The 55,784-nt window shown below is 72.1% G+C and carries 57 protein-coding genes and 1 riboswitch (2 of these 58 cut by a window edge); of the genes, 31 read left to right on the plus strand and 26 right to left on the minus strand.

The genetic code is table 11. The features are described 5' to 3' along the window. Nucleotides 1-160, plus strand: the end of a protein-coding gene (locus tag BT341_RS18175) for an ABC transporter permease (RefSeq protein WP_072477437.1). Its footprint begins 647 nt before the window's first position; the window shows 160 of its 807 coding nt (coding positions 648-807); the start codon falls outside the window, past its left edge; its stop codon occupies nt 158-160. Next, complete coding sequence (locus BT341_RS18180; RefSeq protein WP_072477438.1) at nt 161-991, plus strand: ABC transporter permease; 831 nt, start codon at nt 161-163, stop codon at nt 989-991. It abuts the gene before it with no gap. Between the two features lie 16 nt (nt 992-1,007). Here BT341_RS18180 and BT341_RS18185 read toward each other — a convergent pair whose 3' ends face one another. Continuing rightward, a complete protein-coding gene (locus BT341_RS18185; protein WP_072477439.1) occupies nt 1,008-2,432 on the minus strand; it encodes a S8 family peptidase in 1,425 nt (474 codons plus the stop codon). Nucleotides 2,433-2,982: 550 nt separating this feature from the next. Between BT341_RS18185 and BT341_RS18190 the strand changes: the two genes are divergently transcribed. The 5 genes from BT341_RS18190 to proB all read left to right on the plus strand — a co-directional run bounded on the left by BT341_RS18190 (nt 2,983) and on the right by proB (nt 9,371). Next, nucleotides 2,983-5,928, plus strand: a complete 2,946-nt coding sequence (locus tag BT341_RS18190) for a translation initiation factor IF-2 N-terminal domain-containing protein (RefSeq protein ID WP_072477440.1) — start codon at nt 2,983-2,985, stop codon at nt 5,926-5,928. Between the two features lie 164 nt (nt 5,929-6,092). Beyond that, nucleotides 6,093-6,407 carry a 50S ribosomal protein L21 gene (rplU, locus tag BT341_RS18195; protein ID WP_072482027.1) on the plus strand — a complete coding sequence of 105 codons (315 nt, stop codon included), beginning with the start codon at nt 6,093-6,095 and terminating at the stop codon, nt 6,405-6,407. 38 nt (nt 6,408-6,445) lie between these two features. Beyond that, complete coding sequence (rpmA, locus tag BT341_RS18200) at nt 6,446-6,703, plus strand: 50S ribosomal protein L27 (RefSeq protein ID WP_072477441.1); 258 nt, start codon at nt 6,446-6,448, stop codon at nt 6,701-6,703. Between the two features lie 107 nt (nt 6,704-6,810). Further along, the gene (gene obgE / locus BT341_RS18205) at nt 6,811-8,265 is read left to right on the plus strand and encodes a GTPase ObgE (protein ID WP_072477442.1); all 1,455 of its coding nucleotides are present in this window, start codon (nt 6,811-6,813) and stop codon (nt 8,263-8,265) included. Then, nucleotides 8,262-9,371: a glutamate 5-kinase gene (proB, locus tag BT341_RS18210; RefSeq protein WP_072477443.1), complete on the plus strand. Its 1,110-nt coding sequence runs from the start codon at nt 8,262-8,264 to the stop codon at nt 9,369-9,371. Before obgE ends, proB begins: the two co-directional genes overlap by 4 nt. A 48-nt stretch (nt 9,372-9,419) precedes the next feature. On the opposite strand, the gene BT341_RS18215 is transcribed toward proB, so the two are convergent. Continuing rightward, on the minus strand, nt 9,420-10,133 hold the full coding sequence (locus tag BT341_RS18215) for an SDR family NAD(P)-dependent oxidoreductase (protein WP_072477444.1): 714 nt from the start codon (nt 10,131-10,133) through the stop codon (nt 9,420-9,422). Between the two features lie 61 nt (nt 10,134-10,194). Between BT341_RS18215 and BT341_RS18220 the strand changes: the two genes are divergently transcribed. After that, the gene (locus BT341_RS18220; RefSeq protein ID WP_072477445.1) at nt 10,195-10,794 is read left to right on the plus strand and encodes a TetR/AcrR family transcriptional regulator; all 600 of its coding nucleotides are present in this window, start codon (nt 10,195-10,197) and stop codon (nt 10,792-10,794) included. Nucleotides 10,795-10,824: 30 nt separating this feature from the next. On the opposite strand, the gene argS is transcribed toward BT341_RS18220, so the two are convergent. Together argS and BT341_RS18230 are read right to left on the minus strand one after the other, a co-directional pair. Then, on the minus strand, nt 10,825-12,549 hold the full coding sequence (gene argS / locus BT341_RS18225; RefSeq protein ID WP_072477446.1) for an arginine--tRNA ligase: 1,725 nt from the start codon (nt 12,547-12,549) through the stop codon (nt 10,825-10,827). Nucleotides 12,550-12,685: 136 nt separating this feature from the next. Continuing rightward, entirely contained in the window at nt 12,686-14,797 is a 2,112-nt protein-coding gene (locus BT341_RS18230) for a RecQ family ATP-dependent DNA helicase (RefSeq protein ID WP_072477447.1), read from the minus strand. A 173-nt stretch (nt 14,798-14,970) separates the two neighbouring features. Here BT341_RS18230 and nadD point away from each other — a divergent pair, with 173 nt between their 5' ends. The 7 genes from nadD to BT341_RS18265 all read left to right on the plus strand — a co-directional run bounded on the left by nadD (nt 14,971) and on the right by BT341_RS18265 (nt 21,475). Beyond that, entirely contained in the window at nt 14,971-15,564 is a 594-nt protein-coding gene (gene nadD / locus BT341_RS18235) for a nicotinate-nucleotide adenylyltransferase (protein WP_072477448.1), read from the plus strand. Nucleotides 15,565-15,623: 59 nt separating this feature from the next. Next, nucleotides 15,624-16,019: a ribosome silencing factor gene (rsfS, locus tag BT341_RS18240; protein WP_072477449.1), complete on the plus strand. Its 396-nt coding sequence runs from the start codon at nt 15,624-15,626 to the stop codon at nt 16,017-16,019. After that, complete coding sequence (locus BT341_RS18245; protein ID WP_072477450.1) at nt 16,016-16,627, plus strand: histidine phosphatase family protein; 612 nt, start codon at nt 16,016-16,018, stop codon at nt 16,625-16,627. The genes rsfS and BT341_RS18245 overlap by 4 nt, the downstream gene beginning before the upstream one ends. 3 nt (nt 16,628-16,630) lie before the next feature. Beyond that, nucleotides 16,631-17,359 (plus strand): diglucosylglycerate octanoyltransferase, encoded by a 729-nt coding sequence (gene octT, locus BT341_RS18250; protein ID WP_072477451.1) that lies wholly within the window; start codon nt 16,631-16,633, stop codon nt 17,357-17,359. A gap of 4 nt (nt 17,360-17,363) precedes the next feature. Beyond that, nucleotides 17,364-18,221 carry a DegV family protein gene (locus BT341_RS18255; RefSeq protein WP_072477452.1) on the plus strand — a complete coding sequence of 286 codons (858 nt, stop codon included), beginning with the start codon at nt 17,364-17,366 and terminating at the stop codon, nt 18,219-18,221. Nucleotides 18,222-18,386: 165 nt separating this feature from the next. Then, nucleotides 18,387-19,103 (plus strand): ComEA family DNA-binding protein, encoded by a 717-nt coding sequence (locus tag BT341_RS18260; protein WP_072477453.1) that lies wholly within the window; start codon nt 18,387-18,389, stop codon nt 19,101-19,103. Then, a complete protein-coding gene (locus BT341_RS18265; RefSeq protein WP_072477454.1) occupies nt 19,100-21,475 on the plus strand; it encodes a ComEC/Rec2 family competence protein in 2,376 nt (791 codons plus the stop codon). Before BT341_RS18260 ends, BT341_RS18265 begins: the two co-directional genes overlap by 4 nt. A gap of 364 nt (nt 21,476-21,839) precedes the next feature. Here the strand turns inward: BT341_RS18265 and thrC are convergent, their stop codons facing one another. Continuing rightward, entirely contained in the window at nt 21,840-23,105 is a 1,266-nt protein-coding gene (gene thrC, locus BT341_RS18270; RefSeq protein ID WP_072477455.1) for a threonine synthase, read from the minus strand. Between the two features lie 13 nt (nt 23,106-23,118). Further along, nucleotides 23,119-23,252, minus strand: a riboswitch (SAM riboswitch). A 146-nt stretch (nt 23,253-23,398) separates the two neighbouring features. On the opposite strand from thrC, the gene holA reads away from it, so the two are divergent. Continuing rightward, complete coding sequence (holA, locus tag BT341_RS18275) at nt 23,399-24,379, plus strand: DNA polymerase III subunit delta (protein ID WP_072477456.1); 981 nt, start codon at nt 23,399-23,401, stop codon at nt 24,377-24,379. A 346-nt stretch (nt 24,380-24,725) separates the two neighbouring features. On the opposite strand, the gene rpsT is transcribed toward holA, so the two are convergent. Beyond that, the gene (gene rpsT, locus BT341_RS18280; RefSeq protein WP_072477457.1) at nt 24,726-24,986 is read right to left on the minus strand and encodes a 30S ribosomal protein S20; all 261 of its coding nucleotides are present in this window, start codon (nt 24,984-24,986) and stop codon (nt 24,726-24,728) included. 342 nt (nt 24,987-25,328) lie between these two features. On the opposite strand from rpsT, the gene BT341_RS18285 reads away from it, so the two are divergent. Together BT341_RS18285 and BT341_RS18290 are read left to right on the plus strand one after the other, a co-directional pair. Next, nucleotides 25,329-26,192 (plus strand): DMT family transporter, encoded by an 864-nt coding sequence (locus BT341_RS18285; RefSeq protein WP_072477458.1) that lies wholly within the window; start codon nt 25,329-25,331, stop codon nt 26,190-26,192. A 23-nt stretch (nt 26,193-26,215) separates the two neighbouring features. Next, nucleotides 26,216-26,590, plus strand: a complete 375-nt coding sequence (locus tag BT341_RS18290) for a VOC family protein (protein WP_072477459.1) — start codon at nt 26,216-26,218, stop codon at nt 26,588-26,590. Here the strand turns inward: BT341_RS18290 and BT341_RS18295 are convergent. Beyond that, entirely contained in the window at nt 26,587-27,207 is a 621-nt protein-coding gene (locus tag BT341_RS18295; protein ID WP_072477460.1) for a class I SAM-dependent methyltransferase, read from the minus strand. The genes BT341_RS18290 and BT341_RS18295 overlap by 4 nt on opposite strands. A gap of 115 nt (nt 27,208-27,322) precedes the next feature. On the opposite strand from BT341_RS18295, the gene lepA reads away from it, so the two are divergent. Both lepA and BT341_RS18305 read left to right on the plus strand, forming a co-directional pair. Then, nucleotides 27,323-29,173: a translation elongation factor 4 gene (gene lepA / locus BT341_RS18300; RefSeq protein ID WP_072477461.1), complete on the plus strand. Its 1,851-nt coding sequence runs from the start codon at nt 27,323-27,325 to the stop codon at nt 29,171-29,173. 160 nt (nt 29,174-29,333) lie between these two features. Further along, nucleotides 29,334-30,092, plus strand: coding sequence for an LLM class flavin-dependent oxidoreductase (locus tag BT341_RS18305; protein ID WP_084743226.1), 759 nt, complete (start codon nt 29,334-29,336; stop codon nt 30,090-30,092). An 8-nt stretch (nt 30,093-30,100) separates the two neighbouring features. On the opposite strand, the gene BT341_RS18310 is transcribed toward BT341_RS18305, so the two are convergent. From BT341_RS18310 to BT341_RS18320, 3 genes are all read right to left on the minus strand, one after another. Then, nucleotides 30,101-30,676 carry a PH domain-containing protein gene (locus tag BT341_RS18310; protein ID WP_072477463.1) on the minus strand — a complete coding sequence of 192 codons (576 nt, stop codon included), beginning with the start codon at nt 30,674-30,676 and terminating at the stop codon, nt 30,101-30,103. A gap of 20 nt (nt 30,677-30,696) precedes the next feature. Then, entirely contained in the window at nt 30,697-31,143 is a 447-nt protein-coding gene (locus BT341_RS18315) for a pyridoxamine 5'-phosphate oxidase family protein (protein WP_072477464.1), read from the minus strand. A 104-nt stretch (nt 31,144-31,247) separates the two neighbouring features. After that, on the minus strand, nt 31,248-33,020 hold the full coding sequence (locus tag BT341_RS18320; protein ID WP_072477465.1) for a family 20 glycosylhydrolase: 1,773 nt from the start codon (nt 33,018-33,020) through the stop codon (nt 31,248-31,250). A 142-nt stretch (nt 33,021-33,162) separates the two neighbouring features. Here BT341_RS18320 and BT341_RS18325 point away from each other — a divergent pair, with 142 nt between their 5' ends. Next, nucleotides 33,163-34,212, plus strand: a complete 1,050-nt coding sequence (locus tag BT341_RS18325) for a nitronate monooxygenase (protein WP_072477466.1) — start codon at nt 33,163-33,165, stop codon at nt 34,210-34,212. Here BT341_RS18325 and BT341_RS18330 read toward each other — a convergent pair. The 3 genes from BT341_RS18330 to BT341_RS18340 form a co-directional block, all read right to left on the minus strand. After that, nucleotides 34,209-35,651 carry an amino acid permease gene (locus tag BT341_RS18330; protein WP_177328842.1) on the minus strand — a complete coding sequence of 481 codons (1,443 nt, stop codon included), beginning with the start codon at nt 35,649-35,651 and terminating at the stop codon, nt 34,209-34,211. The two genes, BT341_RS18325 and BT341_RS18330, sit on opposite strands and share 4 nt — an antisense overlap. A gap of 91 nt (nt 35,652-35,742) precedes the next feature. Beyond that, entirely contained in the window at nt 35,743-36,786 is a 1,044-nt protein-coding gene (locus BT341_RS18335; RefSeq protein WP_072477468.1) for an alpha/beta fold hydrolase, read from the minus strand. A 137-nt stretch (nt 36,787-36,923) separates the two neighbouring features. After that, nucleotides 36,924-37,889 carry a quinone oxidoreductase family protein gene (locus tag BT341_RS18340; protein WP_072477469.1) on the minus strand — a complete coding sequence of 322 codons (966 nt, stop codon included), beginning with the start codon at nt 37,887-37,889 and terminating at the stop codon, nt 36,924-36,926. Nucleotides 37,890-37,948: 59 nt separating this feature from the next. Between BT341_RS18340 and BT341_RS18345 the strand changes: the two genes are divergently transcribed. The 3 genes from BT341_RS18345 to BT341_RS18355 are packed head-to-tail and all read left to right on the plus strand — an operon-like array spanning nt 37,949 to nt 38,993. Beyond that, nucleotides 37,949-38,152: a hypothetical protein gene (locus BT341_RS18345; protein WP_072477470.1), complete on the plus strand. Its 204-nt coding sequence runs from the start codon at nt 37,949-37,951 to the stop codon at nt 38,150-38,152. An 11-nt stretch (nt 38,153-38,163) separates the two neighbouring features. Next, on the plus strand, nt 38,164-38,628 hold the full coding sequence (locus tag BT341_RS18350) for a guanyl-specific ribonuclease (protein ID WP_072477471.1): 465 nt from the start codon (nt 38,164-38,166) through the stop codon (nt 38,626-38,628). Beyond that, nucleotides 38,625-38,993 (plus strand): barstar family protein, encoded by a 369-nt coding sequence (locus BT341_RS18355; RefSeq protein ID WP_072477472.1) that lies wholly within the window; start codon nt 38,625-38,627, stop codon nt 38,991-38,993. Before BT341_RS18350 ends, BT341_RS18355 begins: the two co-directional genes overlap by 4 nt. Here BT341_RS18355 and BT341_RS18360 read toward each other — a convergent pair. The 9 genes from BT341_RS18360 to BT341_RS47880 form a co-directional block, all read right to left on the minus strand. Further along, the gene (locus tag BT341_RS18360) at nt 38,968-39,234 is read right to left on the minus strand and encodes an Lrp/AsnC ligand binding domain-containing protein (protein ID WP_072477473.1); all 267 of its coding nucleotides are present in this window, start codon (nt 39,232-39,234) and stop codon (nt 38,968-38,970) included. The genes BT341_RS18355 and BT341_RS18360 overlap by 26 nt on opposite strands. 115 nt (nt 39,235-39,349) lie before the next feature. Continuing rightward, a complete protein-coding gene (locus BT341_RS18365; protein ID WP_072477474.1) occupies nt 39,350-40,123 on the minus strand; it encodes an enoyl-CoA hydratase family protein in 774 nt (257 codons plus the stop codon). Between the two features lie 53 nt (nt 40,124-40,176). Further along, nucleotides 40,177-40,914, minus strand: coding sequence for a sirohydrochlorin chelatase (locus BT341_RS18370; RefSeq protein WP_072477475.1), 738 nt, complete (start codon nt 40,912-40,914; stop codon nt 40,177-40,179). Then, on the minus strand, nt 40,911-42,173 hold the full coding sequence (locus BT341_RS18375; protein ID WP_072477476.1) for a sulfate adenylyltransferase subunit 1: 1,263 nt from the start codon (nt 42,171-42,173) through the stop codon (nt 40,911-40,913). Before BT341_RS18375 ends, BT341_RS18370 begins: the two co-directional genes overlap by 4 nt. Beyond that, the gene (gene cysD / locus BT341_RS18380; protein ID WP_072477477.1) at nt 42,173-43,093 is read right to left on the minus strand and encodes a sulfate adenylyltransferase subunit CysD; all 921 of its coding nucleotides are present in this window, start codon (nt 43,091-43,093) and stop codon (nt 42,173-42,175) included. Before cysD ends, BT341_RS18375 begins: the two co-directional genes overlap by 1 nt. A 10-nt stretch (nt 43,094-43,103) precedes the next feature. Beyond that, entirely contained in the window at nt 43,104-43,799 is a 696-nt protein-coding gene (locus BT341_RS18385) for a phosphoadenylyl-sulfate reductase (RefSeq protein WP_072477478.1), read from the minus strand. Continuing rightward, complete coding sequence (locus BT341_RS46485) at nt 43,796-43,945, minus strand: Insertion element protein (RefSeq protein WP_072477479.1); 150 nt, start codon at nt 43,943-43,945, stop codon at nt 43,796-43,798. Before BT341_RS46485 ends, BT341_RS18385 begins: the two co-directional genes overlap by 4 nt. After that, nucleotides 43,942-45,636 carry a nitrite/sulfite reductase gene (locus BT341_RS18395; RefSeq protein ID WP_072477480.1) on the minus strand — a complete coding sequence of 565 codons (1,695 nt, stop codon included), beginning with the start codon at nt 45,634-45,636 and terminating at the stop codon, nt 43,942-43,944. Before BT341_RS18395 ends, BT341_RS46485 begins: the two co-directional genes overlap by 4 nt. 106 nt (nt 45,637-45,742) lie before the next feature. After that, the gene (locus tag BT341_RS47880) at nt 45,743-45,853 is read right to left on the minus strand and encodes a putative leader peptide (RefSeq protein ID WP_425426382.1); all 111 of its coding nucleotides are present in this window, start codon (nt 45,851-45,853) and stop codon (nt 45,743-45,745) included. 204 nt (nt 45,854-46,057) lie between these two features. Here BT341_RS47880 and BT341_RS18400 point away from each other — a divergent pair, with 204 nt between their 5' ends. The 3 genes from BT341_RS18400 to BT341_RS18410 all read left to right on the plus strand — a co-directional run bounded on the left by BT341_RS18400 (nt 46,058) and on the right by BT341_RS18410 (nt 48,691). Continuing rightward, nucleotides 46,058-46,474, plus strand: coding sequence for a VOC family protein (locus tag BT341_RS18400; RefSeq protein ID WP_072477481.1), 417 nt, complete (start codon nt 46,058-46,060; stop codon nt 46,472-46,474). 14 nt (nt 46,475-46,488) lie between these two features. Further along, entirely contained in the window at nt 46,489-47,706 is a 1,218-nt protein-coding gene (hemW, locus tag BT341_RS18405; protein WP_072477482.1) for a radical SAM family heme chaperone HemW, read from the plus strand. Nucleotides 47,707-47,770: 64 nt separating this feature from the next. Then, the gene (locus BT341_RS18410; protein ID WP_072477483.1) at nt 47,771-48,691 is read left to right on the plus strand and encodes an NADP-dependent oxidoreductase; all 921 of its coding nucleotides are present in this window, start codon (nt 47,771-47,773) and stop codon (nt 48,689-48,691) included. 11 nt (nt 48,692-48,702) lie between these two features. Here BT341_RS18410 and BT341_RS18415 read toward each other — a convergent pair whose 3' ends face one another. Beyond that, nucleotides 48,703-49,347, minus strand: a complete 645-nt coding sequence (locus BT341_RS18415) for a TetR/AcrR family transcriptional regulator (protein ID WP_425426483.1) — start codon at nt 49,345-49,347, stop codon at nt 48,703-48,705. Nucleotides 49,348-49,489: 142 nt separating this feature from the next. Between BT341_RS18415 and BT341_RS18420 the strand changes: the two genes are divergently transcribed. From BT341_RS18420 to BT341_RS18435, 4 genes are read left to right on the plus strand one after another with little or no spacing between them, the layout of a single operon-like run. Continuing rightward, a complete protein-coding gene (locus BT341_RS18420) occupies nt 49,490-49,906 on the plus strand; it encodes an SgcJ/EcaC family oxidoreductase (RefSeq protein ID WP_072477484.1) in 417 nt (138 codons plus the stop codon). Continuing rightward, nucleotides 49,903-50,274: a hypothetical protein gene (locus BT341_RS18425; RefSeq protein WP_072477485.1), complete on the plus strand. Its 372-nt coding sequence runs from the start codon at nt 49,903-49,905 to the stop codon at nt 50,272-50,274. Before BT341_RS18420 ends, BT341_RS18425 begins: the two co-directional genes overlap by 4 nt. A 26-nt stretch (nt 50,275-50,300) precedes the next feature. Next, complete coding sequence (locus tag BT341_RS18430; protein ID WP_072477486.1) at nt 50,301-51,113, plus strand: siderophore-interacting protein; 813 nt, start codon at nt 50,301-50,303, stop codon at nt 51,111-51,113. Nucleotides 51,114-51,122: 9 nt separating this feature from the next. Then, nucleotides 51,123-52,352 carry a serine hydrolase domain-containing protein gene (locus BT341_RS18435; RefSeq protein WP_072477487.1) on the plus strand — a complete coding sequence of 410 codons (1,230 nt, stop codon included), beginning with the start codon at nt 51,123-51,125 and terminating at the stop codon, nt 52,350-52,352. A 48-nt stretch (nt 52,353-52,400) separates the two neighbouring features. Here the strand turns inward: BT341_RS18435 and BT341_RS18440 are convergent, their stop codons facing one another. From BT341_RS18440 to hydA, 3 genes are all read right to left on the minus strand, one after another. Beyond that, on the minus strand, nt 52,401-53,561 hold the full coding sequence (locus BT341_RS18440; protein ID WP_072477488.1) for a type I restriction endonuclease: 1,161 nt from the start codon (nt 53,559-53,561) through the stop codon (nt 52,401-52,403). A 328-nt stretch (nt 53,562-53,889) separates the two neighbouring features. Further along, on the minus strand, nt 53,890-54,888 hold the full coding sequence (locus BT341_RS18445) for a TIGR03842 family LLM class F420-dependent oxidoreductase (RefSeq protein WP_072477489.1): 999 nt from the start codon (nt 54,886-54,888) through the stop codon (nt 53,890-53,892). 7 nt (nt 54,889-54,895) lie between these two features. Beyond that, a protein-coding gene (gene hydA / locus BT341_RS18450; RefSeq protein WP_072477490.1) for a dihydropyrimidinase crosses the window boundary here: on the minus strand, nt 54,896-55,784 show its 3' portion. Its footprint extends 494 nt past the window's final position; only the last 889 of its 1,383 coding nucleotides appear in the window; its start codon lies off the right edge, out of view — the gene reads right to left on this strand; it ends in the stop codon at nt 54,896-54,898.

The raw sequence follows: 55,784 nt of genomic DNA on the forward strand, positions 1-55,784 counted from the left end.
GCTTTCCCCGCTGTGGCACGGCACGCAGCTGGCCCGTGGCGTCAGCATCGGCGGGGTGGGCGGCTGGGCGATGCTCGGCCATTTCGCCGTGCTGGCGGCCATGTTCGCGGCCGGGTGGGCGGCGGCGCACCGGGCCTTCTACCGCAGGCTGGTGGTCTGAATGGTGAGCGTCCAAGCGCCGCCGCGGCGGGCCGGGCTGCTGCTGCGGATCCTCCCGCCCGGGCTGTACGCCGGTCGCGCGCGCATGCTCGTCGAGCGGTCCGTGCTGGTCTACCGCAGCAGCTGGCTGCTGTTCCTCTCCGGCGCGGCCGAGCCGTTCCTCTACCTGCTGGCGTTCCAGCTCGGGTTCGGCAGGCTGGTCACCGAGGTCGCGGGCCCGGACGGGCGCCCGATGAGCTACGTCGCGTTCGTCGCGCCGGCGCTGCTGGCGACGTCGGCGATGAACGGCGCCGTCTTCGAGTCGACGTACAACCTGTTCTTCAAGCTGCGCTACGCGAAGCTGTACGACGCGATGCTGGCGACGCCGATCGGCCCGCTGGACGTCGCGCTGGGCGAGATCGGCTGGGCGATGACCCGCGGCGGCCTGTACGCGGTGGCGTTCCTCGCGATCGCGGCGGCGATGGGACTGCTGGCGTCGTGGTGGGCGCTGCTGATGGTCCCGGCGGCGCTGCTGGTCGGGCTGGCGTTCTCCGCGATCGGCATGGCGCTGGTGACGTTCCTGCGCTCGACGTCCCAGTTCGACTACATCGCGCTGGCGCTGACCCCGATGTTCCTGTTCGCGACGACGTTCTTCCCGCTCTCGGTCTACCCGGAGCCGCTGCAGTGGGTGGTGCGCTGCCTCCCGCTGTACCACGCGATCGAGCTGATGCGCGGCCTGGCGACGGGCCTGCTGTCGGGCAGCATGCTGGTCAACCTGGCGTACCTGGTGGCCCTGGGGGTGGTGGGACTCTGGGCGTCGACGCGGCGGATCGCGAAACTGCTGTTGACCTGACGAAGCCGGGACCGGCTCACCGAGCCGGGTCGGGGCCGCCCCGGGGGGCGACGGCCGCCAGCGCGTCCACCATCCCGTGCCCGTAGAAGCCGTTGAAACCCTCGTACCCCGCGCAGTACGCGTCCTGGATCCCGTCACCGGTCAGGTCGTAGTCGGCCGGGCACGGCATCGGCATCGCCTGCGCCTCGAGGGCCCGCCGCAGCCGGCGGGGCCCGGCCTCCGGGTGGGTGGACGCCAGCAGCGCCAGGACCCCGGCCACGTGCGGCGCGGCCATCGACGTTCCGCACAGCGGCGCGTAGCCGCCGGGCACCGTCGAGAGCACGCACTCGCCCGTCTCGCCGCCCGGCGCCGTGACGTCGATCACGCCCAGCCCGTACGAGCTGTAGCCCGCCTTGACCCCGTCCGCGCCGACGGCCGACACCGCGACGACGTCCCGCAGCGCCGCCGGGAGTGCTTCGCACCCGCTGCCCGCTCCCGGTGAGCCCGACCGCGCCGCCGGTGTCAGGTCGACCGCCTCGTTGGTGGCCGCCGCGACGTTCAGCGTGCCCGCCGACGTGCTGTACTCCACCGCGCGGGCCAGTGCCTCGTGCACCACGCCGCGGTCGTCGCCGCGGATGCACGACAACGTCCAGGGGTTGACGAAGAAGCTGCTGTTCGTCACGCGCATGTGCCGCGCCGCCGCCCACATCAGGCCGCACACCGCCGCCTCCGGGTCGGCGTAGCCGCGGTCGTCGATCACCTTCACCGACGCCACCCGGACGCCGGGCGCCACGCCCGTCACTCCGCGCCCGTCGTCGGCCGCGGCGATGATCCCCGCCACGTGCGTGCCGTGCACCGACGTCGTCGGCGCCCAGGCCGTCGGCGACCGGTCGGGTGCGCCGGTCAGGCAGCCGGCGGAGTCGTCGCTGTCCAGGGCGCCGCGGAGGTCCGGATGGTCCGCGTCGATGCCCGAGTCGAGCACGCCGACCACGACGTCGCGGCTGCCCGCCGAAACGCCCTGCGCGCGGTCCGCGTTGATCATCCGCATGTCCCACTGCTGTCCGCTCAGGTCCGCGGTGGGCACCTTCGCGGGATCGGTGGCGGGCAGGGCCGCCCGCGCGGGCTGCGGCCGGGCCTCGGTGGCGCGCTGCGCGGCCAGCCGCTCGGCCTGCGCGCTGAACGCCCGGTCGAGCCCGATCCGCCCGGCGAAGCCCGGGTCGCCGGAGGTGGCGACCGCGACGGCGATCTGCGGGTAGTAGACGGTGGTGGCCCCGCACGCGCCGTCGACCTGCGCGCGGGCCGCGGCCTCGGGCGTGCCGCGGTCGAACGTGACGACGTAGCGCAGCACCCGGCCGGTGCCGCAGGACGGCTCGCCCGCCGCCGCCGGACCGGCGGTGACGCATCCCGAAAGCACCAGGACGGTGCACACGGCCGCCCGCAGCGGCCGCGCCAGCAGGGACACCGGACCTCCCACCGCATGCCGGAACCGCGGGTGCCGGCGCGCGAGATCCCGGTCACCCCGAGCCGCACGGTAGCCACCCGGTGCCCGGCGGACAAGCGGTACGGCGAAGTTCCCCCGGCCGGTGGGCGGGCGGGGGACGGTCCGGCGCGCCCGGCGGCGTGGGCGGAGGTACCGAGTACACCGGAGCGGTCACCCGGTGTGGGATACTCGGGGTGGCCGCTGGGCCGCGGGGCGCACGTGAGAGGTGCTGCCCGCGGTGTTGTGGCCCGGTGATGTGCATGAACAGCATGACGCGCGTCGCCGCCCGCGGACCGGGCGGCTGGACGACGTGGCGGGCGGCCCGGGGGTCGCGAGCCTGGCCACGCACAGCGCCGAGCAGACCTTTGACCGGGTTGCGCGCCGCCGGGCTGCGGAGGTGCGGCGCCCGGTCGTCGGGCAAGGATTCCCGTCGCTGGTGACCACCACGGCGGAACGAGCAGAAAGGGGCCCCTGCGCGGCCGCGTCCCTGCCGGTGCGAACCGGCAGACGCGCCCGGGGGCGGAGGAGACACATGTCGAACGCGGAAACACCCGCCGAGCACACCGGCGGGAATCCCGCCACACCCCCGAGCGGCCCGCTGGCCGACCTGCCCGCCCGGATCCGGGTGCACGCGCTGGCCAAGCTGCTGGAGTCGCACAGCCGGGACGTCCTCGCGAAGCTGGCCGAGCTGGGCGAAACCGTCCGCAGCGCACAGTCGAGCGTGACGAGGGAAGTGGCGTACAAGGTGGCCGAGGCCTTCGCCCCGGCCGAGACCGGGCAGGCGGAAGCCGAGGCCGAGCCGGCCCCGGCTCCGCAGGCCGAGCCGGAGCAGCCGGCCGCGCTGCCGCCGGTGCCCGAGGTGCCCGCCGCGGCGGCCGAGCGGCCGCGCCCGCGTCAGAAGACCCGCGCGCACCTGCCGGTGTTCGCCGCGCCGTCGCCGGTGTTCCTGCCGCCGGAGCCGCCCGAGCCCGCGGTCAAGCCGGCCCGCAAGCCTGCCGACCCGTTCGCCGAGCCGGAGCTGCCTCCGGAGCCCGAGGTCGCCGAGGACGAGGCCGAGGACGTCACCACGGGCGCCGACACCGGCGTCGACGACGACGGCGAGGACGGCGGCAGCCGCCGCCGGCGCCGCCGCGGGCGTCGTGGCCGCGGCCGGGGCAAGGGCGCCGATGGCGGCGACGAGACGACCGACAGCGAGGACGGCCAGGCCGAAGAGCCGCGCCGCAAGCCCCGCAACGGTGACGAAAAGCCCGAAGCGGACACCGAACAGGCCGAGGAAGCCGCGTCGGCTCCGGAGGTCGAGAGCGACGCCGACGAGGGCGAGGGTGAAGGGGGCAGCCGCCGGCGCCGCCGCCGCCGTCGCCGCAAGGGCTCGGACGGCGACGAGGCCGAGAGCACCGATGACCCGCCCAACACGGTCACGCACGTCCGCCAGGTCAAGGCCGAGACCGAGCGCCCGGCGCGCGACGAGGTGCGCAGCGTCCGCGGCTCGACCCGGCTGGAGGCCAAGCGCCAGCGCCGCCGCGACGGCCGCGAGGCGGGCCGCCGCCGCGCCCCGATCCTGTCCGAGGCCGAGTTCCTCGCCCGCCGCGAGTCGGTCGAGCGCGCCATGGTCGTCGTCGAGCACGGCGACTCCACCCAGATCGCCGTGCTCGAGGACGGCGTCCTGGTCGAGCACTTCGTGACGCAGTCGGGCTCCGGCTCGATCGTCGGCAACGTCTACCTCGGGCGCGTCCAGAACGTGCTGCCGAGCATGGAGGCCGCGTTCATCGACATCGGCCGCGGCCGCAACGCCGTGCTCTACGCCGGCGAGGTCGACTGGGACGCCGCCGGCCTCGAGGGCAAGGCCCGCAAGATCGAGCAGGCGCTGTCCACCGGCGACTCCGTGCTGGTCCAGGTCACCAAGGACCCGGTCGGGCACAAGGGCGCCCGGCTGACCACCCAGATCTCGCTGCCCGGCCGCTTCCTCGTGTACGTCCCCGCGGGCGGTGCCACCGGCATCTCGCGCAAGCTGCCGGAGAACGAGCGCCGCCGGCTCAAGGACATCCTCAAGCGGATCGTGCCGGAGGACGCGGGCGTCATCATCCGCACCGCCTCCGAGGGCATCAGCGAGGAGGAGCTGGCCCGCGACGTCGACCGGTTGAAGGCCCAGTGGGACGTCATCAAGGAGAAGGCCGAGGCCGGCTCGAACCGCAAGGGCGGCGCGCCGACCATGCTCTACGAAGAGCCGGACCTGCTGGTCAAGGTCGTGCGCGACCTGTTCACCGAGGACTTCGCGAAGCTCGAGGTCCAGGGCGACAAGGCGTGGGAGACGATCGAGGCCTACGTCCGGCACGTCGCGCCGGACCTGACCGACCGGCTCAAGCGCTACACCGGCACCGGTGACGCGTTCGCCGACCACCGGATCGACGAGCAGATCACCAAGGCCCTCGACCGCAAGGTCTGGCTGCCGTCCGGCGGTTACCTGGTCATCGACCGCACCGAGGCGATGACGGTCATCGACGTCAACACCGGCAAGTTCACCGGATCGGGTGGCAACCTCGAGGAGACGGTGACCCGCAACAACCTGGAGTCGGCGGAGGAGATCGTCCGCCAGCTTCGGCTGCGGGACATCGGCGGCATCATCGTGATCGACTTCATCGACATGGTGCTCGAGTCCAACCGCGAGCTGGTGCTGCGCCGCCTCACCGAGTGCCTCGGCCGCGACCGCACGCGCCACCAGGTCGCCGAGGTCACCTCGCTCGGCCTGGTGCAGATGACGCGCAAGAAGATCGGCACCGGCCTGCTGGAGGCGTTCTCCGCGCCGTGCGAGCACTGCAAGGGCCGGGGCGTGATCGTCTCGACCGAGCTGCAGCGCACGGCGGGCGGCTCGCACTCCCACGGCGGGAACGGCAACGGCGGCAACGGCGGCAACGGCGGTGGCGAGAAGAGCTCCCGCCGGTCGCGGGGCCGCGGCAAGGGCGAGGACGCGGCCAAGGCCGAGGCCGAGGCTGCCGCCAAGGCCGAGGTGCACGCGGTCCCGCCGCCGGAGAAGCGCGAGTCGATCGCGTCGGCGGTGGCGGCGATGGCGAACGCCTCGAAGGCCGCCAAGGAGCACGACCACGGCACGCTGAACGGCAACGGGCACGTCCCGGAGCCGGCCAAGGAGGTCGCGGACGTCCCGGCGACCACCGAGGCGGACGAGACGCCGGTGACGGCGGAGCCGCCCGCCGAGCCCGCCCACGAGGTCGCCGGCGTGCCGGTGTCCACCGACGCGGACGAGGCGCCGGTGCCGCTGGACGAGGAGCCCGAGGTCGAGTCGTCGCCGGCGCCCGAGCCGGCGGAAGAGCCCGTCAACGAAGCTCCGGAGCCGGTCCGGCCGGTCGCCGGACCCGAGGTCAGCGTGCCGGAACCGGCCGTGCGCTCCACCCGGCGCCGTCCGCGCCGGGCCGCGTCGCGCCCGGCGGGCCCGCCGGTGCACGCCTCCGACCAAGGTCAGTGAACGACTAGGGGACCCCGGTGGTAACGCACCGGGGCGCCCCACGTAACCTGTAGTACGGCCTGCCACCAGAGCAGGTCGCCTGCGCGAGTCCAGGACCGCCGTTTCCACCAGGTGGGCCGGTCGCGCGAGCCCCCACCCATTGTCGAGTAATGCAGGAGACTTCCGTGTCGGCGTACGCGATCGTCAAGACCGGCGGCAAGCAGTACAAGGTGGCCGTCGGCGACGTCGTCGAGGTCGAGAAGCTCGAGGGCGAGCCGGGCACCGAGCACATCCTCCCCGCCGTTTTGTACGTCGACGGTGGCGAGGTCACCACGGACGCCGACGCGCTGGCGAAGGTCTCGGTCACCGGCAAGGTCGTCGAGCAGACCAAGGGTCCGAAGATCCGGATCCACAAGTTCAAGAACAAGACGGGCTACCACAAGCGCCAGGGTCACCGGCAGAAGCTGACCCGCGTCGAGGTCACCGCCATCTCCAAGTAGTCCTTCTCCGGATCTTCGGTCAGAAAGAGGATTGAGCTATGGCTCACAAGAAGGGTGCGTCCAGCTCCCGCAACGGTCGTGACTCGAACGCGCAGCGCCTCGGTGTCAAGCGCTTCGGCGGCCAGCAGGTCAACGCGGGCGAGATCCTGATCCGCCAGCGCGGCACCAAGTTCCACCCCGGCGTGAACGTCGGCCGTGGCGGCGACGACACGCTGTTCGCCCTGGCCGCCGGCGCGGTCCAGTTCGGCGAGAAGCGTGGCCGCAAGACGGTCAACATCGTGCCGGTCGAAGCCTGAGTTTCGGCTTCGATCTAGACCTCTGACGAGGGGTGGGGCCGGAATATCCGGTGCCACCCCTCGTTTGTTTTGTCAGTACCTTTCAGCGAGTGAAGTGAGGCGAAGTCATGGCGTCCCGGTTCGTGGACCGCGCGGTCATCCACCTGACCGCCGGTGACGGGGGCAACGGCTGTGCCTCGGTGCACCGCGAGAAGTTCAAGCCGCTCGGCGGCCCGGACGGCGGCAACGGCGGCAACGGCGGCGACGTCCTGCTGGTCGTCGATCCGAACGTGCACACCCTGCTCGACTTCCACTTCCGCCCGCACGCCAAGGCCGGCAACGGCAAGATGGGCCAGGGCGGCAACCGCGCCGGCGCGGCGGGGGAGTCGCTGGTGATGAAGGTGCCGTCCGGCACCGTCGTGTTCACCGAGGACGGCGAGCTGGTCGCCGACCTGGTCGGCCCGGGCACCACGTTCGTCGCCGCCCAGGGCGGCCGCGGCGGCCTCGGCAACGCCGCGCTCGCGTCGAAGGCCCGCAAGGCGCCCGGGTTCGCGCTGCTCGGCGAGCCGGGGGAGTCCCGCAGCCTCGTGCTGGAGCTGCGCTCGGTCGCCGACGTCGGGCTGCTCGGCTTCCCGTCCGCCGGCAAGTCGTCGCTGATCTCGGTGCTGTCCGCGGCGAAGCCGAAGATCGCCGACTACCCGTTCACGACGCTGGTCCCGAACCTCGGTGTCATCACCGGCGGCGACACGGTGTTCACGATGGCCGACGTGCCGGGCCTGATCCCGGGCGCGTCCGAGGGCAAGGGCCTCGGCCTCGACTTCCTCCGCCACATCGAGCGGTGCGCGGTGCTGGTGCACGTCGTCGACTGCGCCACGCTGGAGCCGGGCCGCGACCCCGTGTCCGATGTGGACGCGCTGGAGGCGGAGCTGGCCAAGTACACCCCGGGGCTCGGCGGGAAGCTCGAGGAGCGCCCGCGCGTGGTCGTGCTCAACAAGATCGACATCCCGGAGGCGGCGGAGCTCGCCGAGTTCGTCCGGCCCGAGTTCGAGGCCCGCGGCCTGCAGGTGTTCGAAGTCTCGACGGCGTCCCGCAAGGGTTTGCGCGAGCTGACGTTCGCGTTGGCCGCGATCGTCGAGGAGTACCGCGAGGCGCAGCCGGTGCTGGAGCCGGAGAAGATCGTCCTGCGTCCCCTCGCCGTCGACGACTCCGGGTTCACCGTCGAGGTCGACCCCGCGGAGGAGGGCGCGTTCATCGTGCGCGGCGCCCGCCCGGAGCGGTGGATCCGCCAGACGGACTTCGGCAACGACGAGGCCGTCGGCTACCTGGCCGACCGGCTCAACCGCCTGGGTGTCGAAGACCAGCTGGCGAAGCTGGGCGCGAAGCCGGGCAGCCCGGTCACGATCGGCGACGTCCAGTTCGACTGGGAGCCGTCGACGCCTTCGGTGGCGGTCCACCTGTCCGGCCGCGGCACCGACGTCCGGCTGGAGCGCAGCGACCGCGTCGGCGCGGCCGAGCGCAAGGAAGCGCGCCGGATCCGCCGCGAGGGCACGGGCGAGTTCGACGACCTGGACGTCGAGGAGTGAGCGGCACGCGCAAGGCCATCGCCGCGGCGCGGCGCCTGGTCGTCAAGGTCGGGTCGTCGGCGCTGACCACCGCCGGCAGCGGCCTGGACGTGGCCCGGCTGGACGCGCTGGTCGACGCGATCGCCGAGCGCGTCGCGCGGGACACGCAGATCGTGCTGGTGTCCTCGGGTGCGATCGGCGCCGGGCTGGCCCCGCTGTCGCTGGGCAAGCGGCCGCGTGATCTGGCGACGCAGCAGGCGGCGGCGAGCGTCGGCCAGCTGGCGCTGGCGCACGCGTACGCGGAGTCGTTCGGGCGGTATTCGCTGACGGTCGGGCAGGTGCTGCTGACGTCCGACGACGTCGTCCGGCGCTCCCACTACCGCAACGCGCAGCGGACGTTCTCGCGGCTGCTGGCGCTCGGCGCGGTCCCGGTGGTGAACGAGAACGACACGGTGGCCACCGAGGAAATCCGGTTCGGCGACAACGACCGCCTGGCCGCGCTGGTGGCCCACCTGATCGGCGCGGACGCGCTGATCCTGCTGTCCGATGTGGACGGCCTGTACGACGGCGACCCGCGAGACGGCGCGACCCGGAAGCTGACCGAGGTCCTGTCGGAGTCCGATGTGGACGGAATCTCGGTCGGCATGTCGAGTTCGGGCTTGGGAACCGGCGGGATGGTGTCCAAGCTGGCGGCGGCCCGCACAGCGGCGGGCGCGGGCATCCCGGTACTGCTGGCGGCGGCTTCGGAGGCCTCGGCGGCACTGACGTCCGCTTCCCCGGGAACGGCGTTCGCCCCGGCCGACACGCGGCTGTCGGCCCGCAGGTTCTGGCTGGGCTACGCGGCGGACACGACGGGCAAGCTCCGCCTGGACGACGGCGCGGTGACGGCGGTGGTCCGCCGCCGCAGGTCCCTGCTGGCGGCGGGAATCACGGGCGTGGAAGGCGACTTCCAGGCGGGCGACGTGGTGGATCTGGTGGACGCGAAGGACCGGGCGGTGGCCCGCGGAGTGGTGGCCTTCGACGCGACGGAGCTGCCGGACCTGATCGGCCGTTCGACGCACGAGCTGCCGGCGGAGCAGCGGCGCGAGGTGGTCCACGCAGACGACCTGGTCCCCCTCCGCCGCTGACGCTTCGCGCTCCGAACCCCGCCACCATCCCCGCGGACAGCGCCAGGCTCAGCCGATCGAGACCAGGCGGGCGCCGCCGTCGGCTTCCAGGACCGTGCCTGTCATGTTGCGGTTCGTCGCCGCCAACGCCACCACTTCCGCGACCTCGTCCGCCGTCGCCACGTGGCGGACCGGGACCGACGCCGCCGTCTGCGCGAAGAACCCTTCCCGCGCCTCCGCCGGCAACCCGCTCCACCAGGCCGTGTCCACGACACCCGGCGAAACCGCGTTCACCCGCCGCGGCGCCAGCTCGACCGCCAGCGGCTTGACCAGCGCCTCGACCGCCGCGTTCAGCGCCCCGATGCCCGCCGTCCCCGGCATCGACGCCCGCGCGCTGACCGCGCCCAGCAACGTGATCGACCCCTCCGCGGCCAGGTGCGGCAGTACGGCCTGGATCGTCGTCAGGTGCGCCCAGAACTTCGCGTCGAACGCCCGCCGCAGCACGGCGAGGTCCAGTGAAGCGATCGGGCCCATGCCCTCGGAGCCCGACAGGCTCACCACCAGCACGTCGATCGTGCCGAGCGACTCGGCCAGCGCCGCCATCGCCGCGCTGTCGCCGCCGTCGGCCTGGTGTCCCGTCAGCTGCGGGTCGCTCGCCGCGACGTCGTCGAGGCGTTCCTTGCCGCGTCCGGTCACGTGGACGTCGTAACCCTGCGTCCGCAGCCGCCGCGCGGTCGCCAGGCCGATGCCCGAAGTGCCGCCGGCGACGAGAGCGATGCTCATGCTTGTCCCCCATTTCGAACCGGAACGTCTCGTTTCGAATCCGACGTTACCATCGGATCCCATGACCGACCAGTCCCGTCCCGGCCGCAAGCGCAGCGAGCAGAGCCGGCTGGCGATCCTCGCCGCCACGCTCGACCTGGTCGCGGAGGCCGGCTACGGCGCGCTGACCGTCGAGGGCATCGCCGCCCGCTCCGGCGTCGGCAAGCAGACGATCTACCGCTGGTGGCCCTCGAAGGCCGACGTCCTGCTCGACGCGCTCGCGACGAAGGCCGACCTGCACGTGCCGATCCCGGACGAGGGGTCGTTCCGCGCCGACCTCGCGCACTTCCTGGGCAGCACGTTCGAGCTGGGCGAGAAAGCGCAGGTCGCGGACACGCTGCGCGCGCTGATGGCCCAGGCCCAGATCGACCCGGAGTTCGGCAAGCGGTTCCGCGAGGACTTCCTGCAGCGCCGCCGCGAAGCCCTCGGCACGCTGGTCGGCCGCGCCCGCGAGCGCGGCGAACTGCCCGCGGGCGTCCGGCCCGGCACGGTGATCGACGTCGTGTTCGGCACGCTGTGGTACCGGCTCCTCGCGACGCGGGAGCCGGTCAACCGCGGCCTGGCCGACGAGCTGGTGAAGTTGCTGGCCGATCACGGCATCTCGACGGCCGAAACCCGGTAGCGCGCCGAGAACCTGCGGTTGGCGTGCTTCTCAGAGCCGTTCCGGTGCTTCGATGCCGAGCAGCGAGAGCCCGAGTGCCAGCGTCTGCGACGTCAGTGAAGTCAACCTCAGCCGCGAAGCGCGCAACTCCGGTGAAGACGCTTTCAGAACCGGGCATTCCTCGAAGAATCGCGAGAAGATCACCGCAGTCTCGTACAGGTACGTGCACAGCTTGTGTGGCGCGTAACCGTTCGTCGTGGCCTTCAGCGCTTCGCCGAAGCTAAGCAGCTTGAGCGCCAGCGTGCGCTCCGCCGGCATATCCAACGTGATGTCCGTGCCGTCCGGCACCCCGTCAGCCTTCCGGAGAATCGACTGCGTCCGCGCGTGGGCGTACTGCAGGTACACGGAAGTGTTGCCTTCCTTGGCGAGCATCCGGTCCCAGGCGAAGACGTAGTCGCGTTCGCGGTCACCGGACAGGTCGGCGTACTTCACCGCGCCGATGCCGACCGCCCGTGCGACGCCGGCCTGCCCGGCCGCGTCGAGGTCGCTGCGTTCGGCGACGACCTCGGCCGCCTGCTTCACGGCTTCGGTGAGCAGATCGGCCAGCTTCACCGTGTCGCCGGCACGGGTCCGCATGGTCTTGCCGTCGGCGCCCAGCACCGTCCCGAAGCCGATGTGCTCGGCGTGCCCGGTCAGCCAGCCCGCCGCGCGGCAGACGGCGAACACCATCGCGAAGTGCTGGGCCTGCGGCGTTCCGACGACGTAGAGCAGGTCCGTGGCACCGCGCTCGGCGGTCCAGTACCGGACGGTGGCCAGGTCGGTCGCGGCGTACCCGTACCCGCCGTCGCGCTTGCGGACGATCAGCGGCAGCCGGTCGCCTTCCCGGTTGCGGAACCCTTCGGGGAACACGCAGACCGCGCCATCGCTGATCTCGGTCAACCCGGCCCTTTCGAGATCATCGACCACCGCGGCGAGATACGGGTTGTAGAAGCTTTCGCCGTAGATGTCCTTGCCCGTCAACGAAATCTCGAGCAGCGCGTAGACCTCGTCGAAGTGCCGGGTCGACTCGGCGACGAGTTCCCGCCAGACGGCCAGGGTTTCTTCGTCACCACGCTGCAGCAGCACGACGCGATTGCGCGACCGCGTGGCGAACGCTTCGTCGCTGTCGAACTTCCGGCGTGCTTCGCGGTAGAAGGTGTCGAGGTCGGCGATGGCCCGTTGCTCCGCCGGCGCGTCGAGGAGGTGCTCGATGAGCATGCCGAACGGCGTACCCCAGTCGCCGAGGTGGTTGTGCGGCAGCACTTCGTGCCCGGCGAAGCGCAGCAACCGGGCCAGGGCGTCGCCGATCACCGTCGTCCGCAGGTGCCCGACGTGCATTTCCTTCGCGACGTTCGGACTGCTGTAGTCCAGCGCGATCCGCCGCGGCGCAGGGGTTTCCGGGACGCCGAGACGCGGATCGCCGAGCAACGCGGCTGTTCGGTCTTCGAGCCATTCCCTGCGCAGCGCGAAGTTCAGGAATCCGGGTCCGGCGACTTCGGGTGGGTCGGCGATCCCGCCGAGTTCGAGCGCCCCGGCGATCAGCGCGGCGACCTCGCGCGGCGGGCGGCCGAGCCGTTTGCCCAGGCTCATCGCCAGGTTGGCCTGGTAGTCGACGCCCTCGCGCGGCGACGCCTGGACCAGCGCCTGCTCCGGCGTCAGTGCGACGTCCAGCGCCTCACCGGCGGCGGCCACCACGCGGCGCGCCAGCTCCTCGGTAACGTCGGCGGTCTGCTGCACGGTGTCCCTCCTTCGGCTCGGTCGCGGAGCCCGCAGCGTAGCGAGCGTGACCGTCCGGTGACGAAGGGTTTAGCGCAGCTCGCTGCCGTTCGCTTCGGCAGTGTGAGGATGACGGCGAACGCGATGGCCGCGCCTCTCAGGCCGTGCTGGCCAGCGCGAACGGCAGCACGGCGGGCGCACCGGCCTTCCTCAGCAGGCGCGCGGCCAGCGTCATGGTCCAGCCGGTGTCGATGACGTCGTCCACGAGCAGGACCGGCCCGGCGGGCAGCGCCGCCGCGAGGTCGGCGGGCATGCTCATCCGCCGCCACAGGTCGGCCAGCCGTTGCGCGCTGTTCGCCTGGCGCGGTGGTGGCCCTTCGGCGTCGAGCGCGCCGAGGAAGTCCAGCCTGCCGACTTCGGCCAGCCGCGTCGCGAGGCTGTACACGAGCTGTGGCCGCGTCGACGAGGGCACCGCGACGACCGCCACCGGCCGTTGTGCCCACTGCCAGCCGGCGAGCACCTGGACGCACGCCTTGAACACCGAGTCCGGCACCTCCGCGTCCTTCGCCTGTGGCCCGACGAGTTCCCGCAACCGGTTGCCCCAGCCGACGTCGGTGAGCCGCCCGAGCACCTGGCCCGGCTCCGCCTGGTCGTCGGCGGAGATCCGGCCGGACACCGGAATGTCCAAAGAGGACATGCCGGTCGGCCACTGCTTGCGCGGCGCGACCTCGACGCCCGGACGCTGAAGCCGTTCGCGGGTGGCTTCGGCGACCTCCTCGGCCACCGTCGTGTCCCAGTGCTGCCCGGTGCAGTTGTCACACCGACCGCACGGCGCCGCCTCCGGGTCGTCGAGCTGGCGCCGCAGGTATTCCATCCGGCAGCCTTCGGTCGCCAGGTAGCCGAGCATCGCCTCCTGCTCGCGGTCCCGGGCCTCGGCGACCCGCTTGTACCGCCCGCGGTCGTACTCCCAGTTCTCACCCGTGCTCACCCAGCCGCCCTTGACGCGCCGCACCGCGCCGTCGACGTCCAGCACCTTGAGCACCATCTCCAGCCGGGAGCGGGAAAGCTCCACGGACGGCTCGAGCGCGGCCGTCGAAAGGGGACGGTCGGCGTAGGCGAGCGTGTTCAGCACCTGGGTCACGCGCAGTTCGTCGGGGAAGGCGAGCGACCCGAAGTACGCCCAGATCGCCCGGTCCTCCTCGCCGGGCAGCAGGACGACCTCGGCGCGGTCCACGCCACGCCCGGCGCGGCCCACCTGCTGGTAGTACGCGATCGGCGACGACGGCGCGCCGAGGTGCACGACGAACCCGAGGTCCGGCTTGTCGAACCCCATGCCCAGCGCGGACGTCGCGACCAGCGCCTTGACCCGGTTGCCGAGCAGGTCGTCCTCGGCCGCCTGCCGGTCGGCCGGGTCGGTCTTGCCGGTGTAGGCCGCGACCGGGTAACCGCGGTCCTTCAGCAGCGACGCGACGTCGTGCGCCGCCGCGACGGTCAGCGTGTAGATGATCCCCGAGCCGGGCAGCTCGGCCAGGTGCTCCGCGAGCCAGGCCAGCCGCGCCTGCGACGTCGGCAGCCGGCACACCGACAACCGCAGGCTTTCCCGGTCGAGGCTGCCGCGCAGCACCAGCGTGTCCGCGCCGCTGCCCAGCCCCAGCTGCTCGGCGACGTCGGTGACCACGCGGTCGTTCGCGGTCGCCGTCGTCGCCAGCACCGGCACGCCGTCGGGCAGGTCGCCCAGCAGCGTGCGCAGGCGCCGGTAGTCCGGCCGGAAGTCGTGCCCCCAGTCGGAGATGCAGTGCGCCTCGTCGACCACCAGCAGCCCGGTGCTCGCGGTCAGCTGCGGCAGCACGTTGTCCCGGAAGTCCGGGTTGTTCAGCCGTTCCGGGCTGACCAGCAGCACGTCGACCTCGCCCGCCGCGACCGCGGCCTGGACCTGCTCCCACTCCTGCGGGTTGGCGGAGTTCATGGTCGCCGCGTGGATCCCGGCGCGCGCCGCCGCCGAGATCTGGTTGCGCATCAGGGCCAGCAGCGGCGAGACGATGACCGTCGGCCCGCTGCCCTGTTCCCGCAGCAATGCGGTGGCCAGGAAGTACACCGCCGACTTGCCCCAGCCGGTGCGTTGCACGACCAGCGCGCGGCGCCGCTGGGCGACCAGTGCCTCGATGGCCGTCCACTGGTCTTCGCGCAGCTTCGCCGAGTCGCCGGCCAGTGCCCGGAGGAGGGCCTCGGCGCGGTCGCGGAGTGCTGAGGTGGTGCTGGTGGTGTCCACGTCCCCACGTCTACCCCATGGCACCGACAGATCGGGAATCGGCGGCGTCGCGAACGGACCGTTCGCGACGAATACCGGCGGTAATGTGATCTGAATCACAAGTTCTGCCCGGTCGGGCGAGGTGGCGCACAGCACCCCGCTCGCGCGCGTTCGGCTGTATAGGCTCTCCGGTCATGTCACCACGGCGGATCGGGGTCATGGGCGGCACTTTCGACCCCGTGCACCACGGCCACCTCGTCGCGGCCAGCGAGGTCCAGTCCCGGTTCGGGCTCGACGAGGTGATCTTCGTCCCGACCGGGCAGCCGTGGCAGAAGACCGGCCGCCAGGTCACCAGGGCCGAGGACCGTTACCTGATGACCGTGATCGCGACCGCGTCCAACCCGGTGTTCTCGGTCAGCCGCGTCGACATCGACCGCGGCGGCCAGACCTACACCGTCGACACGCTGCGCGACCTGCACGCCGAGTACCCCGACGACCAGCTGTTCTTCATCACCGGCGCCGACGCGCTCGAGCAGATCCTCACCTGGCACAAGGCCGACGAGCTGTTCGACTTCGCGCACTTCATCGGCGTCACCCGCCCCGGCTACCGGCTCAACTCGCATCACCTGCCCAGCGGCAAGGTGAGCCTCGTCGAGGTCACGGCGATGGCGATCTCGTCCACCGGCTGCCGTGAGCGCGTCGAACGCGGGGAGCCGGTCTGGTACCTCGTGCCCGACGGCGTCGTCCGCTACATCGCCAAGAAGGATCTCTACCGGAAGAGCGACTGAAGCACCCCTGGTCCCGGCGGGTACCCTTCTCCAGCGAACCCGATCTGAGAAGGAGCACCGTGGCAGCCACGTCCGAGGCACGAGAGCTGGCCGTAGCGGCCGCACACGCGGCGGCGGACAAGAAGGCCAGCGACGTCGTCGTGCTGGACGTGTCCGAGCAGCTCGTCATCACCGACGCCTTCGTCATCGCCTCCGCGTCCAACGAGCGACTGGTCGGCGCGATCGTCGACAACGTCGAGGAGAAGCTGCGGGAAAGCGGCCACAAGCCGGTCCGCCGCGAAGGCGCGCGCGAAGGGCGCTGGGTGCTGCTCGACTACGTCGACGTCGTCGTCCACGTCCAGCACGTCGAAGAGCGCACCTTCTACGGCCTCGAGCGGCTGTGGAAGGACTGCCCGCGCATCGAGGTGGACGGTCTCGCGGAGCCTCCCGCCGACGAGGACCCGGACGCCCCGTGAGTCCGCGGCGGCTCGTGCTCTGGCGCCACGGCGAGACGGACTACAACGCCGCCGGGCGGATGCAGGGGCACCTCGACTCGGCGCTGACCCCGGTCGGCTGGAACCAGGCCCGGTTCGCGGTCCCCGCGCTGGCCCGGTTTTCCCCGGACCTCGTCATCGCCAGCGACCTGCGCCGCGCCACCGACACGGCCACCGTGCTCACCGAGGCGATCGGCGTGCCGCTGCGGATCGACAAGCGGCTGCGCGAGACGCACCTGGGCGAGTGGCAGGGGCTCACCGGCGCGGAGGTCGACGAGGCCTACCCCGGCGAGCGTGCCCGCTGGCGCACCGACGCGACGTGGGCGCCGCCGGGCGGCGAGAACCGCCTCGACGTCGCCGACCGCGCGAGCGAGGTGGTCGCCGACCTGCAGGCCACGCCCGAAGTGGGTGACACCGTGCTGCTGGCCGCGCACGGCGGGCTGATCACCGCGCTGACCGCGCGGCTGCTGAACCTGCCGGTGGAGGCCTGGCCGTCGCTGGGCGGCATCTCGAACTGCCACTGGGTGGAGCTGGGCCTGCGCGACGGGAAGTGGCGGCTGCACGCCTACAACGCGGGGATGCACGGCTAGCCGATGGGCCCCCGCCTGCTCGTGTTCGGCGATTCGCTGAGCTTTCACGGTCCCGAAGGCCCCTGCGCCGCGGACGAGCCACGGCTGTGGCCGAACGTCGCCGCCCGCGCCCTCGGCGGCACCGCCGACCTGGTCGCCGGGATCGGCTGGACCGCGCGCGACGTCTGGTGGTCGCTGACCGGCGACCCGCGTGTCTGGGCCGACCTGCACCACGTCGACGCGGTCGTCCTGGCGATCGGCAGCATGGACACGCTGCCTTCGCCGTTGCCGACGTACCTGCGGACCGGCCTGCGGTACCTGCGCCCCGACCCGGTGCGGCGCGTGGTCCGCAAGGCCTACCTCGCCGCGCAACCCCGGTTGTCCGTGGCGTTCCGCGGCCGTCCCGCGGTGCTGCCGGCGAAACTCACCGTGCAGTACCTCGACACCGCCGTGGGCGCGCTGCGCGTCCTGCGGCCCGAGCTGCCGATCTTCGGCTGGCTGCCGTCGGTGCACCGCGCGGCGGCCTACGGCGGCGTGCACACCGCGCGTCCCGCCGCGGCGGCCGCGATGGCGGCCTGGAGTTCGCGGGTGGGCGTTCCCCTGCTGGACCTGGAAGCCGTCGTGGGGGAGCACGTGCTGAGCGGCGCGGGCAACCCGGACGGCATGCACTGGGGCTGGTCCGGCCACGCCGCGGTGGGCGAAGCGATGTCCGTGTTGCTGGCCCCGGCGCTGGCACCCCGCCACGTAGGCTGACGGCGTGTCGGTCGCCGTAGTCACGGATTCCACCGCCCACCTGCCGGAGGGCTTCGCCGAACGGCACGCGGTCCGGGTGGTGCCGCTGCACGTCCTGGTCGACGGCGTGGTCTCCCTGGACGGCGTCGAGACCGGCCCGGCGGCCGTCGCCGAGGCGTTGAGCCAGCGCAAGATCGTCACAACGTCCCGGCCGACGCCCAGCGAGTTCGTGAAGGAGTACCGGGCGGCGCTCGCCGAGGGCGCCGACGCGATCGTTTCCGTGCACCTGTCGCGCGAGCTGTCGGGCACCTGGGAAGCGGCGGTGCTCGCGGCCCAGGAAGTCGGCCCGGACCGGGTCCGCGTGGTCGACTCGCGCACCACCGCGATGGGACTCGGGTTCGCCGCGCTGCACGCCGCTTCCGCCGCCGCTGCCGGGGCCGGCGCGGCCGAGGTCGAGGCCGCGGCGGTGGCCGCGGCCGGCTGCTCGTCGACGTTGTTCGTCGTGGAGACGCTGGAGCACCTGCGGCGCGGCGGGCGGATCGGCCCGGCGGCGGCCCTGCTCGGCACGGCGCTGGCGGTGAAGCCGGTGCTGCACATGTCCGACGGCCGGATCCTGCCGCTGGAGAAGGTCCGCACCATGAACCGGGCGCTCGCGCGGCTGGTCGAGCTGGCCGCGGCCGCCGCCGCGGACGACGACGTCGAGCTGGCCGTCCACCACCTCGCCTCGCCGGAGCGGGCGGTCGAGCTGGCGAACCGGCTGGAGGAGGCGGTGCCGCGCTCGGCGGGCTGCGTGGTCTCCGAGCTGGGCGCGGTGATCGGCGCGCACACCGGACCCGGTGTGCTCGGGGTGGTCGTCCAGCGGACGGCGCCGCTGCGCCGCTAGCCGCGGCCGGGCGGTGCGCCGAACCCGCCAGCATGCCATCCGGGTACGACGGAAACGGCCGTTCCCGGTCCGGGGCGGGTGGATCCATCCACATCACCCCGGTTGTCCACAGGACGCGGCGGCACCCCTGTCGGACGCCTCCCCGCGAGCCCTAACGTCGATCGTGTGTTCGAGCAGCCCGCCCGGGATCCGGGCCTCCCCGTCAACGACCGGCTCTCCTGGCTGGCCGACCAGCTCGCGCCCGACGCGAGCACGGTCGGGCCGGGCGGCCGGCTGGTCCGGCGCTGGCTGCCGGGCGGATCGGCCGGTGCCGGCCGCCGCCGGTGGGCGCTCGCCGGTGTCCTCGCCGCGGTCGTGGTGATCGTCCTCGGCTCGGTCGCGCTCTTCGGCGGCCGTCCGGCGCCCGAGTCGCCCCCCGCGCTGTCCAGCGCCAAACCGGCGGGCGAGCCGTCGGCCCGGGCCGCGCCCCAGGCCGGGCTCGTCGTCAGCGTCGTCGGCCGGGTCCGCTCACCCGGGCTGGTCACCGTGCCGCAAGGCGCGCGGGTCGCCGACGTGCTGCGGGCGGCGGGCGGCGCGGAACCCGGCGCGGACCTGAGCGCGCTGAACCTCGCCCGCAAGGTGACCGACGGCGAGCAGCTCGCGGTGGGGATCCCGGCGCCGGCCGCACCGGCTGACGCACCGGCGGGCGGGAAGGTCGACCTCAACGTGGCGAGCGCGGACCAGCTGGACACGCTGCCGGGCGTCGGCGAGGTGACGGCCAAGCGGATCGTCCAGTGGCGCACCGACCACGGCGGTTTCACGAAGGTCGAGCAACTCCGCGATGTCGACGGCATTGGAGAAAGCAAGTTCGAACGACTCCGCGAGCAGGTGACGGTCGGATGAGCGCACTGCCCACGACCGACACCCGGCAGGACATGCGGCTGGTCCCGGCCGCGCTGGCGTGCTGGCTCGCCGCGCTGGGCGGCCTGCTGCTGGGCTGGTGGACGGCCGTCGCGGTCGGCGGCGCTTCGGCGGTGCTCGCCGGGCTGCTGTACTGGCGGGCTCGCCAAGGACGTCCCCGGCTGGTCGGCGCGGCGGTGGCCCTGCTGGTGCTGGGAATCGCGGCCGCGGGACCTGTCGCCTGGCGGATCCGGGACGCGCAGCGCGACGACCTCCGCGCCGCCGCGGCTCAAGGTCTGCCCGCCGTGTTGCGGGTCGTCGTCGCCGAACGCCCGAAGCCCGTGCGCAGCGCCGGGTACGCCGACCAGCAGGCCGGTGCCCGGTCGGTGGTCCTGACGGCCGACGTCCGCACGGCCTCGGTAGCTGGCAGGCCGGTCTCGTCCGCCGGACGCGTGCTGCTGCTGGCGCCGGTCGCGCAGTGGGCGGCATTGCTCCCGGGCCAGGACGTGACGGCGACCGGCCTGCTGATGCCGCCGCGCGGCTCGGACCTGACGGCTGCGGTGCTGTCCGTGCGCGGCCCGCCGGGCGAGCCGGGCCCGGCGCCGTGGTGGCAGCGGGCCGCGGCCGGGCTGCGCGCCGGTCTCCACGACCTGTGCCAGGTCCTGCCGGACGAACCAGCGGGCTTGCTGCCGGGCCTCGTTCTCGGCGACACGAGTGCGCTGTCCCCGCGGGTCGAGCAGGAGTTCGTCACGGCCGGGCTCGCCCACCTGACGGCGGTCAGCGGCGGCAACCTCGCCGTGGCGTGCGGTGCGGTCCTGCTCCTGCTACGCGTGCTGCGGCTCGGTCCCCGGCTGTCGGCAGTGGCGGCGGGTGCGTGCCTGGCCGGGTTCCTCGTCCTCGTCGGCCCGGAACCGAGCGTGCTGCGGGCCGGGGTGATGGCGGCGGTCGCGTTGCTGGCCCTGGCGCTGGGGCGGCGGGGTTCGGCGCTGCCGGCGCTGGCGTTCGCGGTCTGCGTGCTGGTGGTGACGGATCCGGCGATGGCCACGGACTTCGGGTTCGCGCTGTCGGTGTTCGCCACCGCCGGGCTGGTCCTGCTCGCACCGCGCTGGGCTGCCGCGCTGGTCCGTCGTGGCGTCCCACCCGGGTTCGCCGAAGGGCTGGCGATCCCGTTGGCGGCCTTCCTGGTGACGGCGCCGGTCCTCGCCGGCATGGCGGGCTCGGTGAGCCTGGTTTCGGTGCTGACGAACGTCCTCGCCGCACCGGTCGTCGCTCCGGCGACGGTGCTCGGCGTGCTGGCGACGGTCACCGGCCCCTGGTGGCCGGGCGCGGGGAAGGTCCTCGTGCACCTGGCCGACCCGGAGGCCCGGTGGCTGATCACGGTGGCCCGGCACGGCGCGCGGGCCCCCGGCGCGGTCGTCGCCTGGCCCGGCGGCTGGATCGGTGGGCTCCTGGCCGCCGCCGTGCTCGTGGCGCTGGTCCTGGCCGCCCGGCTCCGGCGCGTCCGGCTGCTCATGGCGGTCCTGGCCGCCGGTGCGCTGCTGGTCTTCGTTCCGGTCCGGGTGCTGGCGCCGGCGTGGCCGCCGCGTGACTGGGCGATGGTCGAGTGCGACGTCGGTCAGGGCGACGCGGTCGTGCTGGCGACGGCCGAGCCAGGACGGGCCGTCGTCGTGGACACCGGTCCCGAGCCGGGACCGGTCGACGAGTGCCTGCACCGGCTGGCTGTCGACCGCATCCCGCTGCTGGTGCTGAGCCACCTGCACGCCGACCACATCGGCGGCCTGGCGTCGGTCTTCGAGGGCCGGGCGGTCGGCGGGATCGCGGTCGGGCCGGGGCGTGCGCCGGAATGGGCGTGGCGGCAGGTCGCCGCGGAGGCCGCCCGGCAGGCGGTGCCGCTGGTGGAGCTGAACCCTGGGGAGCGGCTGGCGTGGCCCGGCCTCTCACTCGACGTGCTCGGGCCACGCTATGTGCCGGCCCGCACGGTGGGACACCAGGACGGCACGACGATCAACAACAGTTCGGTGGTGCTGCGGGCGGAGACCCCGGCCGGCCGGGTGCTGCTGACCGGCGACGTCGAGCTGGCCGCGCAGGCCGACCTGCTGGCCGACGTCGGAGAGCTGAAAGCGGAGGTGCTGAAGGTCCCGCATCACGGTTCGCGTTACTCGCTGCCGTCGTTCCTCTCGGCGGTGGCGCCGCGAGTGGCGTTGGTCAGCGTGGGCGCGGGCAACACGTACGGACATCCGAGCAAGTCCACAATGGACAGCCTGGCGGCACTGGGCGCGCTCGTCACCCGCACCGACCGCGACGGGGACACAGCGGTGGTGACCGGCACGGCGATCGTCCGCCGGGGCGAGCCTCGCGGCCCGCCGCGCCGATGAGCCGGGGCGCGCCGGGCCGGCCGTCGTTGCGGCCGTCGCGTTGGGCCGTAACCCTCGACCGAAGGGAGCCCCGGACAAAGCAGCCTTCGCCGGGGCAAACCGTGAGGCCCGCCGCGCAAGTGAGCCGGGCTGGCCATCGTTGCGGCGTCGCGCTGGGCCGTAAGCCTCGACCGAAGGGAGCATTGGACGAAAGGAGCCTTCGCTGGGCAAGCCGCGTGGCCCGCCGCGCCGGTGAGCCGGGGCGCGCCGAGCCGGTCATCGTTGCGGCCGTCGCGTTGGGCCGTAACCCTCGACCGAAGGGAGCGTCGGACGAAAGGAGCCCTTGCCGGGGCGAGCCGCGTGGCCGCCCCGGCTGCGGCGGACGTCAGTAGCCGAGCGCCTCGTTCACGGCCGCAGCCGACGGGGGCACGATCGCCTTCGGGCCGAGGTGGTTCTCGACCGCGTCGAGGGTCTTGAGGCCGTCGCCGGTGATCAGCAGGACCGTCTCGGCGTCCGGGTCCAGCTTGCCCGTCTCGACCAGCTTCTTCGCCGTGGCGACGGTGACCCCGCCCGCCGTCTCGGTGAAGATGCCCTCCGTGCGGGCCAGCAGCCGGATGCCTTCGACGACCTCTTCGTCGGTGACGTCCTCGATCGCGCCGCCGGTGCGGTTGACGATGTCGAGCACGTACGGGCCGTCGGCCGGGTTGCCGATCGCCAGCGAACGGGCGATCGTGTCCGGCCTCACCGGCTGGACCACGTCGTGGCCGGCGCGGAAGGCGGCCGACACCGGCGAGCAGCCGGTGGCCTGGGCGCCGAACACCTTGTATGGGCTGGCGTCCACGAGACCGAGCTGACCCAGCTCGCGGAACCCCTTGTCCACCTTGGTCAGCTGCGAACCGGAGGCGATCGGCACGACGATCTGTGGCGGGATGCGCCAGCCGAGCTGCTCGGCGACCTCGAAGGCCAGCGTCTTCGAGCCTTCCGAGTAGTACGGCCGGACGTTCACGTTCACGAACGCCCACTTCGGGTGCTCACCGGCCAGTTCGGTGGCGAGGCGATTGACGTCGTCGTAGTTGCCGTCGACGGCGATCAGGTCGCCGTCGTACACCGCGGTGGTGAGGATCTTGGCGCGCTCGAGGGTCTTCGGGATCAGCACGACCGACCGCCAGCCCGCGCGGGCCGCGGCGGCGGCCGTCGCGTTGGCCAGGTTGCCGGTCGAGGGACAGGCGAGTACCTCGAACCCGAACTCGCGGGCCGCCGCCAGCGCGACGGCGACGACGCGGTCCTTGAAGGAGTGCGTCGGGTTGCCGGTGTCGTCCTTGACCCACACGCGCTTGAGGCCGAGTTCCTTCGCAAGGCGGTCGGCGCGGATCAGCCGGGTCGCGCCGGGCTCGGTGTTCGGGATCTCTTCGACGTTGGACGGAACCGGGAGGAGTTTCTTGTAGCGCCAGATGTTCTTGGGTCCGGCCTCGATGTCTTCGCGGCGGACGCGGCCGAAGTCGTAGGCGACCTCGAGCGGCGAGAAGTCCTCGGCGGAGACGAACTCCGGGGCGAGCGGCTGGCGGTGACCCTCTTCCTTCGACACCAGTTCGACGGCGGGACCGAGATCCGGGGTCTTCGTGGTGGAGGTCGTGCCGAGGGTTGCGGTCATCGCGAGGTTCCTTTCCTCATCTGCCCCGCCGAAGCGGGCCGGAATTGGCACCGTGGTCGTCAGCTACCCCGCGATCGCGGGATGACGGGCTGTACGCCGGTTGCCGGGGCTTCGTCGGGCCGTTCCCTCTGCCCCTCTGGATGAGCGGTATTCGGTTGTCGGCGCGCGCACGCCGGATCGTCCGGGGCGGCTGCCTCGGCTACACCGTACGACATGGCGCTCACGCCGTGCCATGCCGGCCGCCCGACATCACCGGAGCGGGCGCACGACAGCGCAAGTGAGAGGATTCACCCGTGACCGCGCAAGCCACCGCCCCGGCGCCGCTACACTTGGTGCTGGGCGAGGAAGAACTGCTGATCGAGCGGGCCGTCCGCGAGACGCTCGCTGCCGCCCGCGCGACCGACCCGGCGGCCGAGCTGACCCGTGTCCGGGTGTCGGAACTCACAGCGCCGGAGCTGGCCGAACTGGTCAGCCCGTCGCTGTTCAGCGAAGGCCGTGTGATCGTCCTGGAGTCGGCGCAGGACATCTCGCAGGAGCTGGCCGACGCCGTCGCGGCGTACCTGAAGGACCCGGCGGACGGCGTCGTGCTGGTCGTCGTGCACACCGGCGGCGGCCGCAGCAAGGCGGGCAAGTCGCTCCCGGCGGCGCTGAAGAAGGCGGGCGCCGAGGTGACGGAGTGCCCGAAGCTGACGAAGCCGGCGGAGCGGGAGCAGTTCGTCCGGCATGAGGTACGCCGGGCGGGCGGCAAGATCGACCCGGCGGGTGTCGCGGCGCTGATCGACGCGGTGGGCTCTGACCTGCGGGAACTCTCCTCGGCGGCGAGCCAGCTGGTGGCCGACACGGGCGGAACGGTCGACGCGGACGCGGTCCGCCGCTACCACCGCGGCCGCGCGGACGTGACGGGCTTCGCGGTGGCGGAGAAGGCAGTGAGCGGAGATCGCTCGGCGGCGCTGGAGTCGCTGCGCTGGGCGATGCAGCTGGGGGTCCCGCACGTGCTGGTGGCGGACGCACTGGCCGACGCGGTCCGCACGATCGCCCGCGTCGCCGGCGCGGGCCGCGGCAACCCGAACCAGATGGCGGGCGAACTGGGCATGCCGCCGTGGAAGATCCGCAAGGCGCAGGGCCAGTCCCGAGGCTGGAACCCGGACGGCCTGGCAACGGCGATGCGGGTGGTGGCCCGCCTGAACGCCGAGGTCAAGGGCGTGGCGGCCGACCCGGGCTACGCACTGGAGCGAGCGGTCCTGGAGGTGGCGGCGGCCAAGGGTGACCGCTGACCCGGGGGCTACCGACCTGCGCGGATGCGGGGCGCCGAGTGTGCGGGGGCGAGGGGCGGAAGGCTGGTCGCTGAAGCGGGCCGGGCGAAGGCCGGGCGCCCAGCGGTGCGGGGCGAGGGGCGGAAAGGTTGGCCGCTGAAGCGGGCCGCGCGAAGGCCGGGCGCCCAGCGGTGCGGGGCGAGGGGCGGAAAGGTTGGCCGCTGAAGCGGGCCGCGCGAAGGCCGGGTATCGAGTCGCCGAGAGCCACTCCGTCCTGGCGGCCACGCGCCGCACTGCCGCTCCAAGCCACGCCCGGACATGAAGAAGGCCCCGGCCGGAGCCGGGGCCTTCCCAGAAATCAACCAGCTCAGAGCGCGTTGACGCGCTTGGCCAGCGCCGACTTCTTGTTGGCGGCCTGGTTGGCGTGGATGACGCCCTTCGAGACGGCCTTGTCCAGCTTCTGGGCGGCGTCGCGCTGCAGCTCGATCGCCTTGGCCTTGTCGCCGGCCTCGGCGGCTTCGCGGACCTTGCGGATCGCGGTCTTCACCGAGGACCGGATCGCCTGGTTGCGCTGACGCGCCTTCTCGTTCGTCGTGATGCGCTTGATCTGCGACTTGATGTTGGCCATAGGGCAACTCCTGTTTCACTCGGTGAGATCGCCGCCGCGCTGAAGTGGCCCCGCTCGGAAACGAACGGGCTTCCTCCATGACGGAATGCCGCACGGGCAGCGAGCGACCACTCTAACAGCCGGGCCGGCGGCACCCGCAGCCGGTCGCCGGGGAGTACCTTGGACGACGGTAGTGCCTAGGGTTCCGCCGCCGGTCCGCGCTCGACGACACGACACAACCAGGACCGGTGGGGCTGGTCCGAGCGGCACCGTCGGCGGGCCCGGACGGCCTGCCGTTCATCTGACGGGGCAAAAGCCTGGAGGACCCGGTTTTCGCGCGCGCGAAAACCCGAAAGGGTCCCAATGAACGGCACCGCTCTCTCCTTCGTCCTCGTCGCGGCCGTCGTGCACGCCGCCTGGAACCTGGCCGCCAAGCGGATCTCCGCCGGTGGCACCCAGTTCGTCTGGCTCTACTACACCGTTTCCGCGGTCGTCCTGCTGCCCGTCACGGCCGTGCTGCTGGCCGTCGAACCGCAACGTCCACAGTGGAGCTGGCTGCTCGCCGCGCTGGGCACGTCGGTGCTGCACATCGCCTACGGCATCGTGCTGCAGCGCGGGTACCGGGTCGGCGACCTCTCCGTCGTCTACCCGGTCGCGCGGGGCACCGGGCCGCTGCTGTCGGTGCTCGCCGCCGTCCTGGTGCTCGGGGAACGTCCCGGCGCGCTCGGGCTGCTCGGCGCGTTCCTGGTCGTCGCCGGAGTGCTCGTGATCAGCACCGGCCGGACCGGAGGCGACGCCCACGCGGTCAAGGCCGGCATCTTCTACGGCCTCCTGACCGGCGCCGTCATCGCCGGCTACACCCTCTGGGACGCGCACTCGGTGACCGGCCTCGGCGTGCCGCCGGTCGTCTACTTCGGCCTCGGCTCGGTGCTGCAGAGCGTGCTGCTCGTCCCCGGCGCGCTGGCCGGCCGTGCCGAGGTGCGGCGGCTCTGGCGCGAGCGACGCCGTGAGGTGCTGCTGGTCGGGCTGCTTTCTCCGGTCGCCTACATCCTCGTGCTGTTCGCCCTCACGATGGCGCCGGTCAGCCTGGTCGCGCCCGCTCGCGAGCTGAGCATCGTGCTCGGCGGCCTCGCCGCCTGGCTGGTGCTGGGCGAGCGGGACGCCGTGCGGCGGCTCGCCGGGTCGGTGATCGTGCTCACCGGCATCGCCGCGATTGCGGCCGCCTGAGCGCGTCCGGTAGGGATGGTCGGATGGAAGTCCTGAAGAGCCGGCTGCTGATCCGCCCGCGCGACGCCGAGGCGAGCACGGCGTTCTACCGCGACACGCTCGGCCTCGCCGTGGAACGCGAGTTCCCCGGCGGCACCGTGTTCTTCCTCGGCCACGGCTCCCTGGAGGTCTCCGGCCGCGGCGAGACGGGTGCGTCGCCCGACCTGGTGCTCTGGCTGCAGGTCCGCGACCTCGCCGCGACGCTCGCCGACCTGAAGGCCAAGGGCCTGGAGCCGGTGCGGGACGCCCGGCGCGAGCCCTGGGGGCTCGACGAGGCCTGGATCGCCGACCCCGACGGCACGCGCATCGTGCTGGTCGAGGTGCCCGAGGGCCACCCGATCCGGACCGACACCCGCTAGCCGGGCTTGACGGCGCGCAGTTGCGCGGCGAGCGCGGCGAAGCCGGGCGGGTCCCACGTCCAGGTCTGCAGGTCGGTGAAACCCGCCTCGGCGGCTTCATAGGCCAGGACGTGCCTGCTCACGGGCAGCCACTTCTCGTGCGCCGACAGCAGCAGCCGCCCGCCGGGGCGCAGCACCCGGAACAGCTCGGCGAACGCGGCCGCCCGGTCGTCCCAGAGCATGACGTTGTTCACGGTCAGCACGACGTCGATCGACCCGCCGGGCTCGCCGGTCCGCGCGGCCGACCCCTCGCGCAGCTCGGCGCGGTCGCCGCAGCGCTCGTGGCACAGCGCGAGCATCTCGGGGGAGGGATCGACGCCGACGGCGCGTCCGGCCAGCCGCGAGGCGGCGTCGAGGCCGACGCCGGGACCGGGCCCGACGACCAGGACGGTCTCGTCCGGCCGGATCCGGGCCAGCTCGACGATGCGCTGTTCGGTGGCGGCGTTGCCCCTGGCCATCAGCCATCCGCCGAGGCGGCCGAGCGTGCCCGAGGGGTGCCCGAACGCGCGGTCGAGGACGCGGGCGAAGCCGCCTGGATCCGGCTGGGGAGGGGGTGCCGGCTGGTGCGAAGTGCTCATACTCCGAGGGCACCACTTCTCGCGGAAGCCCGCATCGGGGATGACCCCCACCCGCACCCGGAGGGCCATGGGAACATAGAGGTGGCCATCCCCGACTTTCCGAGGACTCATTCGAGTGACAGCGTCCAGCAAGTTCGCCGACACCACCTTCACGCCGCCGGAGCTCATCCGGAACTTCTGCATCATCGCCCACATCGACCACGGCAAGTCCACCCTGGCCGACCGCATGCTGCAGCTCACCGGCGTCGTGGAAGAGCGGGCCATGCGCGCTCAGTACCTCGACCGGATGGACATCGAACGCGAGCGCGGCATCACGATCAAGGCGCAGAACGTCCGGCTGCCCTGGCAGGTCGACGGGCAGGACCACGTCCTGCACATGATCGACACGCCCGGGCACGTCGACTTCACCTACGAGGTGTCGCGGGCGCTGGAGGCCTGCGAAGGCGCCATCCTGCTGGTCGACGCGGCGCAGGGGATCGAGGCCCAGACCCTGGCCAACCTCTACCTGGCGCTGGAGAACAACCTCCAGATCATCCCGGTGCTGAACAAGATCGACCTGCCGTCGGCGGACCCGGACAAGTACGCGGGTGAGCTGGCCCACATCATCGGCTGCGAGCCCGAGGAGGTCCTGCGGGTCTCGGCCAAGACCGGCATGGGCGTCGCCGAGCTGCTCGACGCCGTCGTCAAGCAGGTCCCGGCGCCGCAGGGCGACGCCGACGCGCCGGCCCGCGCGATGATCTTCGACTCGGTCTACGACACCTACCGCGGCGTCGTCACCTACATCCGCGTCGTCGACGGCAAGATCACCCCGCGCGAGCGGATCCGGATGATGTCCACCGGCGCCACGCACGAGCTGCTGGAAGTCGGGATCATCTCGCCGGAGCCCAAGCCCAGCAAGGGCCTCGGCGTCGGCGAGGTCGGCTACCTGATCACCGGCGTGAAAGACGTTCGCCAGTCGAAGGTCGGCGACACCGTGACATCGGAACGGCACGGCGCGAAGGAACCGCTGGCCGGCTACCGCGAGCCGAAGCCGATGGTCTATTCCGGACTGTATCCGGTGGACGGTTCCGACTACCCCGAGCTGCGCGAGGCCCTGGACAAGCTCCAGCTGAACGACGCGGCGCTGACCTACGAGCCGGAGACGTCGGTGGCGCTGGGCTTCGGCTTCCGCTGCGGCTTCCTCGGCCTGCTGCACCTGGAGATCACGCGGGACCGCCTCGAGCGCGAATTCGGCCTCGACCTGATCTCGACGGCGCCGAACGTCATCTACCGCGTGGTCCTCGAGGACCGCAGCGAGGTGGTCGTGACCAACCCGTCCGACTGGCCGAGCGGGCTGAAGATCGCCGAGGTGCACGAGCCGGTGTCGAAGGTGAGCATCCTGGCGCCGTCGGAGTTCGTCGGCACGATCATGGAGCTGTGCCAGACCAAGCGCGGCACCCTGCTCGGCATGGACTACCTGTCCGAGGACCGCGTCGAACTGCGGTACAACATCCCGCTGGCGGAAATCATCTTCGACTTCTTCGACACGCTGAAGTCGCGCACGCGCGGCTACGCGTCCCTCGACTACGAAGAGGCGGGCGAGCAGACCGCCGATCTGGTCAAGGTGGACATCCTGCTGCAGGGCGAAACCGTGGACGCCTTCTCGGCGATCGTGCACAAGGACGCGGCCTACGGCTACGGCAACCGGATGGCGACGCGGCTGCGCGAGCTGATCCCGCGGCAGCAGTTCGAGGTCCCGATCCAGGCGGCGGTCGGCTCGCGGATCATCGCCCGCGAAACGATCCGCGCGATCCGCAAGGACGTCCTCGCGAAGTGCTACGGCGGTGACATCTCGCGGAAGCGGAAGCTGCTGGAGAAGCAGAAGGAAGGCAAGAAGCGGATGAAGACCGTCGGCCGGGTCGAGGTCCCGCAGGAGGCCTTCGTCGCCGCGCTGTCCACCGAGGACTCGGGCAAGGGCAAGAAGTAGCTGCTCCTCGTGTGCTGTCGGATCCCCTGCGGCTCGTTCGTAGTGGATACGAAGCTCGGAACCAGGCCGGGCCGCAGGGAAAGGCAGCACCATGACAGGTGACTCGACACGCCAGATCAGGCCGTTGCGGTTCGGAGCCGTCGCGCCGATCGGCAGCGGCATGCCGGCTTGGCGGGACCAGATACGCGCTCTGGCCGGCAGCGGTTACTCGACGATCTTGATGCCCGACGTGCCGCAGTGGCAGCCGGCACCGGGTCCGGCGCTCGCCGTGGCGGCGACGCTCACCGGCCTGCGGGTGGGGACCTGGGTGTACGCGTCTCCGGTCCGGCCCGCGTGGATCACCGCGTGGGAGGCGCACTCGCTGTCCGTGCTCACCGACGGGCGTTTCGAGATGGGCATCGGCACCGGACGGCCCGGGATCGCCGGCCAGCTCCGCGAGCTGGGCCTGCCGGTCACCCCGGTGAGCCGGCGGTCGAGCCAGGTCCGCGAGGTCGTCGCGGCCCTGCGTGACCTCGACGGCCCGGACCGGCACACCCCGGTGGTCATGGCCGTCGGCGGCCCGAAGGCGGAAGCGCTCGCCGCCGGACTCGCCGACACGGTGACCTTCGTGATGCCGCAGATCGAGACGCGGGCCGAGACGATGCAACGGGTGCAGCGCTTCGACAACCGTCGCGGTGCGGAACTGGCGTTGCACGTGCCGGTGGTCGGCGACTCGGTCGCGGCCTTCATGGCCGGGCCGGACACCGACCCCGCCGCCGTCCGAGCCGCGGATTCGCTGGCGTTCCTGCCCAGTGATCCCTCCGCCGCCGCCGAGGAGATCCAACGGCGACGCGAGGAGGCCGGTATCTCCTACTTCGTGTTCGGCGCTGACGCCGCCGGGGTCCTCGCACCGGTCGTTGCCGAGCTGGCCGGCCGGTAAGAGCCAGGTCAGCGGATGCGCGGGAGGCTCCGGAGCTGGGCGTGCAGCTGCCGGTGGCGCAGCTCCTTCCGGAGCCGCTCGACCACCGCGTCGAACAGGGCGGGATCGAGGATCGCCGTCTGCTCGAACTGCCGCCGCTGCGGTGGTGCCGGCCGGAGGCGGCCGCGCGGGGTGTAGCGCTGGACCGAGCTCTCGATGCCGCCGCCGGTGACCAGGTCGACCCAGAGCGCGTCGCGCAGGTAGCCGTCGCCGAACCGGGCCGAGCGGCGAGTGCTGACGTCGGCGATCTGCGACCACGGGACCAGCCGCGTGCTCAGCGTGCCCGCCGGTACGCGCAGGCCTTCGTCGCCGACGGTGAGGTCGCGAAGGCCCTCGTAGCCGCGCTTGAGCGCGCGGGCGCGGGACAGGCGGTAGGCGGCGACCGCGACGAGCACGGTGGCGGCGAAGGCACCGCCGATCAGCCACGGCGACAGGCCACGCACCAGCCGGAGGGCGAGCACGGCCCCGAACCCGGCGTCGGCGACGGCGAGCACGCCGACCAGGACCTTGACCGGCGTGGTGAGGTGCAGCGAGGACTCGGACAACGGGACGGCTCCAGTGAGGGTCAGGGGTTGCCGATTATCCGGTCCGCCCGGACGAACACGGCAACCCGGCGCTCTTCGGCCATCACGCGGTCGTACTCGGCCCAGTCGTCGTGGGTCCCGGTGGCGGCGATGAAGACGTCCCGCAGCAGCTGCGGCAGCCCGGCGGGATCGAAGGCGGGGTCGGGATCGTCCGGCCCGACGAGGTGGGTGGCGCCGGTGACGGAAGCCCAGTGCCACCCGCGCCGGAAGGTGACGGTGGCATGCCCGGCCCGCCGCAGCAGCGCGAGCTTGTGCGCCTTCCCGACGGCGACGTAGGCCACGCCCGGAGCGCCGGTCACCGGATCGTCGAGGACGCCGGCGTTGACGACGGAGGAGTGAACGGTGCCGTCGGCCCGCGTCGTGGCGACGGTGGCCAGGCCGTGCTCCTGCAAGGACAGTGTGCGCACCTGCTCCAGATCGACGGTCATGCCCCAACCTAACCCGCGCGTCGGGCCGCGTGTTCCGGTTTCACGCCGTGCGACGAGACGTTCACCGAGGGCCGGGCCCGCGACCGCGGGCCCGGCCCGCCGGTTCAGCAGGCTCCGTTGTCCGTCCACACTCCCCACTGGCCCGTCGTTCCCGGCTCCTCTCCCTGTGTCCACCACTTCGCCGTCCACCTGTGGCCGTTGTGGGACACCACGTTCCCGCCCGTGTACACCTGCGTCGCGCTCCACTCGGGGTCCGTGCACGTTCCCGGGTTCGTCGTCCCTCCCGTGTCCCACGCCACCTGGGGTGACCGGTAGAAGTCGATCCCCTGCGCGACCCAGCGCGGCGCCTGGGCTCCCAGGCGGGTGCGGAACGCCGTCCAGTCGTGGGTCGACCACGGTGACCAGCCCAGTTCCGCGTGGGCCGCCACGCGCGGGAACGCCAGGTAGTCGATGTCCGCCGGGGTCACCACCGTTTCCGTCCACAGCGGCGACTCCACCCCGCGGACCGCGGCCTCGCCCACCCCCGACAGGTACGCCCCCGGGTTCCAGCCGTACGCGTCCTGCACCTCGACGTACCCCGCCCACGACAGGCCGATCGGGGTCGAGCTGTTGTACTTCATGTCCAGGTACGCCTTGTTCGCCGGCGACAGGATCACCTTGCTGCCGCCGGACACCGCCGTCGACACGCCCTGGTCCGACGTCGTCGTTCCCCAGAACTGCGGGGTCGCCGAGGCCGGCAACGCCGCCTTCGCGATGTCGTGCCAGCCCACCACCGACTTGCCCGTCGCCGCCACCAGGGGCAGGACCTTGTTCACGAACGTCACGTAGTCCGCCTGCGGTGTCGCCGATGCCTCGTCGCCGCCGATGTGCAGGTACGGGCCCGGGGTCAAGGCCGCCAGCTCGCGCAGCACGTCCGCGACGAACGTGTATGTGATGTCCTTCGAGATGCACAGCGAGCTGTAGCCGACCGCCGTGTCCGTCCGCAGGGCCGGTGCCACCCCGTTGCAGTTCAGCTCCGCGTACGACGCCAGCGCCGCGTTGACGTGACCCGGCATGTCGATCTCCGGGATCACCGTGATGTGCCGCGAAGCCGCGTAGTTCACGATGTCCGTGTACTGCGCCTTCGTGTAGTAGCCGCCCGCGCCGCCGCCGACCTGGGTGCTGCCGCCGTACGTCGCCAGACGGGGCCAGCTGTCGATCTGGATGCGCCAGCCCTGGTCGTCCGCCAGGTGCAGGTGCAGCGCGTTGATCTTGTACTCGGCGAGCTGGTCGACGTACCGCTTGACCGTCGACACCGGGTGGAAGTGCCGCGCGACGTCGAGCATCGCGCCCCGGTAGGCGAAGCGCGGGTAGTCCAGGATCGTCGCGCCCGGGATGGTCCACGGCCCCGGTTGAACGCCCGGGCTTTCGATGCTGCCCGGCAGCAGCTGCCGCAACGTCTGGACGCCAGCGAACAGCCCGTCGGCCGTGGTGGCCCGCACGGTGACCGAAGACGCCGTCGACACGAGCTGGTAGCCCTGCGCGCCGACCGCCGCCGGCGCGCCGCTCAGCAGCAGCGCGATGCTGCCGGACGGCACGGACGCCGGCGCGTCGGACACCGGCAGCGCGAAGCCGGTCGACGGGCGCAGCACCCCGGCGAGGTAGTCGCCGACCTGCTTCGCCGGGGCCGATCCGGCCTCGGTGACGATCTTCGTCGTCGCGACCAGCGGGAAGGTGACGCCGCTCGCCGGGGTCACCGAGACCGGTGCGGGGACGATCGACTGCAGTGCCGGCGTGGCCGCGGCCGCCGGGGTGAGCTGGGCGGCCGTCGTACTGGCGCCGAGCAGCGCCAGCACCGCGAAGGCGCGGCCGAGGCGCCGCGCTCGGGATGTCTTCACCGGGACCTCCTGGCGGGGAAGGGCGCGACATCGCCGTCGCACCTGCCGGGATCGTCGCACTTCCACGGCTTCTGGTCTAGACCAATCTGGGTGGCCCGCGGATCACACGCCGCGACCGGCCGGGCGGGCTACGCTCACAGGCATGTTCGACGAGCTGACGTTCCCGGTGATCGCCGCGCCGATGGCCGGCGGACCGACCACCCCCGAGCTGGTCGCCGCGGTGTCCGAGGCCGGCGGCTTCGGCTTCCTCGGCGCCGGCATGCTCACCCCCGCCGCGCTCGCCGCGCAGATCGACCGCGCCGCGGAGCTGACCGGCCGGCCGTTCGGGGTCAACCTCTTCGTTCCGCAGCCGGACACCGGCGCGGACATCTCCGCGCACCGCGCGCGGCTCGAGGCCTTCGCCCGCGAGTACGACGTCGAGCTCGGCGAACCGAAGTGGGACGACGACGCGTACCCGGCGAAGCTGGACGTCGTGCTCGAGAAGCGGATCCCGGTCGTGTCGTTCACCTTCGGGCCGCCGTCGCCGTCGGACGTGGTCAGGCTCCACGACGCCGGCGCCGCGATCATCGTCACGGTGACCACGCCGGAGGCCGCGCAGCGGGCCGCGGACCTGGGCGCCGACGCGCTCGTCGTGCAGGGCTTCGAAGCCGGCGGCCACCGGAGCCTGTTCACCGACGACCCGCACCGGCCAGGGGGCGGCCCCGAATACGGCGTCCTCGCGCTCCTGCGGCTCGTCGCCGCCCGCGTCGACCTGCCGCTGATCGCCGCCGGGGGCCTGGTGCACGGCGCCGACGTCGCCGCGGTGCTCGCCGCCGGGGCCGTCGCCGCCCAGCTCGGCACGGTATTCCTGCGCGCTGACGAAGCCGGCACGTCCGAGGCCCACCGCAAGGCGCTGGCACTGGCCGAGCGCGAGACGGCGTTCACCCGCGCCTTCAGCGGACGCCCGGCGCGTGGCCTGGTCAACAAGTTCATGGACGCGCTCTCCGAGGGCGCGCCGGCGGCGTATCCGCAGCTCAACCACCTCGCGGGCCCGGTGCGCAAGGCGTCGGCGAAGGCCGGCGACCCGGAGGCGATCTCGCTGTGGGCGGGCCAGACCTACCCGCTCGGCTACGACGCGTCGGCCGCCGTGATCCTCGAGCGGCTCAAGGTCGAGGCGCGCGACGGCGCCGCACGCCTCGACCGGATCCGCTAGCGGCCCGAGCGGTTCAGCAGCGAGTGCCGCCGGCTGTAGAGGAAGTAGATCACCAGGCCGATCGCGAACCAGATCGCGAACCGCAGCCAGGTCACCGGCTGCAGGAACGTGATCAGCCAGATCGAGAACACGACCCCGATCGCCGGGACCACCGGCATGCCGGGCGTGCGGAACGTCCGCGGCAGCTCCGGCTGCTTGTAGCGCAGCACGATCACCGCGACGCACACGACGACGAACGCGAGCAGGATGCCGATGTTCGTCAGCTCGGCCGCCTCGCCGATCGGCAGCAGCCCGGCGATGACCGCCGACGCCCCGCCGAGGATCCACGTCATGCGGCTCGGCACCTGCCGGGTCGGGTGGGTCTTGCCGAACCACGGCGGCAGCAGCCCGTCGCGGCTCATCGAGTAGCCGACGCGGGTGGCGCCCATCAGGAACGTGAACAGCACGGTGAGGATGCCGACGATCGCGCCGATCGCGATCACCGTGGCCAGCCCGGAGAGGCCGACCGACTTGAACGCCGTCGAGAAGCCGCTCTTCGGGTCGATCTCGGTGTACTTCTGCATGCCGGTCAGCACCAGGCAGGCCAGCACGTACAGCACCATCGAGATGGCCAGCGAGTAGAGGATCGCCTTCGGCATGTGCCGCTGCGCGTCCTTCGACTCCTCCGCGGCGGTGCTCATGGCGTCGTACCCGAACACGGCGAAGAACACGGTCGCCGCGCCGGTCACCGCGCCGCCGAAGCCGGCCGGGGCGAACGGCGTGTAGTTGCCGGTCTTGACGTAGAAGAAGCCGACCAGGATGACCACAAGCACGATGAGGACCTTGATGCCGACCATCGCCGTCTCGAACCGGGCGGCGCTGCGGATGCCGCGGTTGAGCAGGAACGCGATGAGCAGGCACAGCAGCGCGGCGAACAGGTCGACCTTGTGGCCCGGCCCGGTGCCGGGCGCGCCGAGCATCCAGGCGGGCAGGTCGAGGCCGAGCTGGCCGAGCAGGAAGCTGAAGTAGCCGGAGATGCCGATCGCCACGACCGACACGATCGCCGTGTACTCCAGCAGCAGGTCCCAGCCGATGAACCAGCCGACGACCTCGCCGAGCACCGCGTAGCCGTAGGTGTAGGCCGAGCCGGCCTTCGGGATGAGGCCGGCGAACTCGGCGTAGGAGAACGCGGCCGCGGCGCTCGCGACACCGGCGATGAGGAACGAGATCAGCACGGCGGGCCCGACACCCGGGATGCCGGCCGCCGCGTCGCCGTGCGCAACGCTGCCGGCGAGGGCGAAGATCCCGGCGCCGATGATGCCGCCGATGCCGATGGCCGTCAGCTGCCACAGGCCCAGGGTGCGTTTCAGGCCACCGCTTTCGCCTGCGTCCTGGATCTGGTCGATCGGCTTGCGCCGGAAGATGCCGGAGCTGCTGCCCAAGCCTCCTGGAGCGGACATCATCGTCTCCCGAACGGTCGGTGGAAGGGCCGGATCACGGACCCAACCGGGGAACCTACCGCCAACCGCGCGTGAAGACAGCGTGAGCCGCTCAGCCTGCCGCAGTGTCCTCGCTCACGGCCTCCGTCGCCGCCGCGGCGGCGCGCTTGGCCTGCGTGGTCCGCACCGCGCTCGCCGCGAAGTAGGTGAGCAGCTCGGCGATCTCGACCGGGTCGTCCAGCTGCGGGCAGTGCCCCCAGTCCTCGCGCACCAGCAGCCTGCTGTGCGGCACGAGCGTGTGCAGCTGCCGCCCGGACGCGGCGGTGACGAGCTTGTCCTTCCCGCACGCGACGACCAGCAGCGGCACCTCGACCGAGTCGAGCCGGTAGGCGTCGGCGAGCTCGGCGACGAGCTGCCGGGCCTGTTCGAGCCGGGTCTTCGTCGAGCGGTAGTCGGGGAACAGCGCCGTGAAGCGCTGCACCTGCACCGCGTCGGCGAGGCTCGAGTCGGCGTAGAGCAGCCGCGGGACGACCTGCTCGGCGACCTTGCGCACCAGGAACCCGGGCACGGGAACGGGCAGCGCCGAGTACAGCCGCAACGGCAGCGGGTAACGCGCCACGGTCCGGATCAGCCACGAGTCGACGAACCCGGGCGCGGCGATCGAGACGACCCCGGAGATCGGCAGCCTGCCGTTCTGGGCCGCGCGCAGGCTCATGGTGCCGCCGAGGGAGTTGCCGGCCAGCACGACCGAGCCGAGCACGGCCTGCTCGCGGATGACGGCGGTGGTGAACGCGTCGAGCTGCGGCAGCATCGGGCCGGGCCGCAGCGGCTGCGCGTCCCCGAACCCGGGCAGATCGACCGCGACCGCCGGGATCCCGGCGGCCGCGAGCTGCTCGAGGGCGGGGCGCCAGGTGTCGGCGCTGTCGCAGTAGCCGTGCAGGAGCACCAGCCGCGGCGCGGTGGGCCGGACGTGCGGCGCGGCCGCCCGGCGGCGCCGGGCCCGGCGGGGCACCTCCGGTTCGGGGGCGGTGCCGCCGACCTCGAGCACCCGGGTGCGGACGCCGGCGTAGCGCCGGAAGGAGACCCGGACGGGATCCGGGTCACTGCTGGACCGGCCGCCCGGTCCAGCCGAGGCGGGCCGCTTCGTCGCGGTCATGACTACAGATTAGCTTGCCAGCATTGGGTTTTGGTCGAGTTTTGGTGCTAACGACCCGGTCTCGAACTGAGTACGTCAAAGATTCACCAAATGCCGGGCCGGGCGCAACGGGAACGTCCGCCCAGCTCAGCACCGGTCTAGCGGGTGAAGACGATCTTCCCGGCGGTGTCGCCGTCGAGCATCGCCCGGAAGCCGTTAGGGGCCTCGGATAGGGGGAGCTCGGCGCCGATCTGGGGCCGGACGCCGGTCAGATCGAGGTAGGCGAGCAGATCCGCCAGCTCGTCGCGGGTGCCCATGGTCGAGCCGGAGACGCGCAGCTGGAGGAAGAAGACGCGCTGCAGCTCGGCACCCGCGTCGGGGCCGCTGGTCGAGCCGGAGACGACGATGATGCCGCCCGGCTTGAGCGACTTCACCGAGTGCGACCAGGTTGCCTTGCCGACCGTCTCGAACACGGCGTCGACGCGCTCGGGCAGCCGTGCGCCGGACTCGAAGGCCTGGTGCGCGCCGAGGCGCTCGGCGAGCGCGCGCTTCTCCTCGGTGCGGCCGGTCACCCAGACCCGGAACCCGGCCGCGCGGCCGAGCTGCACCAGCGCCGTCGAGACGCCGCCGGAGGCGCCCTGCACGAGCATCGTCTGGCCCGGCCGCAGGCCCGACTTCACGAAGAGCATCCGGTAGGCGGTCAGCCAGGCCGTGCCCATGGTGGCGGCTTCGGCGAAGCTCAGCGCGGCGGGCTTCGGCACGACGTTGCGGGCCGGCACGACGACCTGGTCGGCGAAGGTGCCCTGGTACTTCTCGGTGAGCAACGTGCGCTTCGGGTCCAGGGTGTCGTCGCCCTGCCAGCCCGGCGCGTTGATCACCGAGTGGATCACGACCTCGGAGCCGTCGTCGAGGGTGCCGGCGCCGTCGCAGCCGAGGATCATCGGGAACTGCTCCGGCTTGATGCCGACGCCCCGGAGGGTCCAGAGGTCGTGCATGTTGAGGCTGGCCGCCTTGACGTGCACGCGGACCCAGCCGTCCGGCACGTCGGGTTCGGGGCGCTCGCCCACGACGAGCGAGTCCAGCGGGCTTTCGGCGTTGGGTTCCTGCGCGTACACGGCGAACATGCCTCGCAACGTACCTCCCCTGCGGCGCGCGGGCAGCAGGGCGCGCGTAGGCTCACACCGTGTTCAACGGGCTTGCCGACTGGTGGGACGGGGTCGAGCTGTGGCTCGCCCAGGCGTGGTTCCCGGTCCAGTTCGTGCTGGTCATGGTGGTCGTCGTGCCACTGTGCCTGGTCGCGGCGTGGGTGCTGGACAAGCTCGTCGGGCTCTTCGCCCGCCGCCTCGCTCCGGGGCGTGACGACGACCGCACCGACACCTCGTCCTAGGCTGGCGCACCATGTTCAACCGAAGGCGGATCACCGCCGCGCTGATCGGGCTCCTCGTGCTGGTGCTGGGGGGCTGGCTGGTCAAGGACGTCCTCAGCGGCGGCTCACCGTCGTCGCCCGCGCCGGGCACCTCGGCGAGTGCCACCGCGCCCGCCAAGGGCGGCGCCGCCGTGCCGGGCGCGGACTCCGGGCTGCCGGTGAAGGCGCTTTCCGCGCTGCCGCCGCAGGCCACGGACACGTGGAAGCTCATCGAAAAGGGCGGCCCGTACCCGTATCCGCGCAACGACGACGTCGTGTTCGAAAACCGGGAGAAACGCCTGCCCGCCAAGAAGTCCGGCTACTACCACGAGTACACCGTGAAGACGCCGGGCAGCCCGGACCGCGGCGCGCGCCGGCTGATCACGGGCGCGGCGCACGAGCTGTACTACACCGGCGACCACTACGCGTCGTTCGTCGTCGTGGACCCGGCCCGATGAGCGCCTCGGAGCAGGCGAAGGCCGCCGCGGAACAGGCCTTCGCCAGGGGCGCGTACCCGCACCTGGTCAACTCGCGCCCGACCGTCGACAAGGCGAGCACGCTCAGCGCGTTCGCCGACGCACTGTCCTTTCCGGACTACTTCGGGCACAACCTCGACGCGCTGTACGACTGCCTGACCGACCTTTCGTGGCTGCCGCCGGGGGAGCACGTGCTGATCTGGCCGGGCTCGGAGGCGCTGCGCAAGGCCGAACCGAAGACGTACCTCGCGATCCGCAGCGTGCTGTCGGACGCGCAGCGCGCGCTGGGGCCGAGCGGCCGCAGCGCCGGCTCGTGGCGGCTCACGGTCGTGCTGCCGGACGCCTGAGCGGCGTCCCCGCGCGCTTGACCGTGCGGATCACCGGAGCGCTTTCGAGGCTCTGCACGCCGGGGAGCCCGGCGACGCGGCCGGTGAGGTACCGGTAGAGGTCGCGGCCGTCGCGGCAGTTCACCATCGCCGTGAGGTTCGTGGTGCCCGTGGTGGCGACGGCGAACGACGTCTCCGGGTGGCTCGCCAGCGTTTCGCCGGCTCCGGCCAGGGGACTCCGGTGCCGGCTTGAGCGCCCCAAGGCGGCCTTCGGTGCGTGTGACGCACCCAAGGTGGCCATGTCGCCACCGCCGCCCTCAGCGCGGGCGTTCGCGCCGCAGCGTCAGTCAGCGCACCCAAGGCCGCCCTCGGGCGGGTCAGTCCTGCGGGACCCAGTTCGGCTTGCGCTTCTGCGCGAACGCCAGGATCCCCTCCTGGCCTTCCTCACTGGCGAAGAACTTCGCCGACAGCGCCAGCATGTCCTCGAAGCCCTCCGACGGTGTCGCCGGGCGGGGGCGGCTCAGCAGCGCCTTCGTCTCCGCCAGTGCCTTCGGGCCGCCCGCCGCCAGTGCCTTGACGTACCGGGCCACCTCGGTGTCCAGTTCCGCGGCCGGGACCGCCGAGTTTAGCAGGCCGATCTCCACCGCGCGGCGGGCGTCGAACGTGTCGCCCGTCAGGAACAGCTCGTGGGCCGCGCGGGGGTTCAGGCGCGGCAGGACCGTCAGCGAAATGACCGCCGGGACCACGCCGATGCGGACCTCCGAAAACGCGAACGTCGCCTCCGGGACCGCCACCGCGATGTCGCACGCCGCCACCATGCCGATGCCGCCGGCGCGGGCCGGGCCCGCCAGGCGGGCCACCACCGGCTTCGGGCTGGTCCACAGCTGGTCGAGGATCTTCGGGAACTCGTTCACGCCCTGGTCGCCCGCGCCGGCGCCGCGGGCCTCCTTGAGGTCCATGCCCGCGCAGAACACCGGCCCCGTGTGGGTGAGCACGATCACGCGCACCGCGTCGTCGGCGGCCGCCGCGGCCAGGGCCGAAGACAGCTCGCCGCGCAGCTGCGCCGACAGCGCGTTGCGGTTGTGCGGGGAGTCCAGGGTGATCGTGGCGGTGCCGCCCACCACGTCGTAGTGCACCAGTTCGTCAGCCATGCCGACACCCTTGCACACTCCCCGCCACCGCGGCCGCTCAGCCGATCACGCTGTCAGGCGTACTGACGGAGCAACGCGCTGACCGCGGCGGCGTACCGGCTGATGACCACGTCGGCGACGCGCGGGTCGTCAGCGAGCGGTGCCGCGACGAACGCGCGAGGGTCGGCTTCGCGGGCCAGCCGGGCGATCCGGTCCGGCAGCAGGCCCGGCGCGAGGAACCACGACGCCACGATCAAGTGACGCGCCCCGCGGGCCCGCAGCCGCGCGGCCGCCGCCGGGATGTCCGGCTGGGCCGCGCTGGCGAACGTCTCGCTCACCGGGAGCCCGAGCCGGGCTTCCCACCTCGCCGCGAGCGCGGCGACGACCGCGTTCGCGGCCGCGTTCGACGAGCCCACCGCGCTGACCAGCACGCCCGTGCCGCGGCGGCGGGGCGCGGCGGCCAGCCGGTCCAGCGCCACCGCTTCCAGCGCCGGGTCCGCGCCCAGTACCTCCGCCGTCCGCACGACGAAGCCCGGGCACGCGGAGACGACTTCCTCGATCAGGGCGGGCAGGTCGACCCGCGCGTGGAACGCGCTGCCCAACAGCAGCGGCACCACGACCGCCGTCCGGTGCCCGGCCGTGTACAGCTCCCGCAGCACGTCGGTGACCCGCGGTTCGGAAAGGTCCAGGAAGGACTCGTGGACCGGCACGCCCGGTGCCTGCGCGCGCACGACGTCGACCAGCGCCCGCACGGTCGCCGCCGAGCGGGGGTCACGGCTGCCGTGCGCGACGGCCACCAGGGGCGGGGTCACGAGAAGCGCTCACCCACCAGGCCCGCGGCGAGCGTGTCGCCGTCCTTGGGGTCGATCACCAGGAACGCGCCGGTGCGCGGGCTGACGCCGTAGTCGTCGACCCCCAGCTCCTCGGCCAGCCGCAGCGTGACGCGGCCGATGTCGTTGAGCTCCAGCGACGCCGGCGAGTCCACACTGGACAGTGTCTGCTCGTCGAACCGCGCGTGCAGCTCGTCCACCAGCGCCTGCACCGTGCGGGTGCCGTGCTTGACCAGCACGCGCGCGCCCGGCTTGAGCGGCTTCGACGACAGCCAGCACAGCGTGCCGGTGATCTCGTCGGTGATCCGCGGCGGGGCGTCCGCGGCGGCGATCAGGTCGCCGCGGGAGATGTCGATGTCGTCGGTGAGCAGCAGCGTCACCGACGTTCCGGCCCCGGCCTCGGCCAGCGGGCCGTCGGCGGTGTCGATGCGCTCGACCCGGCTGCGGATGCCCTGCGGCAGCACGACGATCTCGTCGCCGGGCCGGACCGTGCCGGCCGCGATCTGGCCCGCGTAGCCGCGGTAGTCCGGGTACTCCGGCGTGCGCGGCCGGATGACGTACTGCACCGGGAACCGCAGCGCCGAGTCGTGCGGGTCGGGCGCGACCGGGACCTCTTCCAGGTGCTCCAGCAGGCTGGGGCCGGAGTACCACGGCGTCCGCTCCGAACGCGTGGCGACGTTGTCGCCCTCCAGCGCCGAAACCGGGATCGCGAGGACCGAACCGCGCTGGTAGCCCAGCGATTCCGCGTGCGCGGCGAACTCCTCGGCGATCACCGTGAACGTCGCTTCGTCGTAGCCGACCAGGTCGATCTTGTTCACCGCCAGCACCAGCTGCGGCACGCCCAGCAGCGCCAGCACGGCCGCGTGCCGCCGGGTCTGCTCGATGACGCCCTTGCGCGCGTCGACCAGCAGCACGGCCAGCTGCGCGGTGGAGGCGCCGGTCACCGTGTTGCGCGTGTACTGCACGTGCCCCGGCGTGTCGGCTAGCACGAACGACCGCTTCGGCGTGGCGAAGTAGCGGTAGGCGACGTCGATGGTGATGCCCTGCTCGCGCTCCGAGCGCAGGCCGTCGACCAGCAGCGAAAGGTCCGGTGTGGACAGTCCCTTGTCGACGGACGCGCGGGTGACGGCGTCGAGCTGGTCGGCGAGCACCGACTTCGTGTCGTACAGCAGCCGCCCGACGAGCGTCGACTTGCCGTCGTCCACGCTCCCGGCGGTGGCCAGGCGCAGCAGCGAACTCATCAGAAGTACCCCTCACGCTTGCGGTCTTCCATGGCCGCTTCGGACATCCGGTCGTCGGCGCGGGTGGCGCCGCGCTCGGTGAGCCGGGACGCCGACACCTCGGCGATGACCTCTTCGACGGTGGTGGCGGTGGATTCGACCGCGCCGGTGCACGAGCCGTCGCCGACGGTCCGGTAGCGGACGCTCAGCTCGTGGATCTCCTCGTCCGGCCGCGGGCCGAACCACGGGCCCTCGGTGAGCCACATGCCGTCGCGGCGGAACACCTTCCGCTTGTGCGCGTAGTAGATCGACGGCAGCTCGACCTTCTCGCGCGCGATGTAGTTCCAGACGTCGGCCTCGGTCCAGTTGGACAGCGGGAACACGCGGACCTGCTCGCCCGGGCGGTGCCGTCCGTTGTAGAGGTTCCACAGCTCGGGCCGCTGCCGTCGCGGCTCCCACTGGCCGAAGGCGTTGCGGAGGCTGAAGATCCGCTCCTTCGCCCGGGCCCGCTCCTCGTCGCGGCGGCCGCCGCCGAAGACGGCGTCGAACTTGTGCTCGGCGATCGTGTCGAGCAGCGGCGTGGTCTGCAGCGGGTTGCGCATCCCGTCCGCGCGCTCTTCGAGACGCCCGTCGTCGATCCAGTCCTGGACCTTCGCGACGACCAGGCGCAGCCCGTGCCGTTCGACGACGCGGTCGCGGAACTCGATGACCTCGTCGAAGTTGTGCCCGGTGTCCACGTGCAGCAGCGGGAACGGCACCGGCGCCGGCCAGAACGCCTTGATCGCCAGGTGCAGCAGCAGTGTCGAGTCCTTGCCGCCGGAGAACAGGATCACCGGCCGGTCGAACTCGCCCGCCACCTCCCGGAAGATGTGGATGGCTTCGGACTCCAAAGCCGCGAGGTTGTCCTGTGCCGCATCGGTCGCGGGCTCCAAGGTCGTCATACGTCCTTCCTCAGCCGTGCAGTCCGCATTCGGTCTTCGACTTGCCCGCCCACCGGCCGCTGCGCGGGTCGGCGCCCGGCTCCACGCGGGCCGTGCAGGGTGCGCAGCCGATGGAGAGGTAGCCGATGGAGACCAGCGGGTTCTCGAGGATCCCGTGCTCGCGGATGTAGCCGTTGAACTCCTCGTCGGTCCACGCCGCGATCGGGTTGACCTTCACCAGGCCGTTGCGGTCGTCCCAGGTGACGATGGGCGTGTTCGCCCGGGTCGGCGCGTCGACCCGGCGGACGCCGGTGACCCACGCCGAGTACTTCGCGAGCGTCTGGCGCAGGGGGACGACCTTGCGCAGGAAGCAGCACTGGTTCGGGTCGCGTTCGTGCAGCTTCGGGCCGTACTCCGCGTCCTGCTCGGCGACGCTCTGCGCGGCCTGGGCGTTGACGATCTTCACGTCCGGGTAGACGGTCTGCACCGCGTCCCGCGTGCCGATCGTCTCCGGGAAGTGGTAGCCGGTCTCCAGGAAGAGCACGTCCACATCGGGCTTGACCTTGGTGGCGAGGTCGATCAGCACGGCGTCCTGCATGTTGGACGCCACGATGAAGTCGTCGCCGAAAGTGTCGGCGGTCCAGCGCAGTGCTTCTTCCGCGGTCGCGTCGGCGAGCTCCTTCGAGGCGCGCTCGGCGAGAGTCTTGTGGTCGGCGGTGGCGGTCATCGGGAAACCTCCGGGAGGGACAGGCCGAGGAACTTGACCGAGAAGACCCGGCGACAGGCCGAACACAGCCAGCCGCCGTTCTCTTCCGGCCGCAAGTCCTCGTCACCGCAATACGGGCAGTACAACGGTGTCGCTCGTTCGGTCACTGCAGGGCGCTTTCTTCGGCCCGCACGACCCACTGCGCGAACCGCTCGCCGGGTTCGCGCCCGGCGAGGTAGTTGCGCACGACGCGCTCGACGTAGCCGGTCAGCTCGTCCGAGGTGACCTTGTGCCCGCGCAGCTTCCGGCCGAACCCGGCGTCGAGGCCGAGCCCGCCGCCGAGGTGCACCTGGAAGCCTTCGACCTGGCGGCCGTCGGCGTCGGTGACGATCTGGCCCTTCAGCCCGATGTCCGCGGTCTGCACGCGGGCGCAGGAGTTGGGGCAGCCGTTGAGGTGCACGGTGACCGGGACTTCGAGTTGCGCGTTGATGTCGGCCAGCGACTTCTCCAGGTCGGCCACGAGCTGGCGCGCGCGGGCCTTCGTCTCGACGATGGCCAGCTTGCAGAACTCCAGCCCGGTGCACGCCATCACGCTGCGCCGCCACGGCGACGGCTCCACCTGCAGGCCCAGCTCGGCCAGTTCGGCCTTGAGCGCGTCGACCTTGTCGCCCGGCACGTCCAGCACGAGCAGCTTCTGCAGCGGGGTGAGCGCCGTCCGGCGCGAGCCGGCCCGTTCGGCGGCGTCCGCGACGGCGACGAGGGTGCCGCCGGACACCCGGCCGGCGATCGGCGCGGCGCCGACGTAGAAGTTGCCGTCCTTCTGCCGGTGCACGCCGACGTGGTCGATCGGCGTGGGCGGGTCGACCGGCGGCGGGCCGTCGATCAGCTTGCGCTTGAGGTACTCGTTCTCGAGGACGTCGCGGAACTTCTCCGGGCCCCAGTCCTTGACCAGGAACTTCAGCCGCGCCCGCGAGCGCAGCCGGCGGTAGCCGTAGTCGCGGAAGATCGAGACGACACCTTCCCAGACGTCCGGGACCTCGTCGAGCGGGATCCACGCGCCCAGCCGCTGCGCGAGCATCGGGTTGGTGGACAGCCCGCCGCCGACCCACAGGTCCAGGCCGGGGCCGTGCTCGGGGTGCTCGACGCCGACGAACGAGACGTCGTTGAGTTCGTGCACGACGTCGGGCAGCCCGGAGACCGCGGTCTTGAACTTGCGGGGCAGGTTCGCGTACTTCGGGTCGCCGATGTAGCGGCGGCGGATCTCGGCCAGCGCCCCGGACGCGTCGAGCACCTCGTCCGCGGCGATGCCGGCGACCGGCGAGCCGAGCATCCCGCGGGGGCTGTCGCCGCACGCCTCCATCGTCGTCAGGCCCACCTCTTCGAGGCGGGACCAGATCGCCGGGACGTCTTCGATGCGGATCCAGTGGTACTGGATGTTCTGCCGGTCGGTGATGTCGGCGGTGTCGCGCGCGTAGTCCTTCGACAGCTCGCCGAGCAGGCGCAGCTGCGCGGTGGTGAGCCCGCCGCCGTCGGTGCGCACGCGCATCATCAGGTAGCGGTCGTCCAGCTCTTCGGGCTCCAGCGTGGCGGTGCGGCCGCCGTCGATGCCCGGCTTGCGCTGGGTGTAGAGGCCGAACCAGCGGAACCGCCCGCGCAGGTCGCCGGGGTCGATCGCGTCGAACCCGCGGTGGGCGTAGATGTTCTCGATCCGCGCCCGGACGTTGAGCGGGTGGTCGTCCTTCTTCGACCGCTCGTTGGGGTTCAGCGGTTCCCGGTAACCGAGCGCCCACTGCCCCTCACCGCGCTTCTGCTTGACGCGCGCGGGGCGGGCGGGGGTCTGACGCGTGGGCGTGGCCATGGCGGCGTCCTCCGAGAGGCGTTTCGAGGCGGCGGAGGACCACCGGCTCGCGGGTGTCCTCCGGCGCCGGCTGTCCAGGTTCGTGGCAGGTGGTGGCGATCGGGAGTCAGCGAACGGATCCGCAGAGGGCGCTGGCGACCCGCAGGAGGTCGACGTGGCGGCGGGCCACGAGGAGAACACCGGCATGAGTCACGGCGTCAGCGTGCCACGCGTCCACAATGTGGTCCAGGGCTGCCCGAATGCTGGGAGAAGGGTCACTCGCCTGCGACAACGCGGCCCAGCGGCAGGGCCGCGACCTGGGCGTCCGGCGTTCCGGCGGCCGTTTCCGGCACTGTCAACCGCCCAACGGCCGCGGCTTGCGCCGAGTAAACCACTATGAGTAAAGTACTACAAACAAAGTGCTTTGGAGGGGGACCGAGGAATGCAGGTCAAGGGTTTCGGGGCGGGGTACCTGGTCGACGACGTCGCCGCGACCACGCGCTTCTACGCCGACGTGATCGGGCTGCCGGTCACCGTCGAGCTGGACTGGTTCGCCAGCATCAACGCCGGGGCGCCCGGCTACGAGATCAGCTTCGTGCGGCGCGGGCACGAGTCGGTGCCTGAGGGGTACCGGGCGCAGCAGGCCGCCGGGCTGGCGTTCGGGCTGGTCGTCGAGGACGCGGCGGCGGAAGCGGAACGGCTCGCCGAAGCCGGTGTGGAACTCGTCACGCCGGTCGTCGACGAGGTCTACGGGCAGCGCCACTTCTACGTCGCCGATCCGAACGGCGTGCTGCTCGACATCATCGAGCCGATCGCGCCCGACCCGGACTGGGCGGCGGCCAACCTCCCGGCTTCGTAGGGGACAATCGGGGCGTGCCCGAACTGCGTCCCGACCCGGCCCACCCGCTCGACCCGGCGTTGCCCGACAGCGCGCTGAAGGGGCTCGGCAGCCGCGCGTTCGGGGTCTATGTGCACGTGCCGTTCTGTGCGACGCGCTGCGGGTACTGCGACTTCAACACCTACACCGCGGGTGAGCTCGATTCCGGTTCCTCGCCGCGGTCCTGGCTCGAAGGGCTGCGGCGGGAGCTGGAGCTGGCCGCGCGCGTGCTCGTGGTGCCGCCCGCCGCCGACACCGTGTTCGTCGGCGGCGGCACGCCGTCGCTGCTGGGCGCCGACGGCCTCCGCTCGGTGCTCGACGCCGTGAAGGACGTCTTCGGGCTCGCCCCGGGCGCCGAGGTGACGACGGAGTCGAACCCGGAGTCGACGTCGCCGGAGTTCTTCGCCGGGATCCGCGAGGCGGGCTACACGCGCGTCTCGCTCGGCATGCAGTCGGCCGCGCCGCACGTGCTGAAGGTGCTCGACCGCGTCCACACCCCGGGCCGGCCGGGCCAGGCCGCCGCGGAGGCGCGTGCGGCCGGGTTCGAGCACGTGAACCTGGACGTGATCTACGGCACGCCCGGCGAACGTCCGGACGACCTGCTCGCCACCCTCGACGCCGTGCTGGCCGCGGGCGTCGACCACGTGTCGGCGTACGCGCTGATCGTCGAGGAGGGCACGGCGCTGGCCCGCCGCGTGCGTCGCGGCGAGCTGCCCGCGCCGGACGACGACGTGCTGGCCGCGGACTACGAGATGATCGACGCGACGCTGTCTTCGGCCGGGCTCCGCTGGTACGAGGTGTCGAACTGGGCGGCGTCCGACGCGGCCCGCTGCCGGCACAACCTCGGCTACTGGCGCGGGGACGACTGGTGGGGTGCGGGCCCGGGCGCGCACAGCCACGTCGGTGGCGTGCGCTGGTGGAACGTCAAGCACCCGGCGCGCTACGCCGCCCTGCTCGCCGCCGGCGACTCGCCCGCCGCCGGGCGCGAAGTGCTCAGCGAGGACGACCAGCACCTCGAGCGCATCATGCTGGAACTGCGCGTCGCCGAAGGGCTCCCGCTCGACGTGCTCGACGAGCCCGGGCTGGCCGAGGCCAGGGCCGCCGCGGCCGAAGGCCTGCTCGATCCGTCCGCTTTGGACTCCCGTGGCCGCGCGGTGCTCACCGACCGCGGACGGCTGCTGGCCGACGGCGTCGTCCGGCGCCTGGCGGGCTGACGGGAATTAAACCGCCGGGCCGGGTCGTTGCTTGTATCGAGCAACGACATTTCGAGGAGGCCCCATGGCGCGCGCGATCAGGTTCGACGAGTACGGCGACGTGGAGGTCCTCCGGGTCGAGGACGTGCCCCGGCCGGCGCCGGGACCGGGGCAGGTGCTCGTCGAGGTGCGCGCCGCCGGCATCAACCCGGGCGAGGGCTACATCCGGCAGGGCCTGCTGCACGAGCGCTGGCCGGCCACGTTCCCGTCGGGACAGGGTAGTGACTTCGCCGGGGTGGTCGCGGAGCTCGGCGACGGCGTCGAGGAGATCGCCGCCGGCGACGAGGTCATCGGGTTCGTCCACACGCGATCGAGCCACGCGGAGTACGTCGTGGCGGAAGCGGAGAACCTGACGCCGAAGCCCGAGGGCGTCCCGTGGGAGGTCGCCGGTTCCCTGTTCGTCGCCGGGACCACCGCCTACGCCGCCGTGAGCGCGGTGTGCCCGCGCGAGGGCGACACGGTCGTCGTCTCGGGTGCCGCGGGCGGCGTCGGTTCGCTGGCCGTCCAGCTCGCGAAACTGGCCGGGGCCACGGTGATCGGCCTGGCCGGGGAAGCCAACCACGCGTGGCTGCGCGAACTGGACGTGATCCCGGTGGCCTACGGCGACGGCGTCCGCGAGCGGATCGAGGCGGCCGCGCCGGACGGCGTGCACGCGTTCGTCGACACGTTCGGCTCCGGCTACGTGGATCTGGCGCTGCACCTGGGCATCCACCCGGGACGGATCGACACGGTCATCGACTTCGCCGCGGCGGAGAAGTACAACGTCAAGACCGACGGCAACCTGGCCGCGGCGTCGGCCGAGGTGCTGCGCGAGCTGAGCCTGCTGGTGGACAAGGGGTTGCTGGAGGTGCCGATCGCCCGCGTCTACCCGCTGGACGAGGTGCGCGAGGCCTACCGCGAGCTGGAGCGGCGGCACACCCGCGGCAAGATCGTGCTGCGCCCGTAGCTTCGCCGCGGTCAGTTCTCCGCCGCGAGGACCTTCAGGCCGGCGAGATAGGTGTCGAGAGCGAACTCGAGGCGCTCGTCCGCGGTCTCGGCGGAGAAGAACTCGCCGATGTGCAGCATGTTCGGGAACGCCTCGGCGGGCAGCGAGCGCATGTACGCCACCATCTGCTCGCCCCGCCGGGCGGTCTCGGCCTCGTCGATGTCGCCCCACGTCCAGCCGCTCGCTTCGTAGGCGTACGCCTTGGCGTAGAGCGCCAGGGCGTCGCCCGCGAAGGTCGCCTGCTTGAGCGTCAGGCCGCCCGCGCGGAGCAGGGCCAGCATCGCTTCGCCCTGACGCAGTGAGCTGGGGGTGACCGGCACGGCGATGTCCCACGCGACGCGGGCGATGCCGGGGTGGGCCACCATCACCCCGATCTGGGCCCGGACCAGTTCCTTGACCTGCTCGTCCCAGCGCGCCGGGTCCGGTTCCGGCAGCGGCGCTTCCGCGAGGACGGCGTCGAGCATCAGTTCCGCCAGCTCGTCCTTGTTCGCCACGTGCGCGTAGAGCGACGCGGGCCCGGTCTCCAGCTCCTGGGCGATCCGCCGCATGGTGACCGCGTCCAAGCCCTCCTTGGCCAGCACGTCCAGCGCCGTCTTCACGATCGACTCCTGCGACAGCGCGGGTTTCGCGGCACGGCGCCGCGGCGCGCTGCGCCACGGTGGTGGGGGAACGGTCACGCGAACACTGTACTTGACGCGAACAGTGTTCGTTACTAGAACGGTGTTCGTCAAACGAACGACGTTCGTCAGAGGGGATCTCATGACCACCACCACTGCCGAAGCCGACGTCCGCGCCGTGCTGGGCCGGCTCGTCCAGGCCTGGAACGCCGGCGACGCGACCGCGTACGGGCGGCTCTTCACCGAGGACGCGGACTACGTGACGTTCTTCGGGACGAACTTCCCGGGCCGCGAGGCCATCGAAAACTCGCACCGCGCGCTCTTCGAAGGGCCGTTGAAGGGCTCCAAGCTGACCGGGCGGCTCGGCGCGGCCGCGAAGGTGCGGTTCGTCCGCCCGGACGTCGCCGTGGCCGTCGCCGGCGGGGGGTCTTCGCTGACCGGCGCCGAGACCACCGACGAGGGGCGGGAGTCCACCGTCAGCTTCGTGCTCGTCAAGGCGGACGGGGAGTGGCTGATCACGGCGTTCCAGAACACCCGCGTCTCGGATCCGCGCGGGTGAAAGCGCTTGCGGAGGTCTCGGGCGTCGTCGCGCGGCCGCCCGGGGAGGTGTTCGAGGCGCTGCGGCAGCGGGTGGCCGGGGGTGGCTACCCGCTGCGCCTGGAGGTCGACCGCGAACGCGGCTTCCTCGCGGTCCAGGGCGGCTGGTGGTACCGCGGGGAATACCGCGTGACGGCGGACCCGGGTGGCGCCCGCGTCGAGCACCGGGTGGTCAACGCCGCGTCGCGCGGACGCTGGGGTGTGCCGCTCGCCAATCGGTTCTTCTTGGGCTTCCGCGCGCGGACGGCCGCCGGTTTTGCCCGGTTGCTCGAAGAATTGGGCCGCCCGGGTGGCCCCGGGGCCGCATCGGCGCGTACGGTGCTTAGGTAAGCCTTAGTTCGCGCGAGGAGTTGTCGATGGCTGAAGCACCCCGGCGGTCCGGGCGTCCCGCGGTGCGGCTGCGGGTGCTGCGCACCGAGCGGCTCACCCCGCACATGATCCGGATCGTCGCGGGCGGCGAGGGCATCGCCGATTTCACGCCGAACGAGTACACCGACGCGTACGTGAAGGTGCTGTTCAAGGTGCCCGGCGTCGAGTACCCGGAGCCGTTCGACGTCCAGGAGTGCCGCGCGAACCTGCCGCGCGAGCAGTGGCCGCGGATGCGTTCCTACACCGTCCGGGCGTTCGACCCGCAGGCCGGCGAGCTGGTCCTCGACTTCGTCCACCACGGCGACGAGGGCATCGCCGGCCCGTGGGCGGCCTCGGCGAAGCCGGGCGACGAGCTGCTGCTCTCCGGTCCCGGCGGCGCGTACGCCCCAGGGGCCGAGGCGGACTGGCACCTGCTGGCGGGCGACGAAAGCGCGTTGCCGGCCATCGCGGCGTCGCTCGAAGCGCTGCCGGCCGGTGTCCCGGCGCACGCGGTGATCCTCGTGGAGAACGCCGCCGAGGAACAACCGCTGGTCACGAAGGCGGACGCGCAGATCACGTGGCTGCACCGGGCGTCCGGGGACGACGTCGCGGCGGCGGTGCGGGCGCTGCCGTGGCGGGACGGCGTCGTGCAGGCGTTCGTGCACGGCGAGGCGGGGTTCGTCCGCGACCTGCGGCGGTACCTGCTCGACGAGCGCGGGGTGCGGCGTGAGCTGTTGTCGATTTCCGGCTACTGGCGGCTGGGGAAGAACGACGAAGCCTGGCGTGAGGAGAAGGCCGCCGAGCGGGCCCGCGAGAAGTAATCTCGCCGCATGGCAGAACTCAAGGTGGAGGTCGACCCGGCGGAAGCCGGCTTCGACGCGGACCGGCTGAAGCGGATCGACGCGCACTTCGACCGGTATGTCGGCAGCGGACGGTTGCCGGGCTGGCTCGCGGTGGTGAGCAGGCAGGGCCGGATCGTCCACGCCGGCCGCGGCGGGTACCGGGACGTCGAGGCGGAAGCGCCGGTGGAGACGGACACGCTGTGGCGGATCTTCTCGATGACGAAACCGATCACGTCGGTCGCCGCGATGATCCTCGCCGAAGAGGGCCTGCTGGAGCTGGACGACCCGATCTCGCGGTGGCTGCCGGAGTTCGCCGAGCCGCGCGTGTACGTGAAGGGGTCGGCGCTGAAGCCGCTGACCGAGCCGGCCACCGAGCCCATCCGCGTCTGGCACCTGCTGACGCACACGGCCGGCCTGACGTACGGCTTCCACCACGGCCACCCGGTGGACGCGATGTACCGCGCGGCGGGCTTCGAGTGGGGCACGCCGCCGGGGCTGGATCTGGCCGCGTGCTGCGCGAAGTGGGCGTCGCTGCCGCTGGTGTTCCAGCCGGGCTCGGAATGGAACTACTCGGTGGCGACGGACGTGCTGGGCCGGGTCGTCGAGGTCGTGTCGGGGCAGCCGCTGGACGAGTTCTTCGCGGCACGGATCTTCACGCCGTTGGGCATGGCGGACACGGGCTTCGTGGCTTCGTCGGTTTCGCGCCTGGCGGCGTTGTACGTGCCGGACCCGGCTTCGGGCCGCGCGGTCCGCAACGACGCGTTCGGCCGCCTGGGCACGTCCGCCCCGGAATGCCTGTCGGGCGGCGGCGGTCTGGTGTCCTCGGCAGCGGACTACTGGCGCTTCACGGAGATGCTGCTACGCGGCGGCGAGCTGGATGGCATCCGGCTGCTGTCCCCGCGCACGGTGGCGCTGATGACGAGCAACCACCTCCCGGGCCACGTGGACCTGGAGGAGTTCGGCCGCCCGCTGTTCGCGGAGATGCCGTTCGACGGCCACGGCTTCGGACTGGGCTTTTCGGTGCTGGAGGACCCGGTGAAGGCCCGAACCCTGTCCTCACCGGGCGAGTTCGCCTGGGGCGGCGCGGCTTCGACGGCGTTCTGGGTCGACCCGGACGAGGATCTGACGGTCGGGTTCTACACGCAGCTGCTCCCGTCGAGCACATACCGGCTGCGCTCCCAGCTGCGGCAGCTGGTGTACCAGGCCCTGGTCGACTGACGACCGGCGTGCGGTGGCGGGACCTCCTGCCGCCGCACGCCGAACGGGCTACCAGGTACCGGTGGGTTGAGACGGCGCAACCGGCTCCGGACCCGCGGCCTGTGGCCGTCCGACGTATCTCGCCACCGTGTTCCGCAGGTGGTCCGCGTGCTGGTAGATGTCCTCGACCGTGGAAATCGGCAGCCGGGTCTCGACCTTGTTCTCGTCGAACACGCCGAGGTACTTCTTCGACCGGTTGAACCACAGCCGGGCGATCGGCTTCCGGTTGTTGTCGTCCAGGAGAACGCCGAAGTAGGTCTGGGTGTCCCGCGCGGCGACCCGGGAGGCGGGCACCTCCGCGCAGACGATCGCGCGGACGATCCGATAGCCCTCGAGTTCCTCTTCGGTCGTGACCACTCGTTCGTTCTCTTGGGAAGCAGCGTTGTCGTCGGACGGCGCAGGCTGCGGCTGCTCGGGTTGGGAGGAGCCGCTCGACACGCTGACGTAGGCGTCGGGGCCGCCGAGTGCGTTCTTGAGCCGGTCGTTGACCTGCTCGTTCAGGAACTGGCGGCTCGCCTTGGCCACCAGCGGACCGAACTGCTCACGCACCCGCTGGGTGAACGCGCCTTCGTACACCCGCGTCGTCAGGAACTTCACCCAATCGTCTTCGGGTTCCTTGAACTGCGCGGCGAGAATGCGCTTCAGCTGTCCGATGTACTTCAGTTCGCCGGCGGCGCTGATGACCGAATCGAGGTCGAAGGATTCCTTCGTGAGCTTGGCCAGCTCGGGGAGCAGGGTGTCGTCGATGTCCGCGAAGTCCAGGACGAGGAACGGCTTGGCATCCATGCGGTTCGGCGCGTCGAGATCGGTGTAGAACTCGTACACCTGGCCGTTGGTCAGGATGGCGATCCGGGCGTTCGTGACGGCGAAATAGCGGAACAGCTGCGAGGCGTGTTCGATGCGGAGCGGGTCGTTGATCTTCTTGGCTTCGACGAGCACCTGCACCTGACCGTCGTGCACGATCGCGTAGTCGATCTTCTCGCCGCGCTTCGTGCCCACGTCCGCGGTGAACTCGGGGATCACCTCGGCCGGGTTGAACACGTCGTAACCGAGGACAGTGCTGATGAACGGCATCACGAAGGCGTTCTTGGTCGCCTCTTCGGTTTCGATTCCGTCCTTGTGCTTGCGGATCTTCAGGGCCAGTGCTTGCGCGCGCTCCGCGATGTCCATGCCGTGCCGTTCTGTGGGGAAATGAGGTGCCCTGACTGGATCGGTGTCACGGTTCGGTCTGTTACTGGCAGGACAGAAGAAGGCCAGGAATGAATCAACCCGTAGTGGTGGTCAGGCGGAAAATCTTCGACGACTCGACGCCGGAGTCCTCCGTCGAAGAGTCTCGCGGTCGGGTTGCGGATCGGGTTCGTGCCCGCGCTCGAGAACGCCCGCCGACGGCAGGCGCTTGCCGCCGAAGTGTCCGCACCGGATCGCGGCGACGCGTGCGCGTGCGCGGGTCGCGGTCCGGGATGTCGTCGAGCGTGGCGCCTGCCGCGAACGCGTCCGGTCAGGTGGTGAGCTTCGGGATGATCTGGGCTCCGTAGGACGCCAGCGTCGCTTCGCGGTCGTCGTGCATCAGGTACAGCGAGAACTGGTCCACGCCCAGCTCGGCCAGTTCCTGCAGCCGCTCGACGTGCGCCGATGCCGGGCCCAGCAGGCAGAAGCGGTCGACGATCTCGTCCGGGACGAACTCCGTCGACGGGTTGCCCGCTTTGCCGTGGTGGCTGTAGTCGTAGCCTTCCCGTTCGCGGATGTAGTCGGTCAGTTCGCGCGGCACCGCGCCGGACGAGCCGTAGCGGGCCACGAGGTCCGCGACGTGGTTGCCGACCATCCCGCCGAACCAGCGCAGCTGTTCGCGCTGGTGGGGTAGGTCGTCGCCGACGTACGCGGGGGCCGCGACGCAGATCGTGATGCCGCCCGGGTCGCGGCCGGCCGCCCGGGCCGCGTCGCGGACCGCGCCGATGGTCCAGCGCGCGATCGCCGGGTCCGCGCACTGGAGGATGAAGCCGTCGGCGTGCTCGCCGACGGTCTTCAGCGCCTTCGGCCCGTACCCGGCCATCCACATCTCGAGCTGCCCGTTGGTGACCCACGGGATCCGCACGGTCGTCTCGTTCATGGTCACCTCGCGGCCTTCGGCGAGGTCCTTGACCACGCGCATGCAGTCGCGCACGGTGGCCAAAGTGGACGGTGGCTTGCCGATCACCCGGTGCGCGGAGTCGCCGCGGCCGATGCCGCAGACGGTCCGGTTGCCGTACATGTCGTTGAGCGTGGCGAAGGTCGACGCCATCACGGACCAGTCGCGGGTTCCGGGGCTGGTCACCATCGGGCCCACGATCATGGACGACGTGGCGGCGAGGATCGCGGAGTAGATGACGAACGGCTCCTGCCAGAGCACGCAGGAGTCGAACGTCCACCCGTAGCGGAACCCGCAGTCTTCGGCGTCCTTCATGAGCCGCACGACGTCCCGCGCGGGCGGGTCGGTCTGCAGCACGATCCCGAAATCCATCGTGACCTCAGTTCAGGTACTGGTTCAACGACCGGGACAGGAATTTGCCGTGCGACGTCGACCCGGTGAACCCGTCCGGCGACACCACGACGCGTCCCCGGGAAAGGACGGTGTGCACGCGCCCGGTGATCTCGAACCCCTCGTAGGCGGAGTAGTCCACGTTCATGTGGTGCGTCTCGGCCGACAGCGTCTGTGTCGCCGCCGGGTCGTAGATCACGATGTCGGCGTCCGAACCTGCCGCGATGATCCCCTTCCTCGGGTACAGCCCGAACATCCGCGCCGGTGTCGTCGAGCACGTCTCGACCCACCGCCCGAGCGTCAGCCGGCCGGCGACGACGCCCTGGTGCAGCAGGTCCATCCGGTGCTCGACGCCGGGCATCCCGTTCGGGATGGCGCGGAAGTCGCCGCGCCCGAGCTCCTTCTGGTCTTTGAAGCAGAACGGGCAGTGGTCGGTGGACACGACGGACAGGTCGTTCGTCCGCAGCCCGCGCCACAGGTCCGCCTGATGCGACTTCTCCCGCAACGGCGGCGACGCCACGTACTTCGCGCCCTCGAAGCCCGGCTTGGCCAGGTCCTCAATGGACAGATAGAGGTACTGCGGGCACGTCTCGGCGAAGACGTTCTGGCCTTCGTTGCGCGCTTCCGCCACTGCCGCCAGCGCCTGCGACGCCGACAGGTGCACGATGTACAGTGGCGAGCCGGTGACCTTCGCGAGCTGGATCGCCCGCGACGTCGCTTCTCCTTCCAGTTCCGGCGGCCGGGTCAGGCCGTGTTGGACGGGGTCGATGTTGCCCGCGGCGAACGCCTGCGCCGCCAGCTGGTCGATCGCGATGCCGTTCTCCGCGTGCATCATGATCGTAGCGCCGATTTCGCGCGCTTTCTGCATCGCCAGCAGG

Origin of the sequence: Amycolatopsis australiensis (genome assembly GCF_900119165.1) — a bacterium.
In the GTDB taxonomy this organism is placed as follows: domain Bacteria; phylum Actinomycetota; class Actinomycetes; order Mycobacteriales; family Pseudonocardiaceae; genus Amycolatopsis; species Amycolatopsis australiensis.

Coding starts and splice junctions, on each gene's coding strand:
- BT341_RS18435 (WP_072477487.1), top strand. CDS start 51,123: ATGGCAGAACTCAAGGTGGAGGTCGACCCGGCGGAAGCCGGCTTCGAC.
- BT341_RS18305 (WP_084743226.1), top strand. CDS start 29,334: ATGCCGGCTTGGCGGGACCAGATACGCGCTCTGGCCGGCAGCGGTTAC.
- BT341_RS18395 (WP_072477480.1), bottom strand. CDS start 45,636: ATGGCCACGCCCACGCGTCAGACCCCCGCCCGCCCCGCGCGCGTCAAG.
- BT341_RS18295 (WP_072477460.1), bottom strand. CDS start 27,207: ATGAGCACTTCGCACCAGCCGGCACCCCCTCCCCAGCCGGATCCAGGC.
- octT (WP_072477451.1), top strand. CDS start 16,631: ATGGGCCCCCGCCTGCTCGTGTTCGGCGATTCGCTGAGCTTTCACGGT.
- BT341_RS18330 (WP_177328842.1), bottom strand. CDS start 35,651: ATGTCCGCTCCAGGAGGCTTGGGCAGCAGCTCCGGCATCTTCCGGCGC.
- BT341_RS18180 (WP_072477438.1), top strand. CDS start 161: ATGGTGAGCGTCCAAGCGCCGCCGCGGCGGGCCGGGCTGCTGCTGCGG.
- BT341_RS18430 (WP_072477486.1), top strand. CDS start 50,301: ATGGCTGAAGCACCCCGGCGGTCCGGGCGTCCCGCGGTGCGGCTGCGG.
- BT341_RS18190 (WP_072477440.1), top strand. CDS start 2,983: ATGTCGAACGCGGAAACACCCGCCGAGCACACCGGCGGGAATCCCGCC.
- BT341_RS18335 (WP_072477468.1), bottom strand. CDS start 36,786: ATGACCGCGACGAAGCGGCCCGCCTCGGCTGGACCGGGCGGCCGGTCC.
- nadD (WP_072477448.1), top strand. CDS start 14,971: ATGTCACCACGGCGGATCGGGGTCATGGGCGGCACTTTCGACCCCGTG.
- BT341_RS18400 (WP_072477481.1), top strand. CDS start 46,058: ATGCAGGTCAAGGGTTTCGGGGCGGGGTACCTGGTCGACGACGTCGCC.
- BT341_RS18440 (WP_072477488.1), bottom strand. CDS start 53,561: ATGGACATCGCGGAGCGCGCGCAAGCACTGGCCCTGAAGATCCGCAAG.
- BT341_RS18365 (WP_072477474.1), bottom strand. CDS start 40,123: ATGGCTGACGAACTGGTGCACTACGACGTGGTGGGCGGCACCGCCACG.
- BT341_RS18215 (WP_072477444.1), bottom strand. CDS start 10,133: ATGAGCATCGCTCTCGTCGCCGGCGGCACTTCGGGCATCGGCCTGGCG.
- BT341_RS18220 (WP_072477445.1), top strand. CDS start 10,195: ATGACCGACCAGTCCCGTCCCGGCCGCAAGCGCAGCGAGCAGAGCCGG.
- BT341_RS18325 (WP_072477466.1), top strand. CDS start 33,163: ATGTTCGACGAGCTGACGTTCCCGGTGATCGCCGCGCCGATGGCCGGC.
- BT341_RS18265 (WP_072477454.1), top strand. CDS start 19,100: ATGAGCGCACTGCCCACGACCGACACCCGGCAGGACATGCGGCTGGTC.
- BT341_RS18290 (WP_072477459.1), top strand. CDS start 26,216: ATGGAAGTCCTGAAGAGCCGGCTGCTGATCCGCCCGCGCGACGCCGAG.
- BT341_RS18385 (WP_072477478.1), bottom strand. CDS start 43,799: ATGACCGCCACCGCCGACCACAAGACTCTCGCCGAGCGCGCCTCGAAG.
- rpmA (WP_072477441.1), top strand. CDS start 6,446: ATGGCTCACAAGAAGGGTGCGTCCAGCTCCCGCAACGGTCGTGACTCG.
- BT341_RS18420 (WP_072477484.1), top strand. CDS start 49,490: ATGACCACCACCACTGCCGAAGCCGACGTCCGCGCCGTGCTGGGCCGG.
- obgE (WP_072477442.1), top strand. CDS start 6,811: ATGGCGTCCCGGTTCGTGGACCGCGCGGTCATCCACCTGACCGCCGGT.
- rpsT (WP_072477457.1), bottom strand. CDS start 24,986: ATGGCCAACATCAAGTCGCAGATCAAGCGCATCACGACGAACGAGAAG.
- BT341_RS18375 (WP_072477476.1), bottom strand. CDS start 42,173: ATGAGTTCGCTGCTGCGCCTGGCCACCGCCGGGAGCGTGGACGACGGC.
- BT341_RS18410 (WP_072477483.1), top strand. CDS start 47,771: ATGGCGCGCGCGATCAGGTTCGACGAGTACGGCGACGTGGAGGTCCTC.
- BT341_RS18445 (WP_072477489.1), bottom strand. CDS start 54,888: ATGGATTTCGGGATCGTGCTGCAGACCGACCCGCCCGCGCGGGACGTC.
- BT341_RS18350 (WP_072477471.1), top strand. CDS start 38,164: ATGTTCAACCGAAGGCGGATCACCGCCGCGCTGATCGGGCTCCTCGTG.
- thrC (WP_072477455.1), bottom strand. CDS start 23,105: ATGACCGCAACCCTCGGCACGACCTCCACCACGAAGACCCCGGATCTC.
- cysD (WP_072477477.1), bottom strand. CDS start 43,093: ATGACGACCTTGGAGCCCGCGACCGATGCGGCACAGGACAACCTCGCG.
- BT341_RS18315 (WP_072477464.1), bottom strand. CDS start 31,143: ATGACCGTCGATCTGGAGCAGGTGCGCACACTGTCCTTGCAGGAGCAC.
- BT341_RS18340 (WP_072477469.1), bottom strand. CDS start 37,889: ATGTTCGCCGTGTACGCGCAGGAACCCAACGCCGAAAGCCCGCTGGAC.
- BT341_RS18355 (WP_072477472.1), top strand. CDS start 38,625: ATGAGCGCCTCGGAGCAGGCGAAGGCCGCCGCGGAACAGGCCTTCGCC.
- BT341_RS18285 (WP_072477458.1), top strand. CDS start 25,329: ATGAACGGCACCGCTCTCTCCTTCGTCCTCGTCGCGGCCGTCGTGCAC.